Raw genomic sequence first — 56125 nt, 5'->3', positions numbered from 1 at the left:
GCGCCCGGGTCGTCGCGCAGCGCGTCGTCCACCGCCGCCTGGTCGAGCTCGCCGACCTCGGGCGAGACGGCGGCGAAGTGCGGGTGAGCGGCGGCGAGGTCGGACCGGGACGTCGTGCGCTGCTTCTTCGCCGGCTTCGGACGGCCGGGTGGGCTCAGCGAGCTGCGGCCCGCTCCGGGCGGGCCTGGCGTTCCCCCGACGCATCACCGCTCGGCGGAGTCGGCTCGGGTCCGAACACGTCCTCGTAGAGCGCGCGGACGACCTGCTCGGCGGTGCGGCCGGCCGACTCGACGAGCCGGATGCGTCCGGACAGCGCGACGTACGCGGCGTCGAGGCCGGCGTGCCAGTCGTCCACGGCCACGCCGCGGGCGGCGGCGAGCGAGGTGGCGACCTTCACCAGGTCGATGGCGCCGCGCACCGACGAGCCGACGCGCACGTCGTCGTGATCACGGGTGCGGCGCACCAGCTCGACGACCCGTCCGCGCCACACATCCGGCACGGCGGGACCGCGGGCGACGACGATGGCGGCCTCGTCCACGGCGCTCTGGTAGCCCATCGCGATGCGACAGGTGCGGTCGTAGACGGCGGACGAGATGCGGGCCGTGCCCACCGCGTCGAACGGGTTCATCGCGGCGACGATGCGGAAGCCCGGGGCGGCCGCGATGCGCCCGAGCCGCGGCACGTGCAACTCGCCCTCGCTCATGACCGTGATGAGGACGTTGAGCGTCTCTTCGGGGACGCGGTTGAGCTCCTCGACGTAGAGCAGTCCGCCGTCGCGCAACGCGGCGACGAGGGGGCCGTCGACGAAGATCTCCTCGACGTACCCGTCGGACATCACCCGGGCCGGGTCGAAGTGTCCGACCAGCCGCGCCGGGGTCAGCTCGGCGTTGCCCTCGACGAAGTGGAACGGGACGTCGCGGGTGGTGGCGACGCGGCGCAGCAGGGTGCTCTTGCCGGTGCCGGGCGGGCCCTCGAGGACGGTGTGGGCCCCGCTGTCGAGCGCGGCCAGGAGGAGTTCGACCTCCCGGCCGCGCCCGATGGCGTCGATGGGTTCACTCACGCCCTGGATCAGGCGGCGTGGTCGTGGACGACGATGCCGCGGACGTTCTTGCCGTTGAGCAGGTCGTCGTAGCCCTCGTTGACCTCGTCGAGGGTGTACGTGCGGGTGATGATCTCGTCGAGCTTGATGTCGCCCGACTGGTACAGCCCGAGGATCTTCGGGATGTCGACGGTCGGGTTGCAGTCGCCGAACAGGCTGCCGACGATGTTCTTGCGGAACAGCGTCAGGATCGTGCCCGGGATCTGGATGGTCGTCTCCATCAGCTTGTTCAGGCCGGTGAGCACGACCGTCCCGCCCTTGCCGACGGAGTTGAAGCCGTTGCCGACGATCTCGGCCGTCATGAGGCCGGGCGTGAGGATGGCCGAGTCGGCCATCTGGCCACGTGTCAGCTGCGTGATCGTGTCGATGGCTTCCTCGGCGGACGCGAACGCGTGCGTCGCCCCGAGCTCCATGGCCTTCTCGCGCTTGTTCTCGAGCGGGTCGATGGCGACGACGTTCTTGGCGCCGGCGAGCCGCGCGCCCTGGACGGCGTTGATGCCGATGCCGCCGATGCCGAAGATCGCGACGGTGTCTCCCGCCTGCACCTTCGCGGTGTTGACGGCGGCACCCCAGCCGGTGGGCACGCCGCAGCCGACGAGCACGGCCTTGTCGAGCGGCAGGTCGTCGTCGACCTTCACCACGGAGTTCTGGTGGATGACGCCGTACTGGCTGAACGTGCCGAGCATGCACATGGCGCCGTAGTCGCCGCTCTTGCCCTTGTACGGGAAGTGCTCGCCGGGCAGGTAGCCCTCGAGGATGCTCGCGCCCATGTCGCAGATCGACTGCTGGCCGTTGGCGCAGTAGCGACAGGTGCCGCAGTTCGGGATGAACGAGCAGACGACGTGGTCGCCCGCCTTGACGCGCGTGACGCCCGGGCCGACCTCCTCGATGACGCCCGCGCCCTCGTGCCCGAGCACCATCGGCATGCGCGCCTCGAGGTCGCCGTGCGCGACGTGGATGTCGGAGTGGCAGAGCCCCGCGTAGAGGTAGCGGATGAGCACTTCGCCCTCGCGCGGCTTGTCGAGTTCGAGCTCCTCGACCTCGATGCGCTTGCCGGGCTCGTAGATGACTGCTGCCTTCGTCTTCACGCTGCGGTGCTCCTTCTCGTCGTCGCGACTTCGAGGGTCCGAGGGACGGTTGCGAGCGTATGCCCTGCGTCACACCCCGGGACAGGTTCTGCGGCAGGGTCTGGCCGGTCGGCCAGGTAGGGACGCCCCCGTCGCGGCCGGTGTGCGCAGCGCCACGCAGCTCCCGATCCGGCACAGGTTCCAACCACGGTTTACGGGGTAAACCTCGATCGTCGCAGGATCGGTTGTGCGCAACCTTTCCCGCGCGGACCTGTCAGGACACGTCGAAGGAGACCTCCCGTGAGCACCGCTCGATCCGACGCCGCCCGCCGTTGTGCGGCCGAACTGCTGGGCACCGCCCTGTTGGTGATCGGTGGTGTGGGCACCGCGGTGCTCGCGCCCCAGGTCGGCCAGCTCGGCATCGCGCTCGCCTTCGGCTTCACGCTGTTGGTGCTCGCGTTCGCCATCGGCCCGATCTCGGGCGCTCACGTGAACCCCGCCGTGACCATCGGCCTGACGATCGCCAAGCGGCTGCCCGTCAAGGACGCCGTCGGCTACGTCGTCGCGCAACTGCTCGGCGGCATCGCCGGCGCCGCGGTCGTCCGGGCGATCGCCGCCAACCGCAAGGGCTACGACCTGACCCGCGACGGCCTGGGCGCGAACGGCTGGGGCGACGCGTCGAAGGGTGGCTACGGCTTCGACGCCGCGCTCGTCGCCGAGATCGTGCTGACCGCCGTCCTCGTCTTCACCGTGCTGGCCGCCACGGCCTCCGCCGCGGGGTCGGCGTCCGCCGCCGTCGCCGGCATCCCGATCGGCATCTCGCTGGCCGTCATCCACCTCGTCGCCATCCCGATCGACGGCACCAGCGTCAACCCGGCCCGCAGCCTGGGGCCGGCGCTGTTCGCCCGCGGCGACGCCCTCGATCAGCTGTGGCTGTTCCTCGTCGCGCCGGTCGCCGGCGCGATCGTCGCCGCCGTGCTCTACGCGGTGCTGATGCCGGGGCGTGAGGCGAAGCCCGTCACCGACGCCGCCGACTCCACCGCCGACCCCCGGCACGCCGGGGTCTGAGAACCACCGTCCGCAGCCCGGCCGTCGCCCGACGGCCGGGCTGTGCCGTGTCCCCGGTCGTGTTTGCCGCGGACGGCGCACGGGCAGGTCGGTTGCGACGGTCGAGACCACGGCTGCGTCACGATGCGGCCGCGCGCTCCTGCGACGGGCGCAGAGGAGTCGACCTTGAGCAGGATCTGGAACGGCATCGTCACGGGCATGCTGGCCGGCGCCGCGGGCGCCACCGCCAAGAACGCCGTCAGCTACCTCGACCAGGCGGTCACGCAGGACGCCCCGCCGAGCTCGCCGCAGAGCAGCGCCGTCGGCGGAACCGCCGGCGCGGTGACCGACGCCGCACCGGGGCAGCAGAGCTCCGCCGTCACCGGTAACCGCGCCGCCGCCCTCGGCAACCTCGGCGGTCTGGGCATCGGGCTCGGCGTCGGCGCCGTCGCCGGCGCGCTGCGCGGCGACCACGCCACGCCCAACCCCGTCGTCGCCGCGTCCGCGGTCGGTGTCGCGGCGATGGCCGTCGGCAACGGGCTCGCCGCCGCCACCGGACAGTCGTCGGCGCGTTCCGGCGGCAACCTGGCGCGCGACCTGGTGGCGCACCTCGCCTACGGCGCGGTCACGTCCTGGGCGCTGCACCGCCTGCTCGACCCGCGGACGCCGGCCGTGGCGCGCATCAACCCGTTCCGGTAGCCGTCCGGCCGGTCACGACGCCGGCAGGTCGACCTCGACGCTCGTGCCCGACGGGCCCGAGTCGAGGTCGACCCGGCCGCCGTGCGCCTCGACGGCGGCCCGCACGATCGCCAGGCCGAGCCCGCTCGACCCGCGAGAGGTCGTCCGCTCCCCTCCGCCGCGCACGAAGCGGTCGAAGGCGTGCCCGGCGAGTTCCGGAGGCATGCCGTCGCCGTCGTCGGCCACGACCAGGCGGACGCGGTCGCCGAGCGACGTCGCCGCGATGGTCACGCCCACGGTGACGGTCGTGCCGGGCGCGGTGTGCACCGCCGCGTTCGAGAGCAGGTTCGACACGACCTGGCCCAGCGCGTGCGCGTCGCCGCGCACCTCGACCGGATGGTCGGGCAGCGCGAGGCGCCAGCGATGGTCCGGGGCGGCGGTGCGGGCGTCGTCCACGGCGTCGAGCGCCAGGCGGACGACGTCGACCGGGTCGCGCGCCGGTGGCCTTCCCGAGTCGAGCCGGGCGAGCAGCAGCAGGTCCTCGACGAGGTGTCCGAGCCGCTCGCCCTGGGCGGCGATGCGCCGCAGCGACCGTTCGACGTCCGACGGCAGGGTGTCGCCGCCCTCGCGCAGCGCGAGTTCGGCGTGGCTGCGCACGACGGCCGCGGGCGTCCGCAGCTCGTGACTGGCGTCGGCGACGAAACGCCGCAACCGCCGCTCGCTCTCACCGCGGACGGCCAGCGCCGAGTCGACCTGGTCGAGCATCGCGTTGACGGCCCGCGCGAGCGCATCGATCTCGGAGCCACCCGGCCCCGGTCGGGCGCGCTGTGGCACCCCCTGCCGGTCGAGCGGCAGCGCGGCCACCTCGGTCGCGGTCGCCGCGACCCGCGTCAGGGGCCGGAGCATGCGCCGCAGCAGGCCGGCCGCCAGCAGCACGATCACGAGCAGCGCGCCGGCGAACACGGCGAGCACGACGGCGGCGAGCTTGTGGATCGTCGACTCGATCGACTCCGTGGGCAACCCGGTGACGAGCACGTCACCGTTGCGGCCCCGTACACCGAGGACGCGATAGTCCCCCACTCCCTCGAGATCGAGCGAACGGGGGGACGACGACGGGGTCACCCCGCCGAGCCGGTCGAGGGCCGCACGCGGCAGCGGACGCCGCAGGTCACGGTCGGCGCGCACGACGGCCGCCGACACCACCCGTCCGCCGCGGATGCGGGCACCGAGCGTGCCCGCGAGCTGTCCCTCGACGAGGTCGTACCGGTCGTCACCGTCGCGGTCGCTCTCCAGCCCGGCGCTGAAGCGCGCTCCCGCCGCCCGCAGCTCGTCGTCCAACCGGTCGGTCAGCACCCGACGGACGACCAGCACGCTGATCGCCGCCGCCGCCGCGAGCGCGAACGTGACGACGAGCGCGAGCACCGCGGTGAGCCGTCCCCGCAGCGTGGCGGGGACCATGCGCCGGCGACGCCCGCCGGTCACGGCGCCGGTTTGAGGATGTATCCGACCCCGCGGACGGTGTGGATCATGGGCTCGCGGCCGCGGTCGATCTTGCGTCGCAGGTAGGAGATGTACAGCTCGACGACATGGGCGTCGCGACCGAAGTCGTAACCCCAGACACGATCGAGGATCTGTGCCTTCGACAGCGCCCGGCGCGGGTTGCGCAGCAGCATCCGCAGCAGCTCGAACTCCGTCACGGTCAGCTCGATCCGCTCGCCCGCGCGGGTGACCTCGCGCGCGTCCTCGTCCATCACGAGGTCGCCCACCACCAGCCGCACCCGCTCGTCCACGGCCGGACGGGCGGCCCCGGCCCGCCGCAGCAGACCGCGCAGTCGCGCCAGCAGCTCCTCGTTCGCGAACGGCTTCGTCAGGTAGTCGTCCCCGCCCGCGGTGATGCCCGCGACGCGGTCCTCGACGGCGTCGCGCGCGGTCAGGAACAGCACGCAGACGTCGGGGTCGGCCGCGCGCAGGTGGCGCAGCACGTCGAGACCCGTCATGTCCGGCAGCACGACGTCGAGCACCACGACGTCCGGCGGCTGCGCCCGCGCGGCGCGCAGGGCAGCGTTGCCGTCGAGCGCGCAGGCGGTGTCCCAGCCCTCGAGCGTGAGCACGCGCGTCAGCGCCTCGGCGAGGTCGCGCTCGTCCTCCACGACGAGGGCACGCACCGGGGTCACCCCGCCAGCATGCCTGCCGTCACTTCTTGTAGGCGTCGTGCCAGGCCGCCTGGGCCCCTGTGTCGCCGATGCGGATCACCTGGACGACCGTGACGACCGCCAGCGCCACCATCACGACCGACACGACGACGCGGACGGCCGGCTTCGCCGCGAGATCGGCGAGACCACCGCGAGGCTTGGCCTGCGTACCGGGACCGTCGCGCCGCGCGGCGGGCACGCGGTCGAGCAGCCAGAACACCAGCGTCGCGACGAACAGCAGCGCGACCCAGAGGAGCAGACCGTCCCCGAGTTCCGCGTGCCGCTCGACCAGCTGGTCCTCGCCGACGCGTTCCTCGAGCCACTCCCCGGCGTTCGTGGTGATCGGCACGAGCACGAGGCACACCAGCGCGAGCACCGGCAGCGCGACGCCGATGCGGCGCCGAGCGGCGGGCCACACCGCGGCCGCGACCGCCGCGAGCGCGAGCAGCGGGAGGAGCACGACCACCGCGTGCACCAGCAGGACGTGGGCCGGCAGGCCGTTGATCGTCGACATGCCCCCGACCGTCCCCGGCGAACCTCTCGAAACCCTCTCAGTCGCAGGTCACGCCCAGTCGCGCTGCGAGCGGCGCGACCAGTAGTCGTCCGGCGCCTCGGGCGAAGCGGTGAGCGAGGCGAGCTCGTGCCCGTCGAGGACGAGGTCGGCGGCGGCCAGGTTGCTCCGCAGCTGCTCGACGGTCACCGCACCGCTGAGCACGCGGGGCGACCACGGCTGCGCGAGCGCGGCGGCGAGCGCGACCGTGTCGGCGGCGACGCCGCGGCGCCGGGCGAGCTCGCGGACGGCGCCGGCGCCCGCGGACGGGTCGTCGGAGCCCGGGGCGAGCCGGCCGTTGGCCATGCCCTCCTTCACGACGACGGCAGCGCCGGCGTCCGCCGCCTCGGCCAGCGCCGGCCCGACCGACGTCTCGAGCACGTTCCAGGTCGACTGCACGACCGTGAACAGGCCGAGCTCGAGGGCACGGCGGACGGTGTCCGCCTGCGCGGGACCCGAGGTGGAGAACCCGACCCGCACGCCCTCGTCGCGCAGCCGGGCGAGCCCGTCGAGCGCGCGGCGGTCGTCGAACAACGGGTCGTCGGGCATGAGCGAGTGCACCTGGTAGACGGCGAGCCGGTCTCCCAGGATCGAGCGCGTCAGCGCGAGTTGCTCGTCGAACGCGTCGGCGGAATGGTCCTTCACCTCGTGGACGTCCGCGTCGAGCCGCCAGTCGCCGACGTAGCGGTAGCCCCACTTCGACGCGACCACGACATCGGCGGCACCCGGCCGCCCGTCGAGCCAGGAGGCGAGGAACTCCTCGGCCCGGCCGTAGGACCGGGCGACGTCGACGTAACGCACGCCGGCGTCGTAGGCGGCGTCGAGCACCCGCGCGGTGCGGTCGCGCAACGCCGAGACCGAGCGGTCGTCGCCGAGGTCGGCGCCGCGGCCGGCGGTGATGTACGCGGGCCGCGCGAGCGCCGCGAGCCCGAGCCCGAGCCGTTCGATCATGCTTGTCCCCGTTCCGTCGGCGCTGCCAGGATCGGGAGGTCCCGTCCCCCGATCCCCCGGAGTCTTGCGCATGACGCACCTCGTGAACGACCTCGACAACGTCGTCACCGAAGCCGTGGACGGCCTCGTGCGTTCGTCCGGCGGGGCCCTCGCCCGCCTCGACGGCTACCCCGACGTCAAGGTCGTGGTGCGCGCCGACTGGCAGCGCGACAAGGTCGCGCTGGTGTCGGGCGGCGGGTCGGGACACGAGCCGGCTCACGCCGGGTTCGTCGGGCGGGGTCTGCTCACGGCGGCCGTGTGCGGCGAGATCTTCGCCTCGCCCAGCGTCGACGCGGTCTACGCCGCGATCACCGCGGTCACCGGTGACGCCGGCTGCCTGGTGATCGTGAAGAACTACACCGGAGACCGTTTGAATTTCGGACTCGCTGTCGAGCGCGCCCGCAACGCCGGCCTGGACGTCGAGATGGTGATCGTGTCCGACGACATCGCCCTCGACGACGCGGCGCAGCCGCGCGGCCTGGCGGGCACCCTGCTGGTGCACAAGATCGCCGGCGCCGCGGCCGAGCGCGGCGACGACCTGCAGGCCGTGGCGGCGGCGGCGCGCGAGGTCGCCGACGGCGTGCGCACCCTCGGCGTCTCGCTGAGCCCCGTGGCCATCCCGGGACGTCCGGTCGAGGACCGCATCGCGGAGGGCCGCGCCGAACTCGGCCTCGGCATCCACGGCGAGCCGGGCGCCGAGACGATCGACGTCGAGAGCTCGCGGGCCGTCGTCGCCACCATGGCCGGGCGCCTCGCCGCGGCGGTGCCCGACGGGCCGGTGTTCCTTCTGGTCAACAACCTCGGCGGCATCGCCGCGCTCGAGCTGGGGGTCGTGCTGCGCGACGTGCTCGACACCCCGCTCGGTGAGCGGGCCGAGCTCGTCGCCGGACCCGCGGCGCTGATGACCTCGCTCTCGGCGCAGGGGCTCTCGCTGTCGGCGTTGCCGCTGACCGATGCGGTCCGCGAGGGCCTGCGGGCCGGCACCGCACCCCATGCCGCGTGGCCCGGCGTGCGCACCGTCGGCGACGTCGAGGTCCGTCCGCTGCCCGACGTCGCGATCGAGACGCCGGAACCGTCCTCCGACGACGCGGTACGCGCGCTGCTGGACGCCGTGTGCGAGGCCGTCATCGGTGCCGAGGCGGAACTGAACGCCCTCGACGCCAAGGTGGGCGACGGCGACACCGGGTCGACCTTCGCCACCGCCGCCCGACGGGTGCGCGACGCCCTCGACCGGTTGCCACTGGCCGACCAGGCGCAGCTGTTCACCGCGCTGTCGACCATCCTGTCCACGGGCATGGGCGGGTCCAGCGGCGTGCTGGGGTCGATCTTCTTCGCCGCCGCGGGCACCGAGCGGGCCGGCGGCGCCGACCTCGCCACGTCCCTGCTCGCCGGCGCGGAGTCGATGCAGCAGCACGGGGGTGCGGCCGTCGGCGACCGCACGCTGCTGGACGCGCTGGTCCCCGCCCTCGAGGCGCTGCGCGACGGCTCGCCGGCCGACGCGGCGGACGCCGCCGAGGCGGGCGCGCGACACACGGCGACGATGACGAAGGCCGCGGCCGGGCGGTCGGCCTACGTGTCGGACGAACACCTGAACGACGTGCAGGACCCGGGCGCCGCCGCGGTGGCGGTGATCGTCCGCGCGGCCGCCGGTTCCGTCTCCTGAGCCGGCCCGGCCGGCCCGCGGCGGGTACGACCGTGGTGTGATCACGTCGGTCGTTCCAACCGTCGCCGGGTTGGGAAAGATCGATCGTGCCCCGTCCCACCAGCGGCGAGAAGCCGTGACCGCCACCGAGACTCCCCCTGCCCGGGGCACCGACACCGTGTCCGAATCTGCGCCACTCGCCCCCGCCGAGGCCCTGCCCGAAGCGACCCCGCTGCCGGGCGCTCCGGACGGAGCGTTCGACCGGTTCGCCGCGCTCGTGCGCGAGGCGCTGCAGGTGCCGGTCGCGCTGGTCTCGCTCGTCGACCGCCAGGGCCAGGTCTTCCCCGGCGCCGTCGGCCTGCCCTCGCCGTGGAACGGCATCCGTCGCACCCCGCTGAGCCACTCGTTCTGCCAGTACGTCGTCGCCAGCGACGAGCCGCTCGTCGTGCGCGACGCCCGCACCGATCCCCGGGTGGCCGGCAACCTCGCCATCACCGAGATCGGGGTCGTGGCCTATGCCGGCGTGCCGCTGCGCGACATCGGTGACCGCGTCGTCGGGTCGCTGTGCGCCATCGACGACAACCCCCGCGACTGGACGCCGCGCGAACTGCACCTGCTCACCGAACTCGCCGCGGCCTGCTCGGCCGAGCTGCGACTGCGCTCGACCGCCGCCCTCGCCCGGCGCGCCGGCAGTCGCGCCACGGCCCTGCTCGAACTGTCCGAGACCTTCATGCTCACCGACTCGGTCGAGGACGTCTCGCGCGCGGTGCAGTACCTCGCCACGGCTCACCTGGACGCCGTTCACGGCGCGGTGGCCGTCGTCGACCGCGAACGCGAGCTGCTCCACTACGTCACCCGTCCCGACGCCGTCGAGTCACCGGACGCCGGGAGCACGCCGTGGGCGAGCACGTTCCCGCTGCCGCTCGAGTCGCCGTCGACCGAGGTCGCGCGCACCGGGATCCCTCAGCTCTACGAGACCCTCGATGCGCTCGCCGGGGTCTACCCGGTGACGTCCGAGCGCGTCGCGCGCGCGGGCGGGCAGGCCAGCGTCTTCTACCCGCTGCACGTTGCCGGCCAGGTCATCGGCACGGTCGCCGTGCTCTGGCCGACCGAGCGCCGTTTCGACGCCGACGACCGCACCCTGCTCGCGGCCCTGGGGCGCTACACCGCCCAGGCGGCTCATCGTGCCCTGCTGCTCGCCGACCGCCGACGCGTCGCCAACATGCTGCAGCTGTCGATGCTGCCGGCGCTGCCCGAGACCGACTGGGTACGGCTGGCCACCCGGTACGTGCCGGCCAGTGCCGCCGATGCCGTGGGCGGCGACTGGTACGACGCGTTCGTCCGTCCGGACGGGCGGTTGTGCGTCTCGGTGGGTGACGTGCAGGGCCACGACGTCGAGGCGGCGAGCGTCATGGGCCGGCTCAGTTCGATGATCCGTGGTGTTGCCCTGGCCCACCCCGGCACGCCGGCCGATGTGCTCGTCGCCGTCGACTCCGCCCTCGAAGCCGCCCCGCTCGGCCGGTACGGCACGACGGTGCTCGCCACCGTCGACCCGCCGACGCACCGGGCGCCCGCCGTGCTCACGTGGGCGAACGCCGGCCATCCGCCGCCGCTCGTGATCACCGCCGACGGTGTCGCGAGCTTCCTCGAGGTCCGGCCGCACCGTCCGCCGGTGGGCCTGGGCCTGCGACCGGCGCGCGAGGCCCACCGCCACGAGCTGCCGGCCGGGTGCACGCTGCTGCTGTTCACCGACGGCCTCGTCGAACGCCCCGGCCGCGACCTCGACGCCCGGCTGGCGCTGCTCGCTGGCCTCGCCGCCGACAACCGCCACCGCCCCCTGGCCGAGCTCATCGACGTCCTCGTGCAGCGCATGCAGGCCGACCACGGGGAGGAACGGCGCGACGACGTGCTCGTCATGGGTCTGCGGGTGCCCGTGAGCGCGCCGGCGTAGGCGGGTCGCCACCCCGGGTCCGTCCGGAGGGTGGGATGCTGGGCCACCGCTGGAACCACCGGCCGCTGCCCGACCGAGGGGGATCCTCGATGCGCCGCACCGTCGTCACGATCGGCGCGTCCGCGGGCGGGGTCGAGGCGTTGCGCCTGCTGATGTCGGGCCTGCGAGCCGATTTCCCCGGCACGATCCTGGTGGTGCTACACATCCCGCCCTACGGCGGCAGCGCGCTCCCCGCGATCCTCGACCGCGCCGGGCCGTTGCCGGCGCGCCATCCCGTGTCCGGCGAACGGTTCGTGCCCGGCACCGTGTTGGTGGCCCCGCCCGATCACCACCTCGCCGTCGCCGACGACCACGTGCTGCTCACCCGGGGCCCGCGCGAGAACGGTCACCGCCCCGCCGTGGACGTGCTGTTCCGGTCCGCCGCCCGGGCGCTCGGCCCGCGGCTGATCAGCGTGGTCCTGTCCGGGGCGCTCGACGACGGGACCGCCGGCACCGCCGTGGTCGCCGCGCGCGGTGGCGTCACGACCGCGCAGGACCCGGGCGACGCGCTCTACCCGGGCATGCCGATGAACGCGATCGAGCACGTGGGGGTCGACCACGTCGTGAAGATCGACGAGCTGGCCGACCTGCTGCACGACCTCTGCGACGAGGAGGTTGCCGATGTCGAACCGCCGCTGTCACCGTTGCCGGACGTCGAAGCAGACCTCGCGCTCACGGGCGGAGCGGCGACGAACCGGCCGGAGCGACCGGGCCGGCCGTCGGGTTTCTCGTGTCCGGACTGCGACGGCGTGCTGTTCGAGATCGAGGACGGCGACCTCGTCCGCTACCGCTGCCGGGTCGGGCATGCCTGGTCGGCGGAGAGCCTGTTCGGCGAGCAGACCACCCAGCTCGACACCGCGCTGTGGATGGCGTTGCGCGGCCTCGAGGAGAAGGCCGCGCTGGCCCGCACGCTGCGCGAGCGCGCGCTCGAGCGGGGGGACACGCTGACCGCGCAGCGCTTCGCGCAGCAGGACGAGGATGCTGTGCGGGCGGCCACCACGATCCGGACGCTGCTCGAGAACCGCCTGGGCATGCGCGAGGAAGGGCCGTGACGGCTCCGGGACAATGACGGTGGACGACACGGGAGGACGACGAGGCGTGAGCGACGCACCTGACTGGCGCGAACCTCCGGAGGTCGACGCGCCGCCGCCGGACGAGAGCGTCGACCCGTCGTTCGAGCGGCTGCTCGTCCACCTGAAGGAGAGCCGCGGGTTCGACTTCACCGGGTACAAGCGCGCGAGCCTGATGCGTCGCGTCCGCCACCAGATGCAACAGGTCGGCGACGAGACCTTCGACGACTACTACGACCGCCTGCAGGTCGACCCGGGCGAGTTCACCGCGCTGTTCAACACCATCCTGATCAACGTGACCGGGTTCTTCCGCGACGCGGAGACCTGGGACCACCTGGCGTCGTCCGTCCTGCCGACCCTCCTCGACGCGGCCGGTGACGGCCCGATCCGCGTGTGGAGCGCGGGGTGCGCGAGCGGCCAGGAGGCGTACAGCCTGGCCATGGCGCTGACCGAGGCGCTCGGGCCCGCCGCGTTCCGCAACCGCGTGAAGATCTACGCCACGGACGTCGACGAGGACGCGCTGGCGGTCGCCCGCCAGGCCACCTACTCCGACAGGGAGGTGCGCGGCCTGCCGGAGGGCTTTCTCGACCGGTACTTCGAGCCCGTCAACGGCCGGCACGCGTTCCGCAAGGATCTCCGGCGCAACGTGATCTTCGGCCGCAACGACCTGGTGCAGGACGCTCCCATCTCCCGCATCGACCTGCTGGCCTGCCGCAACTCGCTCATGTACTTCAACGCCGAGACCCAGAGCCGGATCGTGTCCCGGCTGGGCTTCGCGCTCAAGCCCCACGGCGTCCTGTTCCTGGGCAAGGCCGAGATGCTGCTGAACCACGCGGCCACCTTCGAGCCGCTCGACCTCAAGCGCCGCTTCTTCCGCAAGACCGCCCGTGCGGACGCGGCCGCCGTGGGGTCGCCCGTCGCGGCCCGCCCGCCTCTCGCCGGCGCCGCGAGCGACGACGTGCAGGCACTGCGCACCGAGGCGTTCCTCACCAGCCCGGTCGCGCAGCTCGTCGTGGACGAGCAGGACCGGCTCGCGCTCGTCAATCACCGCGCGGCCACACTGCTGGGGCTGTCCGAACGCGATCTCGGACGCCCGTTCCAGGACCTCGAGGTGTCCTACCGACCCGCCGAACTGCGCTCGCACCTGGCGGTCGTGCGGCAGCACCGCACCGGCACCTGGCTGCGCGACGTCGAGTGGCAGCGCTCGGCGAACGAGCGGCTGGTCGTCGACATCCAGGTCGTTCCGCTCGTCGATCCGCGTTCGCGGATGCTGGGCGCCGCGATCATGTTCAACGACGTCTCGCGGTTCCGCCGGTTGCAGGACGAACTCCAGACCGCGAACCGCCAGCTCGAGACGGCCTACGAGGAACTGCAGTCGACCAACGAGGAGCTCGAGACCACCAACGAGGAACTGCAGTCGACGGTCGAGGAGCTCGAGACCACCAACGAGGAACTCCAGTCGACCAACGAGGAACTGGAGACGATGAACGAGGAACTGCAGTCGATGAACGACGAACTGCAGGCCACGAACGAGGAATTGCGCGAGCGCACCGGCGAGATCACCACGCTCAACCGCTTCATGGAGTCGATCCTCGGCAGCTTCGACGCGGCGGTGGTCGTGGTCGACCGCGACCTCGTCGTGCGGGTGTGGAACCGGCAGGCGGAGGATCTCTGGGGCCTGCGCGAGGACGAGACGGTGGGCCAGCCCTTCCTCTCCCTCGACACCGGCATGCCCATGGAGCAGGTGCGGCCGCTAGTGCGCGAGGTCGTGTTCGGCGGACGCGAGAACGGCGAGATCCGCGTCGACGCGATCAACCGCCGCGGCCGCCCCGTGCGGCTGCGCATCAGCGTCACGACCCTGCACGCGGACGGCCGCGACCCCGACGGTGCGCTGCTGCTCATGGAACAGCTGGGCTGACGCAGCCGGGTTCGCCGAGGCCTCAGCGCTGCAGCAGCGACGTGGCGCGGCGCCGGGCGACGGCCGCCCGCTGCTGGGCGCGGTGCGCATAGGTCAGCTGACCGCTCGTCTGCATCAGACGGGCGGCGGTCGCGTGCAGCAACGCGGCCTGCCGCGCGGCCGCGGCGCTGCGCAACCGGGCCTCGACCGCGAGCCGACGCTGGGCTCCCCGCGCCGCGCGCGCGTTGGCCGACGCCGCGGGCGGCAGCGGTGCCGGTCGGCCCGAGTAGCGCACCGGGAAGCCGGGCAGTCCCGCGTCGAGGAAGCACTCGTTCAACGTCTGCGCGATGAGGTCGTGCTCGACCCTGTCGCAGGCGGCGCCCTCGATCCGGTCGACGAAGACGGGGAACGACGCGGTGCCGCCGTTGGCCGCGTACCGCCACCAGACCTCGTCCGCGTCCTGACCGGAGAGCGCCAGTCCGTCCGCCAGCGTGAACCCCGTCGGGTCCGTCATCGAAGCTCCTGGAGATCCGAGTCGGGTCCGTGTCGACCCAGGTTCCAGGGTAGGGCCGGGCGGCGGCGGTCGGCACCCGGCCCGCGAGCGGGTAGCGTTCGGACGACCATCGTCCTGAACGCCGGAGGGGATGTCATGGCGGGGCAGTCGAACGAGCGGGCCGAGGCCGCCTCGTCCGAGACCGTCGACGCCGACCTCCGCCGCGAACTCGAGGCGGCTCGCGCGCGCATCGACAATCTCCTGCGCGCACTGGACACCAACCGCACGATCGGCGTCGCCATCGGGGTCGCCGTCGAGCGCTGGAAGCTCTCCCCCGAGGGCGCGTTCGACCTGCTGCTGTCGGTGAGCCAGCGGACGAACCGCAAGCTGCGCGACGTCGCCGCCGAGGTCGTCGAGACCGGAGCGGTGCCCGGCATCGACGACGCCGGGCGCTGACTGCGACGGTGAGCCGGCGGTGGCGTCCCGGCGTCAGGCGTCGACGGGTGTGGGAAGAGCGACCAGACCGAGCCGCACGAGCGTGTCGCCGGTCTCGCGCGCGAGGCTCTGCAACTGCTCGAGGGTCCCGGCGGACACGTCCGGATCGGTGCGGGCCCAGTAGACGCCGAGGGCGCCGACCGCCGGTTCGCCCATCGGCACCATCGCCATGCTGGACACGAACGTCGGACGGTAGGCCGCCAGCGGCACCCGGTCGTCCAGCGTGATGTCGGCGACGACGGCGGGACGACCGTGCGTCATGCACCAGCCGCTGAGGCACTCGGTCACGGGGAACCGCTGACCGCGCCACAGTGGGGCGATGGCGTCCTCGTCGACGTAGCAGCAGTCGTCGCCGTCGCGCAGCACGAACGTCGCCCCGTGTGCGTGCGCGATGCGGCGGGCCGACCCCAGCACGGCCGCGCACAGGACGGTGAACGACAGTCCGCGCGGCAGCGCGGCGGCCACACGCGGGGTGGGCGGGCTCTGCTCCATGGGGGATCTCTTCGATCGGTGCTGCGTGCTGGGACTGTTTCCAGCGCGACGGGGTGAAATCCCGTCCGACGGGATGGTGCCCGCACCCGTCGGATGATCACGGGGCCAAGGTCCCGTCTTCCGGGAATGTCGTTATCGTCCGCAGCAACGACACGGAAGGTGGGGCCGATGGCGACCGTCGCACTCGTCGGGACACTCGACACCAAGGCCGAGGAGTACGCCTGGCTGCGCGAGCGGCTCGTCGCGCTCGGCGTCGAGGTGGTGGTCGTCGACGTCGGGGCGTTCTCGACGGACCCGCTCGCCGACGTCACGTCCGACGCCGTCGTCGAGGCCGCGGGCGAGGACGCCGCCGCACTGCGCGAACGCCGCGACCGCGGTGAGTCGATGACGGTGATGGGACGCGGCGCGGCGGCCGTCGTCCGGCGATTGTTCGACGGCGGACGGCTGCACGCGGTGCTCGCCGTGGGCGGCTCCGGAGGTTCGTCGGTGGCGGCTCCCGCGCTGCAGGCGCTGCCGGTCGGTGTCCCCAAGCTGCTCGTCTCGACCATGGCCAGTGGCGACGTCGCACCGTACGTCGGCGAGGTCGACGCCACGCTCATGTACTCCGTGGTCGACGTCGCCGGCATCAACTCGGTGTCCGAAGCGGTGCTGGGCAACGCGGTGGCCGCGGTCGCCGGGATGGCGCAGGCGTACGAGGCACGGGCGGCGCGCCCGACGCAGCACCGGCCGCTCGTCGCGGTCACGATGTTCGGCGTCACCACCCCGGCGGCGGACGAGGCCCGGCAGCGGCTCAGCGAGCACGGTTACGAGGTGCTGGTCTTCCACGCCACCGGCACCGGCGGACGGGCGATGGAGAAGCTCGTCGAGTCGGGCATGCTCGCCGGCGTCTGCGACCTCACGACCACCGAGCTCGCCGACGACCTCGTCGGCGGTGTGCTCAGCGCGGGTCCGCACCGGCTCGAGCTTGCGGGACGGCTGGGCGTGCCGCAGGTGGTGAGCCTCGGCGCTCTCGACATGGTGAACTTCGGGCCGGAGGACACCGTCCCCGACGGCTTCCGCGACAGGCTGCTCTACGTGCACAACCCCACCGTCACTCTCATGCGCACGACCGCGGACGAGATGGCCGAGCTCGGTCGCCGCATCGCCGCCAAGCTCGCGGCGGCCACCGGGCCGACAGAGCTGCTCGTGCCGCTGCGCGGCGTCAGCGCGATCGACGTCGAGGGTGCCCCGTTCCGCGACGCCGAGGCCGACGAGGCGTTGTTCACGGCGGTGCGCGAGGGGCTGGCGAAGACGCACGTCGCCGTGCACGAACTGGACCAGGCGATCAACGACCCGGGTTTTGGCACCGCGGCCGCCGACGCACTGCACCGGCTGATCGGAGGCACCTCATGACCCGCGCAGAGATCCTGGAGCGCTTCCGCGGGCTCGTCGCCGGCGGCGGCACGATCATCGGCGGCGGGGCGGGCACCGGCATCACCGCGAAGTCGGCCGAGGCGGGCGGCATCGACCTGCTCATCATCTACAACTCCGGACGCTTCCGGATGGCCGGGCGCGGGTCGCTGTCGGGCCTGCTGCCCTACGGCGATGCGAACGCCATCGTCCTGGAGATGGCGAACGAGGTGCTGCCGGTCGTGTCCCGTACGCCGGTGCTCGCCGGGGTGTGCGGCACCGACCCGTTCCGGGTGATGCCGCACTTCCTGCGCCAGGTGAAGGACATCGGCTTCGCGGGCGTCCAGAACTTCCCGACCGTCGGCCTCATCGACGGCGTGTTCCGCGCCAATCTCGAGGAGACCGGCATGGGCTTCGGGCTCGAGGTCGACATGATCGCCGCCGCGCACGAGCTCGACCTGCTCACCGCGCCCTACGTGTTCGACGAGGACCAGGCGGCGGCGATGGCCCGCGCGGGTGCCGACATCCTCGTGCCCCACATGGGGCTGACGACGTCGGGGACGATCGGCGCGCAGACCGCGCTCACGCTCGACCAGGCGGCCGAACGGGTGCAGGCCCTGGCCGACGCGGCCAAGCGCGTGAACCCCGACATCCTGTGCCTGTGCCACGGTGGCCCGATCGCCGAACCCGACGACGCCGGGTACGTGCTCGCGCACACCGAGGGCGTCGTCGGGTTCTTCGGCGCCTCGTCCATCGAGCGGTTGCCCACCGAGGTCGGCATCCGGGAGCAGACGGAGCGCTTCAAAGCCATCGGTGCGAGCGGACGCTGACGCTCACTCGACCACGGCCATGCGGCTGTCGTAACCGGTGGCGGGGTCGACGGTGCGTCCGCTCGCCCACCAGTTCTCCTTCGCGGTCTCCAGTACCCGGATCATGACCTCGTCCGGACCGACGCCGGCGGTGCGGCCCAGGTGCTCGACGACCGTGTCGAACAGCCGCGCCTTCGCACCGGCGCTGCGGACGTTGAACGAGAACGTCACGAAGATCATCCGGTCGGTGCGCGGGATCGTGAACATGACGTCGCTGTGGAAGAGGGTGTCCGCACCGAACTCGTGGAAGGCGTGGATGCGGTCGTCCTCGGGGATGCCGAGCGCCTCGATCATCGCCTCGTGGAGGGCATCGGAGATCGCGCGGCGCTCGTCGGCGGTGTACGCGCCGGCGTGCAGGTCGACGGTCGTGAACGGCATGGTCTTTCCTCTCGTGACCGGCGGAGGGTCCGCCGGACGGGTCAGGCCTGCGGGGCAGGCACGTCGAAGCACGTCAGCAGGGCCGACGTGGCCAGGTACTGGCCGATGAGCTGAACGAGCACGACGGTGTCGCGCTCGCCGAAGGTGGCGACCACCTCGCCGTAGAGGTCGTCGTCCACCGCGCGCTCGCGGACGAGCGCACGGGCCAGCCGGTGCGCGAGGTGCTCGGCGGGTGACAGGCCGGCCGGGTCCGCCCCCCGGACGATCGCGCGGACGTCGTCGTCGCCGATGCCGGCACCGGCGGCGGCTGCGCCGTGCGCGTGGACGACGAACGCCGCGCCGTACTCGGCGCCGACCGTGAGCACGGCGATCTCGCGGACGCGAGCGTCGAGCCCGGCGGCCGAGACGGCCTCGGCCCACGCGAGCTGTGCCGCGGCCACGGCCGGTGCCCGCAACATCGCGTTGAAGGGACCGATCAGCCGGCCGTCGTCGAGCATGGCCCGGTAACCGGAGCGCCGGCCCCGGGCGACCCGGGTCTCGACGAGCCGTGCGTGCAGTTCGCGCTGGTCGTCGTCCAGCTCGTCCGGTGCCAGCAGCGGCAGCCGGCCGCCCAGGTTCTCGCTCACGTCCACGACGGTAGGCCGGACGCGAGCATGCGACCAGCGAATGTCCGGCATGTTGCCTATGCTTGATGCGCATGGACACCACGGCGTTGGCGACCATCCGCGTTGTGGCCGAGCAGGGCAGCTTCACGGCGGCAGCGTCCGTGCTCGGCTACACGCAGTCGGCCGTGTCGCGGCAGGTCGCCGCGGCCGAGCACGAACTCGGCACCGTCTTGTTCGACCGGGTGCGCGGTGGCGTCCGCCTGACACGTTCCGGCTCCACCGTGCTACGTCACGTCGTCGAGGCCCTCGACGCTCTCGACGCGGCGCGGCGCGAGGCCACGTCCACGGCTCCCGCACGGCGCCGGGTCCGGCTCGGCGCCTTCGCGTCCGCCGGGGCGATGCTGCTGCCGCGCGCCGTCGCGGTGATGCGCAGCAGTGCACCGGACGTCGAGCTCGTCACGCGGGAGGGCACGTCGCCGTCGCTCGTCCGTGCGGTGCGGTCGGGATCGATCGACGTCGCGCTGGTGACGTCACGACCCCCGCACCGCTCCCCCGACCAGGAGTCCCCACCCCTCGTCGTGCACACCCTGTTCGACAGCGAACTGGCCCTCGCCGTTCCCTCGGCGAGCGGGTGGGCGCGGTCGGCCACCGTCGAAGCCGCGACCGCGGCGGACGCGCCGTGGATCGCCTCGCCGTCGACGGGCGACGAGCCGCAGCTCGGTGTCTGGCCCGGACTGCCCGGCCGTCCGCGTGTGCGGCACACCGCCCGCGACTGGGCGACGAAGCTGGCGCTGGTCGCGAGCGGTGCGGGTGTCACCTCGGTGCCGCGCGAGCTGCTGCCGCACCTGCCGGACGGGGTCACCGTCGTCCGCATCGACGGTGTGCCCGCGGAACGGCGTCGGGTGTCGCTGGTGCACCGCCGCGACGCCTCACGATCGGACGTCGCGACCGTGCGCCGCGCGTTCACGGAGGTCGCGGCGTCGTTGACCTGACGCGGTCACCCGGGTGCCGGGCTGCTCCACACCACGCCACCGAGCTCGTCGACCACGTGCTGCGCGACGGCGCGCGCGAGCGGCACCCCGTCCGGACGGCCGATCGAGCAGCGCAGTTCGAGCCACCAGTAGGGCACGTCCGGCTCGTCCGCCACACCGAGCAGCCGGGACGCCTCTCCCGGCACCGCCACCCGCACCGGCGTCATCATCGACACGACCAGGGTGCGGTCGGCGTCGTACAGCCGCAGCACGTTGCCCGGCTCGTTGGGGCCCACCCGCAGCTCGGGATCGGCGGCGGCGATGGCCCGCAGCAGTGCCTCGCCGTCCGGCGGGGCGGACACCAGCGCGACGACGTCGTGGGTCACGACCCCCTCCCGAAGTCGGCCACCTGCACGGTCTGGCGCGGTTCACCGCGGCGCACGAGGAACCCCCGTCCGGGGGGCTGCGGCGCGGCGTAGGTGCCGGGCAGCGGTGCGCCCTCGCTGCGGTCGCCGTTCATGATGAGACCGGTGCCTCCCGTGTCGCGCAGCAGCGCCACGAACCGCTCGAACATGACGCCGGACCAGCCCGCGACGGGCCGGGACAGCACCACGTGCAGCCCGATGTCACGGGCCGAGGGCAGGAAGGGCAGGAAGCCCTCGAGCGGGTTGCCGCCGCCCGCGGTGAGCACGTCGTGGTCGTCGACCAGCAGCACGATGCGGGGCCCGTCGATCGTGCGATTCGGGGTGGCATCGGGGTCGGTGGCGGCGTCGGGCATCCGTCCGGACAACTCCTGCACGATCGCGGACGTGAGGTTCACCCCGAGCTCGGCGTTGCCCGCGTACCCGCCGACGTAGTCGGTGGGCACGACTCCGGTGAGCCCGCGCCGCGGGTCGTACATGGCGAGGACGAGTTCCTCGGTCGAGTGCCGGGCGGCGAGCCCCGCCGCGATGCCACGCAGCAGGGTCGTCTTGCCGCACCCGGCGTCGCCGAGCACGAGCAGGTGCTGGTCGCGGCCGAAGAGGTCCAGGGTGGCCGGCGCCAGCGTGGCCTCGGCGATGCCGATGGGGACGGCGTCCGGTTCGTCGATCTCGTCCGGGAGGTCCTCCGGCCGGACGGTCGCCGGCAGTACCCGCACCGCCGGCGCCCGGCGCCCGTCCCAGGCCGTGCCCGACGCGCGGCCGAGGTCGCGCAGCGCGTCGGTGACGTCCGCGGTGGCGTCGGCGTCCGGGTCACGGTCGTCGACCTCGGGCACGCGGCCGTCCGACCGGGGCAGCGCCGTCTGCGCGACCAGTGTGTCGCCGGTGCGCGTGTCGACGAGCAGCGCGCGTCCCGGCGGCGCCTTGCTCAGCGTGGCCGCGAGCTTGCGGTCGAGCACCGAGTCGCCCGGGTCGTTCAACCGCAGTTCGACCCGGGTGCCGATCGTGGGTTGCAGCGCGATCTTGAGGTCGTTCCACCGCAGCAGCGAGAGCACGACATGGACGCCGAACCCCGGACCGCGCACGAGCAGGTCGGTGACCCGTTCCTCGAGCTCCTCGTGGTCGGTTTTGAGCGTTCCTGCGCCATCGACGACGAGGACGACGTCGGCGCTGGGCAGCTCGGTGACGTCACCGGCGGCGCGGCGGCGACGCAGGTCGGCCATCGAGTCGACGGAGTGGTCGCGGAAGACGAGCTCACGGTGGTCGAGCATCCCCGTCAGTTCGTCCATGGTGCGCAGCAGCCGCTCGCGATCGGTGCGCACCGCGACGCCGCCGACGTGCGGGAACTCGCGCAGCACCGCCAGCCCCTCGCCGGCGAGGTCGAGCCCGTAGACGCTCACCTCGGACGGCGTGTGCGTGAGCGCGAGGCCGGCGACGAGGGTGCGCAGCCAGGTGGTCTTGCCCGCCTGGGGACCACCGATCACGGCGGCGTGCCCGCCGGCGGCGGTCAGGTCCAGCAGCCACGGTTCCTGCCGTTGCCGGGCAGGATCATCCAGCGCGCCGACGGGGACGTGCATCGGGGGCACGCGCGTCGCGAACTGCACTCCTCGCGGACCCCGCGCCGTGCGTCCGACGACCCGGTCGAGGGTGGTCGCCCGCGGCAGCGGCGGCAACCAGATCGTGCGGGTCGGACGACCGTCCGCGGCGGCGCTGCCGACCCGTTCCAGCAGCGCGCCGAGCACCGTCTCGCGCACAGCGCGGTCGGGCAGGGCGGCGGACGGGTCGGTGCGGGTGTCGACGCCGTTGGCCGCGAGCAGTCCCGGGTAGAGCGGCTGCTGCAGCACCCGGCGCCCACCTGCCGGGTCCTCTCCCGGCGCCGGACGGGCCTCGACGGTGCGGGTCGCCGGTCCGGACACGAACGCCGACCGAAAGCGGGTGTAGACGCTGGTGTCGACCTTGAGGAAGCCGTACCCGGGCAGCGAGGGCAGGTGGAACGCGTCGCCGGTGTCGAGCACGACCTGCGACTCAGCCTCGCTGAACGTGCGCAGCCCGAGCCGGTAGGACAGGTACGTCTCGAGGCCCTTGAGCTTGCCCGCCTCGATGCGCTGGCTCGACAGCAACAGGTGGACGCCGATCGAGCGGCCGATACGGCCGATGGTCAGGAACAGATCGATAAAGTCGCCCTGTGCGGTGAGCAGCTCGCCGAACTCGTCGATGACGACGAGCAGGTGCGGCAGCGGCGGCAGGTCGGGACGCTCGTCACGCAGGGCGCGGTAGTCGTCGACGCCAGCGAGGTTGCCGGCGTCGCGCAGCACGCGCTGCCGGCGCACGATCTCGCCCTGCAGGCTCGCGTGCACCCGCTCGATGAGGCCGGGCTCGTCGGCGAGGTTGTCGATGAGCCCGGCGACGTGCGGCAGCGCGGCGAAGGGCGCGAACGCGGCACCGCCCTTGTAGTCGACGAGCACCATGGCGAGGTCGTCCGGCGGGTGGGTGACCGCGAGCGTCGCGACGAGCGTGCGCAGCAGTTCCGACTTGCCCGACCCGGTCGCGCCGACGCACAGCCCGTGCGGACCCATGCCGAGCTGCGCCGACTCCTTGAGGTCGAGCAGCAGCGGCGCGCCGCCGTCGTCGACACCGATCGGCACGCGCAGGAAGTCCAGCGGCGCGCGCGGCTGCCACAACGCGGCCACGTCCAGTTCCTCGGGACGCTCGACGCCGAGCAGCGCGGCGGTGTCGACCGAGCCCACCTGCACCTGCTCGGCCAGGGTGGAGCGCGACAGCCGCAGCGCGGCCAGCGACCGCGCCACGCCCGCGAGCAACGCGGGCGGGCAGGGGTCCAGCGAGCCGGTGGTGACCACCGGCGCGTCGGGGTCGCGGAGGTCCTCGACGGTCACCGCTCCCTCGTCGTCGACGGTGATGCGGATCGTCACGTCGGACGGTTCGTGCAACCGCTCCGTCACGAGGTGCAGGACGGTGATGCCGGCGTCCGCCGGGGTCAACGTGGCGTCGGGCAGCGGCATCGGGACGGCGACGTCACCGCGGCTGTCGGACAGCACGAGCAGCCGGGGCGCGAGCCGGGCGGTGTCGCTGCCGGACAGGCCGCGGCGCGCCTCGGCCGCGATGGTGGCGCGGGACGACAGCTCGCCCGCCATGGTGCGGGCGAGCCCGGGGAGGTCGCGCCCGATGCGCCGGGCGGGGACGGGACCGTCGCGCAGCCCGTCGTCCAGCACGTGCGGCAGCCAGCCGAGCGGCAACCACTCGGCGCCCCGGTCGGGTGGGACCGCCAGCGCGATGGCGACGTCGTCGGGCGCGTGGAAGGCAGCCGCCTGCGCGAGCAGGGCGCGTGCCGCGGCGGCGACCGCGGCGGACGGCCCGACCACGGCGACGTCACCCGCGCGGTCGAGCGGCACGGGAAGCGGTAACCCGGGTGCGGTGCGGTAGCGCTCGGCGAGCCGCTCGGCCTCGGCCTTCATGAACTCGTCCGTCGGCTGGGTCGGCTCGCCGCTGTCGGGCACGGTGACCTCGCGCCAGGCGACGGTGCCCGTGCCCAGCCGCAGCCGCAGGAAGTCGCTGTCGGCGCGCCGCCGGTCCCAGCGGCGGGCGGGGTCGAGCACCACGCCGGGCAGTGCGGCCGGATCGGGGTCGACGATGCGCGCCGTCCGCAGCGCGCCGGTCTCCTCGGCGAGCAGCCGCTCGGACAGTTCCTCGAGGTAGTCGAGGTAGCGCTCGCGGTGCAACCGGCGCTGCCGGTTGCCCTGGGCGCGGCTGCCGAACAGGGCGAGCACGCCGCCGAGCAGCGCGACGACCATCACGAGCGCGCCGACGGCCACGAGCACCGGGTTGTTGCGCAGCGTGATCATCATGGTCATCGACGACATCGCGCCGACCATGGGCAGCAGCGCCTGCACCGGCGGACCGCCCGTTCGCTTGTCGGGCAGCAACGGCGGCGCGGAGAGCTCGAGCGGCTCCGGTGCCGGAACCGGACGCACGTCGCGGGCCGGACGGTGGACGACGCGGGTGGTCATCGCGCCACCGCCGTCGGCAGGGCGGTGTCGAGCACCTGGGCGGCCAGCCGCAGCGCGGAGCGGTGCGTGGCGTCGTCGAGCCGCGCGAGCCGGTGCGGGAACCCGGGCGCCAGGGCGGGGTCCGGGCCGAGCTCGGTGACGGGGACGTCGGCGCGCACCCGGGCGCGGCGGCCACCCCCCACGTCGCCCGGACGGCGGTTGACGACCACCACGGTGCGTCCGGCCCACCCGACGCGTGCCTCGTCGCGGAACTGCCGCAGCCGCGCCAGTACGGCGTCGATGCCGTCGGCCCTCCCGGACGTCACCAGCACCAGCGCGTGCGCGCGCTCGAGCAGCAGGTCGACGGTGCCGGGACCGGCGGCGTGGCCGAGGTCGGTGACGGAGATGTCGAACCAGCGGGCGAAGGGCGCGAACGCGACCGCGTAGGTGTCGGCGTCCGGCCCTCGGGTCGCCTCCCGGTACGCCCAGCCGGGGTCGGGCCGGTTGGGCAGCAACCACAGGTCGCGGCCGAGCGGGGTGAGCACGCCGTCGATGTCGGTACGCACCCCGATGCGCGGCGGGCGCGCGGCCAGATCGGGCAGGGTGCGCACCGGCTCGGCGCCGAACACGTGGTGCAGCGGGTTCGCGCCGGGGGCGGCGGCGTCGACGAGCAGCACCGGGTCCTGGCGGCGGGCGGCGAACGCGACGGCGAGCAGCCCGGACACCGTCGTGGTGCCCTGTCCGGGCTCGACCGACAGCACCGCCACGCGGCGTCCGGACGTCACGGCCGCACCCATCGAGAGCTGCAGCTCGACGTACTCGCGCGCGTCGCGCGTCGCGGCCACGCCGGTGGCGCGCCGCAGCAGGCGCGCGGCCCGCACCCGAGCGGACGGGCGGGCCGGCGGTGCGGGGTCGCGGTGGTGACGAGGGGCGGTCATGGCTGCATGCCTCACTGCCTCAGAACGTGTGCAGCAGTCGGCCGAACACGCCGAAGACGCCGAGCAGCAACGGCAGCAGCGCCACCACCGCGAGCGATTCGACGCGGTCGGCGATGCCGCGGACACGCGCGCGGACGTGGGCGGGCGGGTCGGCGACCGTGGCGACCACGGCGACGAGCGCGACGGCGGCGGTGGCGACGGTGGGCCAGGCGCTGCCGCCCGCGCGTCCGATCCACACCAGCAGCAGGGCGACGGCCACCACGGCGGCGGCGACGACGAGCGCGACGACCTCGGCCACGAGCGGGAACGCGCGCGAGCGCAGCACGGCGACCACGCCCGCCGTCGCCGCCAGCCAGCACGGCCACTGGTGCGCCTGGACGGCGAGCAGCGCGCCCGCGACGGACATGACGGCGGCGACGGCGACCGTCGTCCAGATCAGCGACGCGTGCGCGGCGAGCAGGGCTGCGTCGAGGCGCCGCCGCGTGACGGTGCCGCCGGCGAGGCGGCGGTCGTCGAGCCGGGTGAGGCCGGACGTCGTGACCGCCCAGTGCGGCAGCAGTCCGAGCACCGCGGCACCGGCGACGATCACGATCGCGTCGGCCTCCTCGGGCTGCAGCGGACCGTGCCGCAGTGCGAGCCACGCCGCCGGGAGCAGGACGGCGGCCAGCCCGCCGACGGCGGCGCCGCGGGAGCGCCGGGCCGCGGCCGCGACGACCAGCGCCACCCCACCGGCCCCGAGCGCGACGCCGAGCCGGTCGGCGACCGTCCACCCGCGGGCGGGACCGGCGACCACGCCGGCGACGGCCGCGCCCGCCGCGGCGAGCACCGCGAGCCCGACCGCGGGGCGCGTGACGCGCGCGACCGCGGCGAGCAGCGCGACGACCGCGACCGCTCCGGCCGCGACGAGCAGCTGGACGAGGGCGTCGTGCGCGCCGACCCGCCCGATCGTGTCGAGTGCGAGCACACCGCCGGCGAGACCGGCTGCGGACGTGAGCGTCGCCGTGCGCGCGGCGTCACCCCACCGTCCGGTACGGGCCTCGAGGTCGGTCGCGGTCTCCTCGGTGACGTCGGTGACGACGGGTGGCGGCGGCACCTCGTCCTCGGTCACCAGCCGCAGCACGGTGCCGTCGGCGATCTGCAGCGACCCGAGCGACTCCTCCATCGGCAGCACGTCGCCAACCGCGGTCGCGAACACCCGGCGGCGCGGTTCACCCGCGGTGGACTCCTGCAGCACGGCGATGGCCTCGCCGAGCAGGGTGCCCAGCGGTTCGTCGGACGGCAGCACGAGGTCGGCCCGGTTGGTGCGGCCGACGAGCGTGACCCGGCTGAAGCCGCCGGCGGGACGTGACTGCTCGGCGGACGCGCCCGTCGCTTCGGGAACGAGGGTCATCGGACGACCACCACCGACAGGCTGCGGTCGTCCTTCGCGTCGCCGGTGTGCGAGCGGATGAACGACACCGCCGCACACGCGGCGCAGGCGACCGCGGCGACAACGAGACCGACGATCAGGGCGCGGACGTTGTCCGACGCCGTCCGCCGGGCTCGCAGCGCGCCGTGCAGGAACGCATCGCGCAGCCGGCGGCGGCGCACCCGCACCGTCTCCAGCAGCGTCGCGTCACGATCGCGTGCCACTCGTCCCTCCCTCCGGACCACCCGTTGCGGGTGTCGTCAAGCAATACCCAGCATCTGCGCAAAAGCCGGTGAGACCTCGACGATGCGCTGTGGCCCGAGATGACGGACCAGCGCATCGACGTCGTCCCACGGGTCCCGACCGTCCGCCCCGATCGCCCAGACCAGTCCCGGCACACGCGGACGCCCGACCGTCCGCGGGGGCGGCAGCGGCGCCTCCCGGGCCCGGTCTGCCCCCAGCGCGCGCACGGCCCGCGGCCCGACGAGCACGGCGGTGGGCAGCGGGGCCGCGCGGCGGCGCGGCACCTCGGTGAGGTCCGCGGCACCGGGCCGCGCATAGGTCCACGCGAAACCGACGGTGCCCGCCTCGCCCAGCGCGAGCAGCGCGTCCACCGATCGTCCGACGACCCGGTCGAAGGCCAGGTCGAGCGAACCGACGGACGCGACGGCATCGATCTGCTCCTCGACGCCGCGGTCGGTGCGTTGCACGAGCACGGTGGCGAGCAGCGACCGCCCGGCCGCCGCGGGCGTGACGACGACGAACTGCGTGGGGTCGGGCATCCGCCGCCGCGCGAAGGCCGTGAGGTCGGACGGACGCCACGACTCGGTGACCGGCTCGTACAGGCCCCACCCCGCCGGTGGGGCGGCGGTCAGCACGCGCGACAGCGCCTCGATCCCGTCGCCGACGCGGGTGTGCACGTCGGCGCGGTGCTCGACCGTGGCGGCCACGATCACCTGCCACGCGGCGGCCTCGCGGTCGGCGTCGGCGACGGCCTCGAACTCGGGCACCGGCGGAGTCACGGCTGCGGTCGCGGTATCGGGCACGACCACCCGACCGTCCTCCAGACCGAGCGGGATGCCGCTGGCGGCGTCGTGGATCCGCCCGTCCGGCAGCTGGACGACCCAGTGCAGGCGTCCGCTCATCGCCAGTGCACGCACCGCGGGGGTGACCCGCCCGTCGGGGCCCGTGACCAGCACCGGGACGCGTCCCGCGCGGGTCTCGCCGACCACCGCGTCGACCAGCCACGACGACAACCCCACCACCGTCCGGTTGGACAGCATCACGGCGCTGTCGGACGTGACCACGTCGACGGCCGGGTGGGGAGCGGACACGTCCCCGCATTCTGCCGCGACGTGATCACGCCTGCCTGCTGAAGCCACGCTGATGGGGACAACTCCCCTCAAGTGGACCGAAACGGCCGATGCGAGGTAGAAGTAATGGGACGTTCGGCCCGATTCGCCCAGCGCGACGTCGCCGCGGGGCCCGGGCGTGTGGATGGGGAGGAGACGCAGCATGAAGTTCGACATGGGGACGAACACGCTCACGACCCTGGTGTCGCAGACCCAGGGCCAGAGCCAGGACCTCGGCTCACTGATCCAGGCGCTGGTCGTGGCCGCGCAGCCGCTGGAGAACAAGTTCAACGGCGCCGGCAAGCAGGCCTTCGACGCCTTCAAGTCGCACACCGACCAGATCACGCGCAACCTCAACACCGCGCTGTCCAGCATCATCGGTGGACAGTCCGGCATGAACCGCAGCTTCACCGAGGGCCAGAGCGAGTTCTCGCAGAACGCCAGGTCCGCGATGGGCAGCGCGAACTTCAGCGCCGCCAGCTTCGGCCGCTCGAACTGACCGGGAGGGGAACCAGTCATGCCCATGGACCGCAACAGCTACGACACCGCCGCCTCGGGTGACGCGCAGGGCAACCTCGCGAACGTCATCGCCCGGCTCGAGCAGGTGCTGAACACCCGCGACCAGCAGGTGAAGGCGGCGATGGCCGACTTCCAGGCCGACGGCGTCTCGGACGAGTACCACGGCAAGGAACTGCAGTGGAAGTCCGCCGCGTCCGAGGTCCGCTCGATCATCGCGATGCTGAAGACCGTGCTGAACGAGAACGACGGCACCGCCCAGTCGACGCTCGCCAAGGCGAAGGCGGCCGTCGGCGGCATCGGCTGACCCGGGCCGCAGAGGTTCGGTGATCTGAACGATGGCCCGCTGGGACATTCGACCGTCCGGCGTGGGCTCGGTGCTGACGAAGACCGAGTCGCACGCCAAGGACCTCGGCGACGCCGGCACGGCGACCGGGAAGGCGATCGAGGCGTGCGGCACGGCGCTCGGCAAGAGCCTCGTCGCCGTCGCCCTGTCGGACTTCGCGACCAAGCGCGCGCCCGAGCTGTCAGCCGCCGCCACCCGCATCCGCGCCGCCATGGGCGGCACGGTGTCGGCGGTCAACGCGTACATGAACGGTGATCGCGAGATGGCGCTGCGCGCGCAGCGCGCCGCGACCGCACCCACGAACCAGGGCTGACGCCGGACGACCCGCTGCCGGGTCGCCGCATCACGCCATCACGGAAGGACCGTCCCGGTCATGGCGGACAAGAACGCCCCCATCAACTCCTGCGCCATCCCGACGTTCGACCTGGACGCCGGGGCGCTGCAGTCGGCCGCCGGCTCGCTGGCGACGTCCGCCGCATCGATCCGCACCAGCGGCGCGGCGATCAAGACGACGTGGGCGGGGTTGTCGAGCGTGTACGAGGCGCCCGAGAGCACGACGCTGCTCGCGGCCATGGACCCGGTCGCCACGAACACCGACGCGTTCGCCGACGACGCGACGTCCGTCGCCACGATTCTGAAGAACTTCGCCGCCGAGGCCGGGCCGATCGCGGCGACGATGGCGCAGGCGAAGACGGACGCGGCCGCGCTCGAGAACAAGATCGCGGGCAAGGACGACTGGCGCGAGGACGACGACCTCGTCAACGAGAACAACGACATGGTCAAGCACGTCAACAGCACGCTGGTCGCGTTCCAGGCGGCCGAACGCAAGGCGGCCAACGCGATCGAGGCGCTCATCGGCGGACACCGGTTCCACGCCGTCGACCCGGACTCCGAGAAGCAGGACAAGTACGCCTACGGCTTCGAGTCCATCCCCGACGACGCGCAGATGCCGTGGGGCGGCAAGGTCGAGCACAAGGACGGCTGCTTCGCCTCGACGATGACGCACATCGGTCACTTCTTCGTCGGCGTCGGCAAGGGCCTGTGGGGCATGGTCACCGGCGTCTACACGCTGCTGAAGAACGGTCTCGGTTTCGGTGGCTGGGACAACTTCGTCGCCACCTGGAAGGGCCTCGGCCAACTGGGCATCCTGCTCACCCCCGGGCTCGGGATGATCGTCTACGGGCCGAAGGGTTACGCCCAGCGCATGACCAACCTGGGCAAGCAGCTCGTCCACTGGGACGACTGGAAGAAGGACCCGTCGATGGCGGCGGGCGAGACGACCTTCGACATCCTGACCATCGTCGGCACCGGTGGCGCCGGCGCTGCGGCCAAGGGCGGCTCGAAGGTCGCCGAGCTGGCCGCAGACGGCAGCAAGGCGGCCAAGGCCGCCGACGCCGCCGCGGGCGCAGGCAAGGCCGGCGAGGTCGGCAAGACCGGCGGGCTCGTCAACGACGGCATCAAGCTGTTCAGCAAGTACGCGGACATCAAGAACCTGCCCGACCTCGGCAAGTTGCCGAAGATCGGCGACGTGACCAGCGCGCTCAAGGGCAAGCTCGCCGACCTCACGCACCTCGGCGGCGGCAAGTACGCCGACGACCTCAAGCTCCCGCACGCGCAGACCCCGGACGGCGGGCCCGGTCTCACCGCCACGCATCACGGCGACGGCGTCCCGGTGCGCACGCCGGACCGCGAACCCGCGCGGGTGGGCGGCGGGGCCCACGAGACGCCGACGGGTCCCGGTCCGGCGCCGCACAGCACCGGCGGTGGTGGCACGGACGTGCCGAGCGGGCCGCACCCCGACTCGCCGTCCGGCGTCGGCGGCTCCGGTCCCCACGCGGATGGTCCGTCCACCCCGGGGCACGGCAACGGCCCCACCGATACCGGCACGCGGCCGGCCGGCGGGTCGTCGCACGAGCCGCCCCGGGTCGACCACGAAGTGCACACCGACGCGCCGGGCCCGCGTACCGCGTTCGCGAAGCAGACCGATCTCCAGCCGAACACCGCCTACCACGTCGACGGTCGCGGAACCTTCTACACCGACGACACCGGCCGGGTGGTGCAGGTCGAGACGCAGGCGGGCGGGAAGGGCCACCTGAACGCGGACCTGATGGACCCTCAGCCCAACGTGACCTACGTGGTCGACGGCCGGCACACCTACCACACCGATGCGTTGGCGCGGACCGATCACGTGCACGTGGACCAGTTGCATCTGGGTCACGCCGACCGCTCGCCGTCGGTGACCGCGCGCGTCGGCCGTGAGGGCGGCGACGGCTACGAGGGTGGACACCTGATCGGTAAGGCGTTCGGCGGTGGCACCGAGCGCAACAACCTCGTCCCGATGCTCCGCGAGATCAACCGTGGCTCCGGCGACAACTTCGGCAACCTCGAGCGTCAGTGGCGCGATCTGCTCGCCAAGGATCCGCACAGCTCGATCACCGTCGACATCCGTCCCCAGTACGCTGCCGGCAGCACCGTCCCCCGCAGGATCGTCGTCGACTACCAGATCAACGGCGGGGATGTCGTCCGAAAGGTCTTCCGCAATGGCTGAACCAGCACGATCCGACCCCGAACGCGCACGGGAGCTGGTCGAGACCATCGGACGTTCTCTGCACGGGTCGATTCCGTCCGGTGCCGAGCGGATCGAGCTGGTGTTCAGCGAAGTCGGCTTCGGGTCCCAGTCGGTGGCGCACGCCGTCGTCCCGGACGGTCGGGTCCCGGTGCTGCCCGAGCTGGACGTGCAGGACGCGGCCGAGGAACTGCGCGAAGCCATGTACCGACCCGGCGCCGGCACGTGGTTCTCTGCCACGTTCACGGTGACGCGCGAGGGACGCATGGACGCCGACTTCGATTACGACACCGAGCCCCGATGGGACGAGGGTGTTCCCGACGAGTGGTTCTCGAAGGACCTGGAGCGCTTTCCGCGCGACGACGCGAACCGTCCCGACTGGTTGAAGGCCAAGGTCACGCCCGGCGACTGATCCGACATGGACGCCATCACGTTCGCCGTCGAGGACGCGCTGTTCGACGAGGTCCCCTATCGGCCCTGGATCTCGCCGTTGGGGACGCCGCGGTCTGGTGGCGATCACGGTGACCGCCGGGTGATCGGGCGCCTGCGGGGCGAACCCGTGGCGGTGACGGATCTGCCGCCCCACATCGTGCACCGGAGCTACCCGCCGGAGCATGCCGTCACGATGCAGTACTTCGAGACTGCGCGTGACGTGCTCGAGTGGGTGACGCACAGTGCCGCCGGTACCCGGTTTCTCGGCCCGGCCGCCACCTGGCCGGCCGAGTTGCGTCACCGGGTGGCCGCCCGCGCCGTGCACTCCGGACTGGTCTGGGACGCCGAGGGCAACATCTCGATCCCCCCGGACCCGCGGACCACACCGCAGGACCCGCGCCGCACCCTCCGCCTCGCGCCCGCCGACGACGGCAGCTGGAGCGTCCTGGACGCCGACACCGAACCACCCCGGCCACTCGGTCCCGGCGACGTCGGCACCGCGCTCGACAGCCCGCTCTACGACCTCGATGGTGACGACCCGTTCCTGCTCGTCGTTCACCTCCTCGGCGACGGACCGATCAGATGACCGAAGCCGATCCGCGTCAACCGCGCTCATATTCACGCACTATCGCGCAAATTCAGGTCTGGCGCTGATCCAGGCAATCGAATAAAATCGAACACGTGACGGTGATCGAGTTGCGTCCCTCGGTGGTACCCGAGGTGTTGGACGTGCTCGAACAGCACCGCACGCTGCGCGCTCAGCTCGACGCGATCGACACCGAGCACCTCGCCGCGTTGATCATGGATCCCGACCCGTACCGCAACGGGGTGCCGGCGCTGGACAAGGAGTTCATCGTCGAGGACGTCGCGCTCGCTCTCGGGGTCGCCTCGTCCACCGCGGCGCGCAAGCTGCACTACGCCGAGACGGTGGTGCTGCGCTTTCCCGAGACGCTGGCCGCGATGCATGCCGGGCGGTTGAACTGCACCTACACCGACCGGTTGATCGAGCTGACCGGGCACCTGTCCGACGAGCAGGCCGCCGCTGTCGAGGCCGCGGTGCTGCCGGGCGTGGAGCGGCAGACCGTTCCCCAGTTCAAGCGGGCTGTTGCCCGTGCCGTCGCCCGCATCGCTCCGGGCGAGGACGAGCAGCGCCGCGAGCGCGGCGAGGCCGACCGCCGCGTCGCGTTCACCCCGCAGAACGACGCCACCGGTGAGCTGTGGGCGTTGCTGCCCATCGAGCAGCTCACCGCCATCGAATCCCTCGTCACCCAGCACGCGAAGACTCTCGGCGAGCAGGACCGCGCCGCCCACCGCCTCGAATGCCCCGACTGTGCCGACGCCTCCCCCGCCGAGTTCGGGGCCTGTGGGGTCGAGCTGCGCACCCTCGACCAGCGGCGGGCCGACGCGCTGTGCGCCCTCGTTCGCGGCGAGATCGGCGGGCTGTGCCCGAAGGTGAACGTCACCGTCTCGCTCGCCACCCTGCTCGAGCTGTCCGACGCCCCCGGCGAGCTCGAGGGCCACGGCCCGATCCCCGCCGCGGTCGCCCGCGCGATCGCCCTCGACCCCACCGGCTCGTGGCGCCGGTTGGTGACCGACGAGTGCGGCCGACTGGTCGACGTCACCTCCACGACCTACCGACCGCCGCGCCCCATGGCCAGATTCGTCGAACTACGAGACCGCACCTGCAGATTCCCCACCTGCAACCGCAACGCCGCCAGCTGCGAACTGGACCACGTCCGTCCCTGGCCCGCCGGACCCACCGCCCCACGCAACCTCATCCCACTGTGCACCCGCCACCACCACCTCAAACACGACGCCCGCTGGCACGTCCAACGCCTGCGCGACGGCACCGTCCACTGGACCAGCCCCACCGGCAAGACCTACGACCGCCCACCCGAACCACCCCTGGCCACCTAGACCACCCCACCGACCCATACGACGAACGACCCGTACGCGAGCAGCCTCGTGCTGCCCGCGCACGGGTCGTCGTCGTGCTGATGGCCGCCTGAGCGGCGCCGGGCGCCGTGCAACGCGCCGCGCCTCCGTCCCGTCATCCGCACGGATGACGACACAGAGGTCGTCCTCGTGCGAAGGAGCAAGAATGCGCAAATTCATCACGACCATCACGCTCGCCGCGGCCGGCGCCGGCCTCGTTGTCGCCGCCACCCCGGCCCAGGCGGCGACCAGCCACATCGCACTGGCGCGGGCGGACTGGATCGAGGGCTCGAAGGCCGTCGCCGCGGTCGAGGGCAAGTACTGGGCGAAGGCCCGCGGCGAATTGCGGCACTACGGCGCCCGCTACGCGGCCGAGCGGCGCGACCTCACCACGCTGATCTCGATCCCGCTCACGGACACAATCCCCGCCCAGCGGGCCACCGCGACGCGGATCACGCGCGAACTGAACGCGTTCTTCCACACCCCTGGCCTGTACGGCGTCGCCCCGGCGGCAAGCCACCTGACCCTCGCGCGCCGGCAGTGGGTGGCGGCCAACCAGGCCCCGGCCGCGAACATGGACCACCATCTGCGCCTCGCCGCGCGACAGCTCGCCGCCTACGGCAAGAAATACGCGATCCAGCGGGGGCAGGTCACCCGTCTGGCCGCGCTACCCATCACCGGGCTGACCAAGGCCCAGCTCGCGCAGGCGTACCGGCTCGTCCATGCGCTCAACGTCTTCTTCCACACGCACTACTGAGCCGGTGCGTCGTCGAACCGGTCCGTCGGGATCACCGCGCCGACCGCCAGCAGGACGCAACCGGCGACGGTGAGGTGGAAGCCGTGGTTCAGGTGCGTGCACAGCTTCACCGGACCGCTTCGGCGACTCGGGAGCGGACCACTTCGCACTGGCCGCGCACCATCGCCTTCCCGGCTTCGCCGGCGCTCACGACGAGGTGAGGCGGCGGTCGGCCATGAACGCCCGCAGCCGGTCGCTCGGCGGCGGGACCGTCGAGGGAGCCAGGTACTGCAGCCGCACCGTGAACCCGGCGTTGCGGGTGTGCAGCAGCAGCGATCCGACGCCGGGCGGGTCGGGCACGATCTCGCGGGTTGTCGGACCACCGTGCTGCACCCGCACGACGATGCGCACGGAGTCGACGAGTGCCTCGACGTCGCGCGTGACCAGGTCCGTCCGACCGGTCCCCGGGTCGATCGACCGCACCGTCCGCACCACGAGGCGCACACCGGGCGGCAGGTAGGACCGTGCGAGTTGCCGGAGCGGAACGGGGACGGTCGCGTCGACCACGCACCGCGGAACCCGACGGCACGGGTCGGCGACCGGCGACGGCCGCGGGAGCACCGGAACCGGGGACGGCCGCAACGAGGCCGTGGTCGGCGTGGGTGTGGGGCCGGTGTCGTCCTCCGGCTGCAGCACGACGACGGCCACCGCCCCGGCGAGCAGGACCGTCGCGAGAGCTGCGACGACCCGTCCGCGCCGTGGCGGTGGCCGTGTCGGTCGGCTTTCCGGACCGTCCCCGGAGAGGAACTCGACGCTCACCGCACCGGCCGACGGTCCGCGAGGGTCAGCTGACCTTCGAGCGCAGGAAGTCGAGCGTGCGCGACCACGCCTGCTCGGCGAGCTCGGGCTTGTGGGTGCCCATCTTGTCGTCGGGGTTCATGAAGGCGTGGCCGGCGTCGTAGTAGAAGAACTCGACCTCGACGCCCGCCTCGCTGCGGATCTGCTCCTCGACCTGGCGGGCGTCCTCGGCGGACATCATCTGGTCCTCCTTGCCGTAGTGACCCTGCACCGCGGCGGTGATGCCGGCGTAGCTCTCCGGTGTGCCCGGGCCGACGCCGTAGTAGGGCACCGCCGCGCTGACCCGGTCACCCTCCTGCGCGGCGAGCAGCAGCGCGAACGCGCCACCCATGCAGTAGCCGACGACGCCGAGAGTCGAGGACGTCACGGCGTCGTGGCCGAGCAGGAAGTCGACCGAGCCGGCGAGGTCCTTCGTCGCCTGCTCGACCGGCAGGGAGTTCAGCATCTCCCCGGCCTCGTCCGAGTCGTGCGCGACCCGTCCGCCGTACAGGTCGGGCGCGAGCGCGACGAAACCCTCGGACGCGAACCGGTCGACGACCTTCTTCAGGCTGTCGTCCAGGCCCCACCACTCCTGGATCACGATCAGTCCTGGACCGGACCCGCCCTCGGGCGTCGCGAGGTAGCCGTGCGCCGTGCCGCCGTTGCTCGGGAAGGTGACGTTCTGGAAGGGCTGCTCGGACATGGGACTCCTCGTTCGGGGTGTTCGACTGTCGGACGGACCGTCTCGATCGTGCCCAACACGATCGAGCCTCACACCGCCCCGGGTCGATGTGTCGCGCGTGATTCGATGGGGCGATCGCATCCCGAGGAGAGCCCGTGACCGAACCGACCGCGACCGGCGTGACCCCCGAGCGACTGCGCGGGCTGCGCCGGTGGAACCTCGCGCTGACCGTGCTGCACGCCGCCCAGGCCGTCGCCGTCCTCGTGCTGGCCAACGACTTCGCGATCACCGTCACCTCGACGTTCCCGCAGGGGCCGCCGGGGATGGCCACCCCGGCGCCCGACCGGCTCGTCGACGTGGCCGTCGGCCCGGCCATCGCCGCGTTCCTGCTGCTGGCGGCGGTCGACCACCTGCTCACCGCGACGGTCGGACGCCGTCTCTACGAGCGCGACCTGCAACGCGGCATCAACCGGTTCCGGTGGGTCGAGTACTCGGTCAGCGCCACGATCATGATCGTTCTGATCGGCTTCTACTTCGGCCTGACCGACATCACGACCGTGGTGGCCGTGGTGGGCGCCAACGTGGCGATGATCCTCTTCGGCTGGTTGCAGGAACGGATGAACCCACCGGGCCGCGAGCGCACCACGATGCTGCCGTTCTGGTTCGGCACCGTCGCCGGCGCGGCGCCGTGGATCGCCATCGTCGTCAACTTCGTGGGCGCGGGCAGCGGTGTGCCCGGGTTCGTGGTCGGCATCTTCGTCTCGCTGCTGATCTTCTTCTCGACCTTCGCCGTCAACCAGTACCTGCAGTACCGCGAGATCGGCCCCTGGCGCAGCTACGCGTTCGGCGAGAAGACCTACCTCGTGCTCAGCCTGATCGCCAAGTCCCTGCTGGCGTGGCAGATCTTCGGCGGGTCACTGGCCGTCTGATCGCCGGCCGGACGCAACCTCACCCGCTCCGCGCGCGTCCTTGAAGGAGAGAGGCCCGCAGGGCCGGACGAGGAGGATGCATGCCGCAGGACCCGAGGCCGACGATCACCCGACGGGCACTGCTGGGCGGTGCCGGCGGTCTCGGCCTCGCCGCGGCTCTGGCCGCGTGCACCTCCGGCGGCCGGACGACCCGCTCCGCCTCCCCCGTCGCGGCGGCACCGTCGGCGTCGGCCCCGTCCACCTCGGATTCGGCCGCCACGGATTCGGCCGCCACGTCGCCGGCCGGCACCCCGTCCGACCCGCCGAGCACGACGCGACGTCCCCAGCCGCCGTCGCCCGTCCGGGTCACCACCCCCATCGCGGACGGGACCGTGCTGGGCGTCGGCATGCCGATCGTGCTCAGCTTCGACCCGACGCCGACGGACGCGTCCGCCTTCGTCGAGGCCGCGAAGGTCACGGTGAACGGCAAGCCCGTCGACGGGGCGTGGTTCTGGAGCCACAACCTCAGCGGCCAGCCGGTGCAGGCCCACTACCGCACCCGGGAGTTCTGGCCGGCGAACTCGACGGTGAAGCTCGACCTGCCCATCGGCGGGCTGTCCGCCGGCAAGGGACTCGTCTACCGCGACGAGTTGAGCTCGGTCACGTTCCGTACCGGCGACAAGCGGGTGACCCGGGTCGACGGCCGCACGCTGCGTGCCACCGTCGAGGTCAACGACCGCGTCGTCCGCACCATGCTCGTCTCGCTGGGCGCACCGGCCACGCCGACGTTCAACGGCATCAAGGTCGTCATGCAGAAGGGCGAGACCGACCCGGCCACCGGGCGGCTGCGTCCGGACGGCGCGGTCAGCATGAGCGACGACGCCGGCACGTACCGCAACCACATCGTGCCGTGGGCGGTGCGGGTCACGACGTCGGGCGAGTACCTGCATGCCGCGTCGTGGAACAACCGCCTCGGCCAGGTGAGCAGTTCCAACGGCTGCACGAACCTCTCGACCCAGGACGGTCACTGGTTCTACGACTTCGCACGGCTCGGCGACGTGGTCGTGTACCGCAACTGCGATGGCGGCGAACTGCAGTCGTGGAACGGCATCGCCGACTGGAACACGCCGTGGGGCACCTGGACGCGCGGCGGCCTGCTGGCGCCGTGACGGGCCGGGCTACGGTCGGGACATGCGTGCTGTGCAGCTCACCGAGTTCGGTGGACCGGAGACCCTGATCGTCCGCGACCTGCCCGATCCCGAACCGGGCGATGGCCAGGAACTGATGGACGTCGTCGCCGCCGGCGTCAACTACGCCGACACGCACCAGACCGAGGACTCCTACCTCGCGAAGCAGGAACTGCCGCTGATCCCGGGGTCCGAGGTCGTGGTCCGGGACGCGTCCGGCCGGCGCCTGCTGGGCCTGGTCGGCAGCGGCGGGTACGCCGACCGCATCGCGGTCGATCCCCGCACGCTGTTCCCGGTGCCGGACGGTGTCGACGACGGCCAGGCCCTCACCACGCTGGTGCAAGGTGCCACCGCATGGCACCTGCTGCGCACGAGCACGCACCTGCAGCCCGGTGAGACCGTCGTCGTGCATGCGGGCGCCGGCGGGGTCGGCACCCTGGCGATCCAGCTCGCCAGGCGGTGGGGCGCGGGCCGGGTCATCGCCACCGCGAGCAGCGAGAGCAAGCGGCAGCTCACCCTCGACCTCGGGGCCGACGTGGCGGTCGACTCCCGCAGCGGCGACCTGCGCACGGCGCTGCGCGAGGCCAACGACGGCAAGGGTGTCGACGTCGTGCTCGAGATGACGGGCGGGCCGGTGTTCGACCAGAGCCTCGCCGCCCTCGCCCCGCTCGGCCGGCTCGCCGTCTTCGGCATGGCCGGGCGGACGCCGCCGCAGCCGGTCGACCCCGGACGCCTCATCGGCCGCAGCACCGCCGTCGTCGGATTCTGGCTGGTGCACGTGATGCAGCGTCCGCAGCTGTTCGCCGAGGCCGTCACCGACCTGCTCGGCGCGATCGCCTCGGGCGACATCCGTCCGGTCGTTGGAGAAACCTACTCACTCGATAACGCCGCCGACGCCCACCGGGCGCTGCTCGACCGCTCGTCCGTCGGCAAGCTGGTGCTCACGCCCTGACGTTGTCACCGGGCGGCGCTAGCGTGCCCCTGACCGGCGACGACGAGTGACGAGGAGTGCCATCCATGGCCGAGGTCCTGCTGTTCCATCACGTGCTGGGGTTGACCGACGGCGTGGCGGCGTTCGCCGAGACGCTGCGGGAGGCGGGGCACACCGTGCACGCGCCGGACCTGTTCGACGGGCGCACCTTCGATTCGCTCGAGGACGGTTTCGCGCACAGCCAGACCCTCGACCTGGGCGCCCGGGCCGACGCCGTCGCCGCTGACCTGCCCGCGAACCTGGTCTACGCCGGGATGTCCCTGGGCGTCATGCAGGCGCAGCGGCTCGCCCAGACACGTCCCGGCGCGCGGGGCGCGCTGCTGTACGAGGCGTGCGTGCCGATCTCCGGCGAATGGGCCTTCGGACCGTGGCCGGCGGGCGTTCCGGTGCAGGTGCACGGCAAGGACGACGACGAGTTCTTCGCCCACGAGGGCGACATCGACGCCGCCCGTGGGCTGGTCGCCGAACTCGGCGACGAGCAGGCGCAGCTGTTCACGTATCCCGGCAACCAGCACCTGTTCGCCGACGCTTCACTGCCGACCTACGACCCGGAGGCGACCGCGCTGCTCACGCAGCGCACCCTGGAGTTCCTGTCCGCGCGGTGACGTGAATGCGCAGGACCCCGACGCCCGCCGGGGGATTCGGGCGTCGGGGCCGTACGAACGCCGTGACGCACGGGGGACGCCACGGCGAGTTCTCATGCCGCGAGGCGGCGGGTCACCTCGTCGAGCACCTCGGCCATCCGCGCCGACACCTCGCGGTGCAGCGCGCCGAGCGCGCAGGACGCGTCGCCGGCGACGTGCGGCGTCCCGTCCGGGACGGGCCCGAAGGCGTCGACCCGGACGACGTCCGCCACGCGGCGCACGCTCACCCAGCGGGGCAACCACGCCGCGGAGAACGGGTCCGCCACGAGGGCGTGCACGGTGTGGGCGGCGTCGGCGACCGCGAGCAGGCGGTGCCCGTCGCCGTGATCGTGCTGGGGGTCGGCGTTGGTGTAGATGCGGCGGACGGGGCTGCGGTCGTCTTCGTGGTCGTCGCCGTGGTCGTCGCCGTGGTCGGCGTTCCGGTCGGCGTTCTGGTCGGACAGGTGGTCGGCCACGTCGATCTCGGCCAGCACACGAAGACCCTGGCGCGCGGTCTCGTCGCGGATCATCTGCATGACCGCGTCGATACCGGCTCGCACCGATGTCGTCGTCGTGGAATGCACGGCCCCGTCCGTCCTACGATGTGCGTCCGCGTCCGCGTCGCTCCACGTCCTACCGTGGCGACACGCGCTTGCGCCCGCAGGTGCGGGCCTGACCCTACGAACTGTGCCGGAAGGTCACGCCGATGAGCAGAGCCGAACGCACCAACTTCCCCGGTGCCGATGCACTAGCCGAGCCGACCGATGCGTCCGCCCCGGCAGCCGAGGCGCCGTCCGCGGCCCGCATGATCACCGACCTGGCACACGCGCTCAACGACGACGACTGCCGCGCCAGCATGCGCAAGGCGGTCGAGATCATCGCGCCCGCCCTGTGCGCCGGGGCGGTGCTCGTGCTGGCCGACCCCCCGGGCTACGAGGGGCAGGTGCTGTCGGCGACCTCGGCGGACACGGTCGCGGCGCTGCAGATGGACGCGTCGCTCCGGCTGGCGCTCGCCGCGATCCGCGACGGGCAGCGGCCCGGCGACGAGCCGTCCGCGCTGACCGACCGACGGCTGCGCGACGCGCTCGTCCCGCCCGCGGGGCAGCAGGCGATCGTGGCGGCGGTGCACGGTGACGACGGCCTCGTCGGCGCGCTCGCCTGCTGTCGCGACAGCGACTCCGACGGGTTCGCCGACACCGACGAGGGCGTCCTCGGCGCGTCCGCCGGCGTGATCGACCTGCTGCTCACGATCTCCCGGCAACGCTACGAGCAGGAGCGGCTGGCGCGCCGCTGGCAGGAGGCCTTCGACTCCGCGCCCGTCGGCATGGGGTTCCTCGACGCCGCCGGACACATCGCCCTCGTCAATCCGCGGGGCGAGGAGATCTTCGGCCGCAGCGCGTCGAGCCTGGCGGGCCTCAACTGGCGCGAGCTGACGCACCCGGACGACGTCGACACCGAGGAACGGCACCTCGCGGAGGTGCTCGAGCAGCGGGCGCCCCGCATGGTGCACACGAAGCGGGTGATGCGACCCGACGGCGAGGCACGCTGGGTGCAGGCGTCGACGGTCATCCGCGCGGCCGCGGCGGACGAGCCGGCGGAGTACTTCACGCAGCTGCTCGACATCACCGACCTGAGGGCGGCCGAGAACGAGGCCCACCACTTCGCTGCCCTCGTCGAGGGGACCGCGAACTTCGTCTGCCTCGCCGACCTCGACGGCCGCCTGACCTACCTCAACCCGGCCGGACGGCGGCTCGTCGGGTTGACCGACGACGCCGACGTCACCGCGTTCCAGTGGTCGGACTTCCTCACCTCCGGCGCAGCCGACGTCCCCGCGCTGGCGCGGCTGCGCGTCGACGGTCACGCACGCGAGATGCTCGAGCTGCGCTGCCGGGGCGGCTCGCCCGCCCGCACGGTCGACGCCACCGCGCTCGTCCTCACCGAGCCCGGCACCGGCACGCCGATGGGTCTCGCGGCGATCCTGCGCGACATCACCGACGAGGTCGAGGCGCGGCGCGCGCTCGAGCGGGTCAGCGAGCAGCGACGTCAGCTGCTGCAGGAGGTGGTGACCGCCGAGGAGAACGAACGCGGACGCCTCGCCGAGGTGCTGCACGACGAACCGATGCAGCTCGTGGCGGCGATCGGGTTACGGCTGCGTGCCCTGGCCGGCACGCACGACCCGGCCGACGAGGTGCGCACGATCATCGATCTCGCCGATCGCACCGGACAGAGCCTGCGGGCCGTCCTCAGCGGTCTCGACGTCGGCCCGGCGGACGAGTCCTTCACCTCGATGATCGCGGAGGCGGCGCCGCGGTTGTGCCCGGGGGTCGAGGTCACCGTGACCGGCGAGCCGGGCCCGCTGCCGCACACCGTGGCGCTCGTGCTCGCCCGGGCCGTCCGCGAGGCGCTGAACAACGCCGGACGGCACGCCCACGCCTCGACCGTCGCCGTGACGTTCGCTCGCGACCCGGGCGGCCTGGACGTCCGCGTCACCGACGACGGTGTCGGCATGGGCCGCGTGCCGGAGCGGCGCGGACACCTCGGGCTGCGCACGCTGACCGCTCGCATCGAGGCGCTGGGCGGCCGCTGCACGGCCGGGGACGCCGACGGTGGCGGCTCGCTCGTGCACCTGTGGCTGCCGGCGGAGGTGCTGGCCGGGGCGTGAGTCAGCCGGCCGAGCCGACCATCACGCTGCGGACGAGCTCGACGACCTGCGACTTCTCGGCGAAGTAGGACGCGCCCGCGGCGAGCATGCGGGTGCGCTCCCCGACGTGCGTGGAGGTGCTGACGATCGTCGTGCCCGGCCACCGGTCGCGCACGGTCGTGACGAGGTCGGCGCCGCCGCCGGACATCCGGACGTCCAGCACCACGATGTCGACGTGGTCGCCCTCGAGCGCCTCGACGGCGTGCGAGCCGCTGCCGGCCAGACTGACCCGCAACGGCCGGACAGTGCCGCCGCGGCTACCGCCACGGCCGGCGAGCGCGTCGCGCAGGGCGTACCTCACGTCCGCCTGGTCGTCGGCGATGAGCACGTGCAGACCGGACGCGGGCGCGTTGTCCGGATTCATCCTTCGAGCTTGACCGCCCGACCACCGGGCCGGTAGGTGCGATTGCACTATTACGCCTCGAGGATCGACTCCCGCGTCGCGATCGCGGCCGCCTCGAGCTTCGAATGGGCGCCGAGCTTCGTGAGCACCGACTGCACGTGGTTGCGCACGGTGTTGACCGACACCACGAGATCGTCGGCGATCTGCTGGTTCGACCAGCCGGACACGATGCCGCGCAGCACGTCACGCTCGCGGCCGGTGAGGTCGGCGCCGGGACTGCGGCGCGCCGCGGACCGGGTCCGCGCGATGCGGCCCAGCAGCCGGGCCAGCAGGTCGGGCGCGACGGTCGACTCCCCCGTCGCGGCCCGGGCGATCGCCTCGCGAACGGTGTCGAGCGAGCCGGTCTTGGTGACGAAACCGGCGCAACCGGCCTCGATCGCCGACAGCAGCACCCGTTCGTCCTCGACCGCCGTGACCATCACGACCGCGGCGTGCGGGGCGAGATCGGCGATGGCGCCGGGCCCGTCGAACCCGGTGGTGTCGGGCAGGCGGTAGTCGAGCAGGACGACGTCGACGTCGTGCTCGCGCAGTACGCGCAGCCCGTCCGCCAGGGTGGCGGCGACGCCGACCACCTCGACGTCGTCGTCGCTCGCGAGGGCGACGCGCATCGCCTCGGCGAACAACACGTGGTCGTCGATGACCAGCACTCGAGTCGCGATGAGGGACCTCCCGGTCACAGGCCGTGGGTGCGCTCAGTATGCGCCAGACGCCTGCCCCTCCCCCGTCGCGAGGCGACCGGAGTTCCTCACGCGGAGCGCGCAGCGGTGGGCCGACGTCGCGCTGCCGCGCTCACGAGGAAGAACACCGCACCGAGGACGGCGTAGCCGGACAAGCCCGCCGGTGACACGGTGTCACCGGTGGCCATGACCACGAAGGCCGCACCGGCGACGGTCGAGAGCACGCCGCTGGCCGCGAGCGGTACCCGCGCCCGCCGTGGGGCGTCGGCGCGGACGGTGGCGATCGCCTGCGCCGCCCCCGACAGGACGGCCCACGCACCGAAGGCGGCGACGACCGCTCCCGCGGTGGACGACACGGTCGCGACGACCAGGACGGCCACGGCCGCCACGTCGATCACGGCGGCCGCCGCGTCGTGGCGGTTCCGGGGGCCCGCCGCGAGCGCCGCGAGATCGATCAGCGGATAGGCGGCGACGAGCAGCCCGGCGGCGAGGCCGAGGTCGGACCCCGTGCCGACCGGTCCGGACGGGAGGGCGGCGAGCAGCGCCCCCGCCCAGACGACGGCGAGCGCGGCGCGGGCGGCGGCGACCCGTCGCGCGCGGACCGCGAGCGGCCGGACGGCAGGGCGGGGTGATGCGGTGGTGTGCATGAGGTCTCCTCGTCGTATGCATCTGATCCGATGCATCATAATCGATATATCTGATCCGATGCATCACATCGGATACGCTGCCGTCGTGAAGACCGCTGATCTCATCTGGCTCGGCGAACGCCTGGCCGACCTGGGCAGGCACCAGATGCGGGCACAGCTGCCCGACGTGCCGACGACCGAGTTCGTGATCATGCGACACCTCGTCGAGCACGCGCCGTGCACCATCGGCTCGCTCGCGTCGCGTACCGGCTACGCCCAGAGCCGGGTCTCGGCCGCGGTGGCGAGCCTCGTGGACCGGGGGTGGGCCCAGACCGGGTCCGACCCGTCCGACGGCCGCCGCACGCTGGTGTCGGTGCCCCCGCGCATCAGGCGGGCCGCCACCACAGGACTCGACGCCGAGGCGACCGGCCTCGACGAGGTGCTGGCCTCGCGCCCGGCCGCGACCCGGCGGGCGGTGCTCGCGGGCCTCGACGACCTCCTCGAGATCCTGCGGGACACCCCGACCGCTGGTTGACTCGGCACGTGCCCACGTTGCTGCCGGGCCCCGGGGCGCCCGGGGCCGACCTGCCCGTGCGTCCGGCACTCGCCCCCGTCGCCGCCGCCGTGGGCTCCCACGGCACGGCGCTGCTCGTCGCCCCGCCGGGATCGGGCAAGACCTCGCTGCTGCCGCTGGCGCTCGCCGACGCGGTGACGGGTCGGGTGGTCGTCGCCGAGCCGCGGCGGCTCGCCACCCGGGCCGCGGCGGCGCGGCTCGCCGCACTGCTCGGCGAGCGGGTCGGGGGTCGCGTCGGCTACGCGATGCGCGGCGAGCGGGTCGGTGGGCCGGACGTCCGCGTCGAGGTCGTCACCACCGGACTGCTGGTACGCCGGCTGCAGCGCGACCCCGAGCTGCCCGGCGTGTCCGCCCTGGTGGTCGACGAGTGCCACGAACGACAGCTCGACAGCGACCTGTTGCTCGCGTTCGCCGGCGACGTCCGCGCGACCCTGCGCGAGGACCTGGCCGTCGTCGCCACCTCGGCCACCCCGGACGTCGACGCGCTGCGCCGGGCGCTCGGGGCCGACGTGCCCGTCGTCGCGGCCGAGGGGCTGCTGCACCCGGTCGACATCGTGTGGGCGCCACCGCCGGTCCCGGTGCCGTTGCGCGCGGACGGCCGCGTCGACGACCGGATGCTCGAGCACGTCGCGGCGACGACGCGGCGGGCGCTGGCCGAGAGCGACGGGGACGTGCTCGTGTTCGTCCCCGGCGAACGGGAGGTCGACGGGGTCGTGCGGCGCATGGTCGGGACGCCCACGACGGTGCTTCCCCTCTTCGGGCGGCAGTCCCGCGCCGAGCAGGACCGCGCGCTCTCCCCCGCCGCGGGCCGGCGGGTCGTCGTCACCACCGCCGTGGCCGAGAGCTCGCTGACCGTGCCCGGCGTGCGTGTCGTGGTCGACGCCGGGTTGTCCCGCGAGCCGCGGACGGACCACGAACGCGGCCTCGGTCGGCTCGTGACGACCGCGGTGTCCCGCGCCGCCGCCGATCAGCGCGCCGGACGCGCCGGACGCGAGGGCCCGGGCCGCGCGTACCGCTGCTGGAGTGCCGACGCCCACGCGCGCCTCGACCGGTTCGCCCGTCCGGAGATCGCGGTCGCCGACCTCACCGGGTTCGCGCTGGCGTGCGCGGCCTGGGGCGCGCCGGGCGCGGGCGGTCTCGCGCTGCCCGACCCGCCGCCCGGCCCGGCCCTCGAGGCGGCGACGGACCTGCTGCGCCGCCTCGGCGCCGTCGAGGCGGACGGCCGGGTGACCGACCGGGGCCGGCGCATGGCCGAGCTCGGCGTGCACCCCCGCCTGGCCCGAGCGGTGCTCGACGGAGCACCACTCGTCGGCGGTGAGCGCGCCCGCGGGATCGTCGCGTTGCTGTCGGACGAGTCGCTCACCGGGCGGGCGTCCGGCGACGATCTCGCCGCGGTGTTTCGCGCCGTCGCCCGGCGCGACGACCCAGGCGCCACGCGACGGTGGCGCGACGAGCAGCGGCGGCTGGGCGACGGCGGTCCGCCGCGCACCCACCTGCCCGACGACCTCGCCGTCGCGACCGTCGCCGGGCTCGCGTTCCCCGACCGCGTCGGACGGCGGCGGCGGGCGGACGGCACGTCGTACCTGCTCGCCAACGGCACGGGCGCGGCGCTGGACGACGCGTCGCCGTTGCGCGGGTCGCCGTGGCTGGCGATCGTCGGCGCCGACCGGCCGTCCGGCCGCGCCGACGCCCGCGTGCGGCTCGCCGCCCCTCTCGACGAGACCACCGCCCGCCTCGTCGCCGGGGACGCGCTCTCCGTCCGGGACGAGGTCGCCTGGCGCGACGGTGCGCTCGTCGCCCGCCGGGTCGAGGCGCTCGGCGCGATCGTGCTGCACGACGAGCCGCTCACCGCGCCCGATCCGCTCGCGGTCGCCGCCGCCGTGCGCGACGGCCTGCGGGCCTCGGGCCTCGGCGTGCTGCCGTGGCCGGACGCTGCCACCGGCCTGCGCGCCCGCCTCGCGTTCCTGCACGCGCGGCTCGGCGAGCCGTGGCCCGATGTCGCGGACGAGGCGTTGCTCGAGCGGCTCGACGAGTGGCTCGGACCCGATCTGGTCCGGGTGCGGCGGGACCGCGACCTCGCCCGTGTCGACACCACGTCCGCGCTGCGCCGCCTGCTGCCCTGGCCCGCGGCGACCAGGCTGGACGAGCTGGCGCCGGAACGGCTGACGATGCCGACGGGATCGCGGATCCGGGTCGCCTACGACGGTGACGCCGCGCCGGTCGTGGCCGTCCGGTTGCAGGAGGTGTTGGGCTGGACGTCGACGCCCGCCCTCGCCGACGGACGCGTGCCCGTCGTGCTGCACCTGCTGTCACCCGCAGGACGGACGGCCGCGATCACCGGTGACCTCGCCTCTTTCTGGCGGACGGGATATGCGCAGGTTCGCGCAGATCTGCGCGCGCGGTACCCGAAGCACGCCTGGCCCGAAGATCCGCTCACCGCGACGCCCACGCGGGGTGTGCGGCGATGACCCTCCATGCGCCTCGACCCCGCAACCGCCCTGGAGGTTCCGCGGGTTCTTTCGTGACCCCGAACTTCCCGGACCAGCGCGACATTGCCGTCCACTGGTCGTAACCGCTCCGCTTTCGCCACGCGGTCGTGGTCACGGCTCGCGTTGACCTCGGACAGGATCGATGCCGACCGCCCGCAGGTCGTCCAGCGCCTGATGCGCCGTGCGGTCGAGGCGCGGTGACGTCCAGGGCGGTGTTGCTCGCGAGGTCGGCCACACAACGATCGTGTGCACCTCGTCCGTCTTCTGCCCCCACCGCACGCCAGGCGCGGCAGACGCGTCCCGACCCTCGACCTCGACGAATACGCGGCACCGTGAAGCGGCGGGAAACCGATGCCTCGCGACTGTCGAACCGGCACCGTCCACGAGGTGGATCGTTCCCGTGGGCGTCTGCAGATCGCAGGCCGACGCGACGCCCGCACGTTCGTAGACACCCTCGGGTTCCGCATCGAGCCACGCCACGTCGACGTCCAGGTCACCGGCTTCCTTGCCGGGGATGATTTCAACCGATCGAGGCAGGCGCCAGCGAAGAATGCCGTCGGTCGGCGGGAAGACGTAATGCGCGTCATCGTCGTCGGTCGAATGCTCGGCGTTGCCGTCGGCATCGGGCCCTACCGCGACGACGGAATAGCGGAAGTGGTCTTTCCACAACGTGTGTCGGACCGTCGGCAGACCACTCAGCACGCCCCACATGCTGAGCAGAGGCAGGCGCCGTGTCAACGACGGGCACCGCCGACCGCTGCCTGCAGCACGTTGACGGTGGGATCTTCGACGTCGATACTTCGCACGGCCAGGAGGGGGCTGCTGTGAGACGTTGCTCTATCGCGCTCGGCGTGCTCGTCGCGCTCGTTGTGGGATCCATGGGTGGGCAGGCGTCGTCCGCCGCGCCACCGACCGCACCGCGGACGATGACGGCCGCAGCCCCAGCGTCGGCGAGCGCCGCCTCGATACCTCACGATCGCCAGCAGAGCGTCGACCTGGCAGGGCAGAGGCCCACACAACCGAGTGCTGCGGACGCACCGGCGACGTCCGCGGGGCTGCGGCCGGATTCCGGCACGGCACGCGAGAAGCGGGGCGCCAGCGCCATCCGTCGGCCAGGCCTCACCGCGCACCGGTGTGTCGATGCCCGAGGTTCGTCATCGCGCTGGTGCGTCACCCGCACCTTCCCCGACGGCGGCACGGCGATTCCGAGGCGCACGATCGAGCGGGTGAATCGCACGGCAGCGAGTTCCGCGTCCGGTTTCGCCTTTCCTGACGGGTGCAGCGACATCCCGTTGGAGACGGCCATAAAGCTGCCCAACAACGTGTACTCACCCGACCGCAACACCGGTTGCGCCTACTATCGGTTCACCCTGGAGCTCTCGTCGTCGAGCGGAGCGAAACTGGGAAGCGCCGAACTGATCGCGACCGAGTATTGGCTGCTGTCCACAGAATCGCTCACCGTCACGCACGGCATCGACGTCATGTTGAACTACGTCACGGGGGTGACGAAGGGTGTCTTCGTCGCCATGACGAGCGGTTGCGCGACCGGCGCCTTCTGCACCGCGACGCTCGTGGGCGAGAGCAATCCGGTCGCGTGGGCGAGCGGCGTGAACATGCAGCGCGTATGGCAGGAGACCTACTTCAGCAACTCCTCCGAGAGCGGTCAGATGTACCCGGACCCCTCGACCTCGGCGCAGCTCTACTTCGGCAGCACCGAGCCGGTGAACGGCCAGGCAGTCGTGCCGTACTCGGGTGGCATCAGCCCGTACAGTGCCTTCCGCTGCGACAGCAACGTTCCCGCGAGCGACGAGGACCCGGACCCCGACACCAGCTACACGCAGCCAGGCTGCGTCGAGCCGCGCGCCGCCGCAACGGTGGTCTTCGACGCCGCCCAGAACACCAAGGTCAATCCGGTGGCAGAACACATGGCCGCCGCACAACGCACCTTGTCCGGCCATCCCGGTCAACCCGGCTTCAAGAAACCCCTGCATCGAATCACCAGGTCGGTCGACATCACGCGGAACAGGACGGGCGCCTGCGCCGACTTCCAACCATTGCCGCCAGCGGCCAAGAGCTGTGACGAATACCCGTTCGCTTCGACGATCGAGGGCGGTCCTGGCGAGACACTGAGCACCCAGGCCGTTCCGCTGTCCGCGAACAACAGCCAGGGGGGCATCCTCTCCTCGCAGTACCGCAAGCTGCACATCAACGACGGCGACGCCTTCTACGTCGACATCCGGTTGTTGACGTCCGGGCCTTCCGTGATGGTCGCGGGAGACAGCATCAGCCAGGGACTCGAGGGCGACTACACCTGGCGTTACCGGTTGTGGCAACACTTCGCCGCGAACGGGGTGGACTACAACTTCGTCGGCCCTCGAAGCGGAGCACACGACCTCTATTCCGGGTTGCCAGACGCGGGCCGTTACCGCGTGCAGGCGTGGGACAGCTTCCACGAGGCGCTGTGGGGCCGGCAGCTGAAGGACGAAGCCGGCGTCATCGCCGGCCAAGTGGCGACCTACCGTCCTGACGTCATGCTCGTCGAGCTCGGGGTCAACGACCTGATCTGGTTGGCGAGCTCCCCCGACCAGACCCTGAGCTATCTGCGACAGTTCGTGGCCAATGCGCGCTCGAGCAATCCTGACCTGAAGTTCGTGATCGGGAACGTGATGAACCGGACGCCGATCGACTCGCGTCCTGACATTCCCAGCCTGATCTCGAGCTACGACGCGAAGCTTCCTTCGGTCATCGCCGAACTCACGACCGCTCGGTCACCTGTTGTCCTGGCCGACCTGCGCTCCGGCTTCGATCCGGCGACCGACACCCATGACGGGTTGCATCCCAACGGCATCGGTGAATACAAGATCGCTCGTACCTTCGCCAACGTGTTGTCCGGTGCCTACAAGATCGGACCGTCGTTCGGCGCCGTCCCGGCCAGCGTGCCCGACCTGCCGATGACCGTGCCGACCTTGAAGGTCACGCCGAACGACAAAGGCGCCCTTCTCTCGTGGTCGCACGTGTACGGGGCCGACGGCTACTACGTGTGGTCGTCGGCGAGCACGGGAAGCCTGTCCAGGCTGCCGTTGCCGATCGCGGATGATCATTGGCAGGTCCAGGGACTGAGCAGCGGGCAGAGTGTCAGCTTCGCGATCCAGGCACGCCGATCCGACACCAACGTCGGCGCGCGATCGGCCGCCATCACGGTCACGGTCCACCCGAAGACGCCGACCAGGCCGACCGGGCTCACGGCGACGTCGTGCACGACGTGCACGTACGCCACGATCGGCTGGACCGCCGCGAGCGGCCTCGACTACACGGTCTCGTGGGTGAACGTCACGAAGGCGCCATCGTCCCTGCAGTCCAAGACCAGCACCACCGGGACGCTGAAGATCACAGCGGCCAAGGGCGACCTCCTGCGCGTGTCGGTGAGTGCCGTCAACTCGTACGGGGAAGGGCCCGCGGCGGGTGTGCCCGCCGTCTACGCCGGCTATGGCGCGCCGAGCGCGAACACACTGTCGAGCGCGACGTACCAGACGACGAGCACCGCACTTCTCAGGTGGACGGCGTCGTCGCACGCCACTGCGTACTACATATGGCAATACGCCGGCACGAGTGGGCCATGGCAACGTCTGCCGATCGCGCAAACCACGCTGTCGTTCACTGCGGGATTGCTCCTCGGCAGGCCATGGCGCTTTCGCGTACAAGCCATGAACGGCACGATGGCCGCCGCCAACTCGAACGTGGTGCAGGCCTCGTAGGAGGTGGGGTTGGGATCGTTCGAGCCCGACCCGGCGCGGTACTTGTCACCGCGACATGCGGACGACCGCGCCGCTGCCGGGCACGGGCGAGGCCGAGTTGATGCTCACGTACAGCTCGCCGTGCCGTCCGACGGCCAGGCCGCCGGGCAGCGGGAGGTGCCCACCGCCGTAACGGTGCTGGTGCGTCGGGTGATCGCCGTCCACCCGGACGACGTCACCGGGAGGCGCGGACGGCCCGTTGTTCGCGAACATCTCGGTCGCCCAGAAATCGCCGTGCCGGTCGAACGCGCAGGCAGTGATCGTCGTGAGCCCCGTGGCCCAGAGCTCCGGAACCGTCGGGTAGTTCGCGTCGGGGTCGACTCGCCAGACGGACGCCTGGCCGGCGCCGGCGATGATGTTGAGGGTGCCGACGTAGAGCATGCCGTCGGGCCCCATGGCGACGCACGTGGGCGTGGCGTCGCGGGTCAGCGGTGGCGTCTCGTTCGGGATGTACGCGATCACCCGCACGGCGCCGTTGCGCATGACCTCGGAGACCGTGTTGGCGCCGGCGTCGGCGACGAAGGTGCGGGTCCGCGTGTAATGCCGCGCGTACCCGTGTTCGTGTCCGTGCCGGTGCGTCCGGGTGACCAGCACGCCGTACGGGTTCGAGTCGGGGAAGTCGTCGGGGAACAGGTCGTGGTGGTCGGCCGTCCACCGGTAGTTCTGGTCGCCGACATTTGCGCGGTCGTGCGCATGTCCCGTCCGGCGGTTCAGGGTGAACAGGTGGCCCGCCTGCCTCGCGTGAAGGGCACCCCCGCTCTCGTGCGCGATTCCCTTCTGCGAGAGCGACATGATCATGCTGACGGGGCAACCGCCGTGCTCGCACCCGCGCCCGGTCGTGGACAACCCCTCCGGCCCGAGGACGTCAGGGCCGCCCGGGCCCTCGGTCGCGTACGCCGACTGGAAGCCCGTCGACCAGACGCGCTGCCAGGTGCGCATGCGGTACTTGCTGACGCGGCCGGTCTCGGTGAGCCCGGCGTCTCCGCTGCCGACGCGGCCCGATTCGGCGACGTACAGGTTGCCCCGGTGGTCCAGGGTGACGCCGCGCGGTGCGTCGAGCCCGCGGACGACCGTGGTGATCCTGAGATGGTGGTCGCGATCCGGTGGATGGGCCGTGGCCGGCGGGGCGGCGAGGGTGGCGGCTCCGATCATCAGGGTGCCCGCCAGGGCAGCCCGCAGTACTGTGCGCGACAACGACATGCTCGACCTCCGCGGTCTCGGCTGCTGGGCCACCGGGCGGAGGCCCACGAGGTTCCGAGCCTGGACCCGCTACGGCGGCAGCCGACCGGTCGTTGTGCTCACGCAGGCCGTGCCTCGTCCCCGCCCTGCCGGGACGTGATCGGCAACAGCTGTGTCAGGGCACGACCACGACCGGGCAGGTCGCGTGGGCGCTCACCGCCCGGCTGACCGACCCGATGTGCAGGCCGGTGAAGCCGCCGCTGCCCCGTCGCCCGACGACGAGCAGGTTCGCCTTCTTCGCCGCGTCGAGCAGACGCTGCGCCGTCGGACCCTGCAGCACACGGATCGCGAGGTCCGCGGGCCGGTGCTCGCCGAACACGGCGTCCACCGCGGCGACGACGGACTTCTCGACCTCCGGATGCGGCTCGTACAGCGGCGGCAGCGCGCTCCACCCGTAGGTCGTCGGGAACTCCCACACGCCGATGACGGTGATCACGCCGCCCCCACGAGCAGCCGCCTCCCCCGCCCAGCGCAGCGCCCGCTGCGACTCGGCCGAGCCGTCGACGCCGACCACGATGCGCGGTCCCGTGCTGTCGGCCGGTCCGGTGCCGGTGCCGGCGGTGGTGGTGGTGTCGTTCATCGTTCCTCCCGTGGCGATCGCGTTCCCGCCGCACGTCCGTGCCGCGCCTTCGACCCTCGCCGCTCGGGACGGGCCTGCGCAGGGGCGTCCTGCCCGGGACCCTCGGGAGTGACGACCACGTGACCCGGGCCCGACGCCGGTGGCCCGTCATCCCTCCGGCCGCACACCGAGGGCGTCGAGCTCGAGCAGGATGTCGTCGACGAGCCGCCACGGATCGCCCATCGTGTCCACGTCCGCGAGCACCCCGACGGTGACGCGTCCGGCGTAACTGATGACGGACACCCCCAGACCCAGATCGCCGGACTCGGGCGGCCACCCGATCGTCCCGGCGAGCTCGTGGCCGAGGACCGACAGCGGCGTGCGGGGGCCGACCACGTCGGTGACCACCACGCTGGACTTCGACGCGAACGCGCCCACGACGACCTGTTCCGCGCGGTACCGCAAACGCCCCGTGAGCTCCAGGATGCGGAAGGACACCGTCGCCTCGCTCGACCGCTTCAGCGCCCTCGTCCGCTGCCGCACCAGGGACACGCGGTGCTGCGGCAGGTCCTCGCTCACCGGCAGCGTCACGTAGACCAGCCCGAAGGCGTTGCCCAGCCCGGCCGGGTCGAGGCCCAGCGGCACGCGCAAATCGACGGGCAGCACCGCCCGGACGTCCTGGGCACGGCCGTCCGTGCGCGCCAGGTGACGTCGCAGGGCGCCGCTGAGGGCGGCGAGGACGAGGTCGTTGACGGTCGCGTCGGCCTCGTGCGCCGCGGCCCGCATCCGCGCCAACGGCAGCGGCACGCTCCACGCGACGGCCTTCCTCGGCCCGGCGCGACCGCGCAGCGAGGTGCGTGCGTCGGCGCGCATGGTCAGCAACTCCCGCAGCGCGTCCGCGCGCGCGACGACGTCGGCGACGGCGTTGCGCTGCACCGCCGGCCGGCGCCGCGACGCCAGGGCCGCCTGCGTCGCGCTGTCGAGGGCGTCCGCGTCGTCGGACAGCGTCGTCAGCACGCGGAACAGCGCCACGCCGTCGGCGACGCAGTGATGGACACGGCTCACGATCGCCGATCCGGTCCCGAGCCCGTCGACGAACCAGACCTCCCACGGCGGCCGGTCACGGACCATGGGCTGCGAGACCAGCTCACCGGCCAGCCGGGCCAGCGCGACCACATCGCCGGGCTCGTCGAGCGTGACCCGGCGGATGTGGTGCGCGACGTCGAAGTGCGGGTCGTCCTGCCAGCGCGGACCGCGCCACGTGTCGACGACGCGGTGCCGGAACCGCGGGTAGGCCGACACGACACGCTCGACCCAGCGTTGGCGCAGCGCCTCCCAGTCGAGGGGTTCGTCGAACCAGAGGACGGTCGGCACGACCAGCCGGTTCGATCGCCGGTCCATGTGGAACCACGCGGCGTCGGCAGGGCTCAGCGGCTCGTCGGTCACGGGTCACCCTCCCGTCGGCGTCGCCGGTGTCGCGCACGCCGCCCGTCGCGTCAGCGCCGTGAGGGCCGACCGGATGCCGTCGACGACGACGTCGGCGTCCGGCACGGACCCGAGGTCGTAGGTGATCCCGAACGAGAGTGTCGCCGCGTACGTCGTCACCGCGACCCCCACCCGGATCCGGTCGCCGATGGGCACGTACGGGTGGAGCGCGAGCAGCTCCCGCCCCAGTACGCGCACGACACGGTCGGGCCCCGGGACGTTCGTGGTGACCGTCGTGATGATCCGCTGCGGCAGCGCGCCGTACGCGCGCACGGCGGTGTTCACGAGCGCGTGCGGCACGTGCGCCAGTACCGATCCGGTCATGCTCCCGCCGTCCGCCTCGCCCGAGCCCTTCGCGCGCCGGACACGCGCGCGCACCGCGTCGAGAGTGGTGACCGGGTCGGCGAACCCGAGCGGCAGGTCGACCAGCATCGCCGCCACCCGGTTGCCCTGGGCGACGCTGGCCGCGGCGTTGTCACGTCCGCGCACAGACACGGGCACGAGGCTGCGGACGTCGGCGGGGGCCCCGCCGCGAGCGAGGACGAGCCGGCGCAGCCCCTGTGCCACCGCGGCCAGGACGACGTCGTTGACCGTGCCTCCCAGCGCGGTCCGGATCTCCTCGACCTGCGCCATCGGGACGGCGTGGGAGCGGTAGCCGCGCTCCGGGCCGAGCGCTCCGCTGATGGGCGTCCGCGCGGCGGGACGCAGCGCGGACACGGCGAATCCCGCGAGCCCGCGCACCCCCGACACCACGGCAGCGGGACGCGGCCGCCACGCGGCGATCCCCGTGGGCCGGTGCCCGTTCGCGGCGGCGGGCTGCTCGTCCCGATCGGCCGCGTCCGCCAGGATGTCGAGCATCCGCCGGGCCCCCCGCCCGTCGACCAGGCTGTGGTGCAGTTTCCACACCAGAGCCCAGCGGTCGTGCGCCAGGCCCTCGACCAGGTGCACCTCCCACAACGGACGCCCCGGCGGCAGCGGCGCGGACATCACGTCGCCGACGAGCTCGTCGAGCTCCCGCTCGCTGCCCGGTGTCGGGACGGCGTGCCGGTGGACGTGCCGGCCGATGTCGAACGTGGGGTCCGGTTCCTACACCGGCCGCGCGAGCCCGAACGCGGGACGGCGCAGCCGCATGCCGTACCGCGGCGCCTGCCGCAGCAGCCGCGCGTGCCGGGCGGCGAGCTCCGTCCTCGTCGGGGCCGTCCCGCCGAACACGCCGACCGCGCCCAGGTGCAGGGGGGTCGACGGGGTCTCCAGGCCGAGGAACGCCGCGTCCAGGACCGTCAGTCGTTCCACGCGTAGCGCTCCGTCCGGCCGGGCACGAGGGACACCGTGCCGCAGCCAGCGTCCGGCCGTCGCCCGTCCCGTCCCCAGGGCCGTCCGGCCGGGACGTCCCGGTCACCGTCCTGGCCGCACCCGCCCGTACGGCCCTGCGGGCCGTGGGCCGGCGGCGCGCAGCATCGAGCACGACGCCCGCCGGGCCGCTGGGCGGCTGGGCCGCCGAAGGGAAAGGGATCGCGCCATGACGCTCACCAACCGGACCCGCCACCGCCACGTGCGCATCGGAGGACCTCCGCGCGGCACGCCGGGCGGGCGGGTGACCGCGGCGCCACGGTCCGGGCACTCGCTCGGGCTGCCGTCGGCGACCGCGCTCGTGATCGGCAGCATCATCGGCACCGGCGTGTTCACCATGCCGGCGGTGCTCGCCGAGGCCGGCACCGCCTCGATCGTCACGCTCGGCGTGATCTCGGTGGGCGCGCTGCTGCTCGGACTGCTGTTCGGGCAAC

The 56125-nt window shown here is 73.0% G+C and carries 55 protein-coding genes and 1 pseudogene (2 of these 56 running past the window's edge); 27 read left to right on the top strand and 29 right to left on the bottom strand.

Going from position 1 to position 56125, the window contains the following annotated elements; translation table 11 throughout:
• From ACYVP9_RS14075 to ACYVP9_RS14065, 3 genes are all read right to left on the bottom strand, one after another.
• Window positions 1-32, bottom strand: the beginning of a protein-coding gene (locus tag ACYVP9_RS14075; protein ID WP_460605490.1) for a vWA domain-containing protein. 760 nt of this gene lie to the left of the window's left edge; 32 of the gene's 792 nt are visible here — the first part of the coding sequence; its start codon is at window positions 30-32; its stop codon lies beyond the left edge, outside the window.
• A gap of 122 nt (window positions 33-154) precedes the next feature.
• Window positions 155-1060, bottom strand: a complete 906-nt coding sequence (locus tag ACYVP9_RS14070) for an AAA family ATPase (protein WP_460605489.1) — start codon at window positions 1058-1060, stop codon at window positions 155-157.
• A gap of 8 nt (window positions 1061-1068) precedes the next feature.
• The gene (locus ACYVP9_RS14065) at window positions 1069-2187 is read right to left on the bottom strand and encodes an NDMA-dependent alcohol dehydrogenase (protein ID WP_460605488.1); all 1119 of its coding nucleotides are present in this window, start codon (window positions 2185-2187) and stop codon (window positions 1069-1071) included.
• Window positions 2188-2466: 279 nt separating this feature from the next.
• Between ACYVP9_RS14065 and ACYVP9_RS14060 the strand changes: the two genes are divergently transcribed.
• Window positions 2467-3234, top strand: coding sequence for an MIP/aquaporin family protein (locus ACYVP9_RS14060; RefSeq protein WP_460605487.1), 768 nt, complete (start codon window positions 2467-2469; stop codon window positions 3232-3234).
• 165 nt (window positions 3235-3399) lie between these two features.
• Window positions 3400-3912, top strand: a complete 513-nt coding sequence (locus ACYVP9_RS14055) for a hypothetical protein (protein WP_460605486.1) — start codon at window positions 3400-3402, stop codon at window positions 3910-3912.
• 12 nt (window positions 3913-3924) lie between these two features.
• On the opposite strand, the gene ACYVP9_RS14050 is transcribed toward ACYVP9_RS14055, so the two are convergent.
• Genes ACYVP9_RS14050 through ACYVP9_RS14035 form a run of 4 tightly spaced genes read right to left on the bottom strand, consistent with a single transcriptional unit; the run spans window position 3925 to window position 7584 of the window.
• Complete coding sequence (locus tag ACYVP9_RS14050; protein ID WP_460605485.1) at window positions 3925-5373, bottom strand: sensor histidine kinase; 1449 nt, start codon at window positions 5371-5373, stop codon at window positions 3925-3927.
• Window positions 5370-6065 (bottom strand): response regulator transcription factor, encoded by a 696-nt coding sequence (locus ACYVP9_RS14045; RefSeq protein ID WP_460605484.1) that lies wholly within the window; start codon window positions 6063-6065, stop codon window positions 5370-5372. Before ACYVP9_RS14045 ends, ACYVP9_RS14050 begins: the two co-directional genes overlap by 4 nt.
• A 19-nt stretch (window positions 6066-6084) precedes the next feature.
• Window positions 6085-6597 carry a DUF2231 domain-containing protein gene (locus ACYVP9_RS14040; protein ID WP_460605483.1) on the bottom strand — a complete coding sequence of 171 codons (513 nt, stop codon included), beginning with the start codon at window positions 6595-6597 and terminating at the stop codon, window positions 6085-6087.
• Between the two features lie 48 nt (window positions 6598-6645).
• Window positions 6646-7584, bottom strand: coding sequence for an aldo-keto reductase family protein (locus ACYVP9_RS14035; RefSeq protein ID WP_460605482.1), 939 nt, complete (start codon window positions 7582-7584; stop codon window positions 6646-6648).
• Window positions 7585-7654: 70 nt separating this feature from the next.
• Here ACYVP9_RS14035 and ACYVP9_RS14030 point away from each other — a divergent pair, with 70 nt between their 5' ends.
• The 4 genes from ACYVP9_RS14030 to ACYVP9_RS14015 all read left to right on the top strand — a co-directional run bounded on the left by ACYVP9_RS14030 (window position 7655) and on the right by ACYVP9_RS14015 (window position 14243).
• On the top strand, window positions 7655-9286 hold the full coding sequence (locus tag ACYVP9_RS14030; RefSeq protein ID WP_460605481.1) for a dihydroxyacetone kinase family protein: 1632 nt from the start codon (window positions 7655-7657) through the stop codon (window positions 9284-9286).
• A gap of 115 nt (window positions 9287-9401) precedes the next feature.
• Window positions 9402-11216 (top strand): GAF domain-containing SpoIIE family protein phosphatase, encoded by a 1815-nt coding sequence (locus ACYVP9_RS14025; RefSeq protein ID WP_460605480.1) that lies wholly within the window; start codon window positions 9402-9404, stop codon window positions 11214-11216.
• Between the two features lie 89 nt (window positions 11217-11305).
• Complete coding sequence (locus tag ACYVP9_RS14020; protein WP_460605479.1) at window positions 11306-12307, top strand: chemotaxis protein CheB; 1002 nt, start codon at window positions 11306-11308, stop codon at window positions 12305-12307.
• Window positions 12308-12353: 46 nt separating this feature from the next.
• Complete coding sequence (locus tag ACYVP9_RS14015) at window positions 12354-14243, top strand: CheR family methyltransferase (RefSeq protein ID WP_460605478.1); 1890 nt, start codon at window positions 12354-12356, stop codon at window positions 14241-14243.
• Between the two features lie 22 nt (window positions 14244-14265).
• On the opposite strand, the gene ACYVP9_RS14010 is transcribed toward ACYVP9_RS14015, so the two are convergent.
• A complete protein-coding gene (locus ACYVP9_RS14010) occupies window positions 14266-14736 on the bottom strand; it encodes a hypothetical protein (RefSeq protein ID WP_460605477.1) in 471 nt (156 codons plus the stop codon).
• A 135-nt stretch (window positions 14737-14871) separates the two neighbouring features.
• Between ACYVP9_RS14010 and ACYVP9_RS14005 the strand changes: the two genes are divergently transcribed.
• On the top strand, window positions 14872-15171 hold the full coding sequence (locus ACYVP9_RS14005; protein ID WP_460605476.1) for an ANTAR domain-containing protein: 300 nt from the start codon (window positions 14872-14874) through the stop codon (window positions 15169-15171).
• A 33-nt stretch (window positions 15172-15204) separates the two neighbouring features.
• Here ACYVP9_RS14005 and ACYVP9_RS14000 read toward each other — a convergent pair whose 3' ends face one another.
• The gene (locus tag ACYVP9_RS14000) at window positions 15205-15702 is read right to left on the bottom strand and encodes a GAF domain-containing protein (RefSeq protein WP_460605475.1); all 498 of its coding nucleotides are present in this window, start codon (window positions 15700-15702) and stop codon (window positions 15205-15207) included.
• 168 nt (window positions 15703-15870) lie between these two features.
• On the opposite strand from ACYVP9_RS14000, the gene ACYVP9_RS13995 reads away from it, so the two are divergent.
• Both ACYVP9_RS13995 and ACYVP9_RS13990 read left to right on the top strand, forming a co-directional pair.
• On the top strand, window positions 15871-17094 hold the full coding sequence (locus tag ACYVP9_RS13995; RefSeq protein WP_460605474.1) for a Tm-1-like ATP-binding domain-containing protein: 1224 nt from the start codon (window positions 15871-15873) through the stop codon (window positions 17092-17094).
• Entirely contained in the window at window positions 17091-17921 is an 831-nt protein-coding gene (locus ACYVP9_RS13990) for a phosphoenolpyruvate hydrolase family protein (protein WP_460605473.1), read from the top strand. Before ACYVP9_RS13995 ends, ACYVP9_RS13990 begins: the two co-directional genes overlap by 4 nt.
• A gap of 3 nt (window positions 17922-17924) precedes the next feature.
• Here ACYVP9_RS13990 and ACYVP9_RS13985 read toward each other — a convergent pair whose 3' ends face one another.
• Together ACYVP9_RS13985 and ACYVP9_RS13980 are read right to left on the bottom strand one after the other, a co-directional pair.
• Window positions 17925-18338 (bottom strand): tautomerase family protein, encoded by a 414-nt coding sequence (locus tag ACYVP9_RS13985; RefSeq protein WP_460605471.1) that lies wholly within the window; start codon window positions 18336-18338, stop codon window positions 17925-17927.
• Window positions 18339-18379: 41 nt separating this feature from the next.
• Window positions 18380-18964 (bottom strand): carboxymuconolactone decarboxylase family protein, encoded by a 585-nt coding sequence (locus ACYVP9_RS13980; protein ID WP_460605470.1) that lies wholly within the window; start codon window positions 18962-18964, stop codon window positions 18380-18382.
• 71 nt (window positions 18965-19035) lie between these two features.
• Between ACYVP9_RS13980 and ACYVP9_RS13975 the strand changes: the two genes are divergently transcribed.
• Window positions 19036-19935 (top strand): LysR family transcriptional regulator, encoded by a 900-nt coding sequence (locus tag ACYVP9_RS13975; protein ID WP_460605469.1) that lies wholly within the window; start codon window positions 19036-19038, stop codon window positions 19933-19935.
• A gap of 5 nt (window positions 19936-19940) precedes the next feature.
• On the opposite strand, the gene ACYVP9_RS13970 is transcribed toward ACYVP9_RS13975, so the two are convergent.
• Genes ACYVP9_RS13970 through ACYVP9_RS13945 form a run of 6 tightly spaced genes read right to left on the bottom strand, consistent with a single transcriptional unit; the run spans window position 19941 to window position 28017 of the window.
• A complete protein-coding gene (locus tag ACYVP9_RS13970; protein WP_460605468.1) occupies window positions 19941-20300 on the bottom strand; it encodes a hypothetical protein in 360 nt (119 codons plus the stop codon).
• Window positions 20297-24358: a type VII secretion protein EccC gene (gene eccCa, locus ACYVP9_RS13965; protein ID WP_460605467.1), complete on the bottom strand. Its 4062-nt coding sequence runs from the start codon at window positions 24356-24358 to the stop codon at window positions 20297-20299. Before eccCa ends, ACYVP9_RS13970 begins: the two co-directional genes overlap by 4 nt.
• The gene (locus tag ACYVP9_RS13960; protein ID WP_460605466.1) at window positions 24355-25275 is read right to left on the bottom strand and encodes a MinD/ParA family ATP-binding protein; all 921 of its coding nucleotides are present in this window, start codon (window positions 25273-25275) and stop codon (window positions 24355-24357) included. Before ACYVP9_RS13960 ends, eccCa begins: the two co-directional genes overlap by 4 nt.
• 19 nt (window positions 25276-25294) lie before the next feature.
• The gene (eccD, locus tag ACYVP9_RS13955; protein ID WP_460605465.1) at window positions 25295-26665 is read right to left on the bottom strand and encodes an EsaB/YukD family protein; all 1371 of its coding nucleotides are present in this window, start codon (window positions 26663-26665) and stop codon (window positions 25295-25297) included.
• Window positions 26662-26907 (bottom strand): hypothetical protein, encoded by a 246-nt coding sequence (locus tag ACYVP9_RS13950; protein ID WP_460605464.1) that lies wholly within the window; start codon window positions 26905-26907, stop codon window positions 26662-26664. The genes eccD and ACYVP9_RS13950 overlap by 4 nt, the downstream gene beginning before the upstream one ends.
• A 36-nt stretch (window positions 26908-26943) precedes the next feature.
• Complete coding sequence (locus ACYVP9_RS13945) at window positions 26944-28017, bottom strand: DUF6177 family protein (protein WP_460605463.1); 1074 nt, start codon at window positions 28015-28017, stop codon at window positions 26944-26946.
• 181 nt (window positions 28018-28198) lie between these two features.
• Between ACYVP9_RS13945 and ACYVP9_RS13940 the strand changes: the two genes are divergently transcribed.
• The 8 genes from ACYVP9_RS13940 to ACYVP9_RS13905 all read left to right on the top strand — a co-directional run bounded on the left by ACYVP9_RS13940 (window position 28199) and on the right by ACYVP9_RS13905 (window position 34587).
• Complete coding sequence (locus tag ACYVP9_RS13940; protein ID WP_460605462.1) at window positions 28199-28534, top strand: hypothetical protein; 336 nt, start codon at window positions 28199-28201, stop codon at window positions 28532-28534.
• A gap of 24 nt (window positions 28535-28558) precedes the next feature.
• Complete coding sequence (locus ACYVP9_RS13935) at window positions 28559-28858, top strand: pore-forming ESAT-6 family protein (RefSeq protein ID WP_460605546.1); 300 nt, start codon at window positions 28559-28561, stop codon at window positions 28856-28858.
• 31 nt (window positions 28859-28889) lie between these two features.
• Window positions 28890-29210, top strand: a complete 321-nt coding sequence (locus tag ACYVP9_RS13930) for a DUF6507 family protein (protein WP_460605461.1) — start codon at window positions 28890-28892, stop codon at window positions 29208-29210.
• A gap of 60 nt (window positions 29211-29270) precedes the next feature.
• Window positions 29271-31445 (top strand): DNA/RNA non-specific endonuclease, encoded by a 2175-nt coding sequence (locus ACYVP9_RS13925; protein WP_460605460.1) that lies wholly within the window; start codon window positions 29271-29273, stop codon window positions 31443-31445.
• Window positions 31438-31875, top strand: coding sequence for an antitoxin YezG family protein (locus tag ACYVP9_RS13920; protein ID WP_460605459.1), 438 nt, complete (start codon window positions 31438-31440; stop codon window positions 31873-31875). The genes ACYVP9_RS13925 and ACYVP9_RS13920 overlap by 8 nt, the downstream gene beginning before the upstream one ends.
• 6 nt (window positions 31876-31881) lie before the next feature.
• On the top strand, window positions 31882-32481 hold the full coding sequence (locus tag ACYVP9_RS13915; RefSeq protein ID WP_460605458.1) for a hypothetical protein: 600 nt from the start codon (window positions 31882-31884) through the stop codon (window positions 32479-32481).
• A gap of 95 nt (window positions 32482-32576) precedes the next feature.
• Window positions 32577-33812, top strand: coding sequence for an HNH endonuclease signature motif containing protein (locus tag ACYVP9_RS13910; RefSeq protein ID WP_460605457.1), 1236 nt, complete (start codon window positions 32577-32579; stop codon window positions 33810-33812).
• Between the two features lie 184 nt (window positions 33813-33996).
• Window positions 33997-34587, top strand: a complete 591-nt coding sequence (locus tag ACYVP9_RS13905) for a hypothetical protein (protein ID WP_460605456.1) — start codon at window positions 33997-33999, stop codon at window positions 34585-34587.
• Between the two features lie 186 nt (window positions 34588-34773).
• Here ACYVP9_RS13905 and ACYVP9_RS13900 read toward each other — a convergent pair whose 3' ends face one another.
• Window positions 34774-35385, bottom strand: coding sequence for a hypothetical protein (locus ACYVP9_RS13900; protein ID WP_460605455.1), 612 nt, complete (start codon window positions 35383-35385; stop codon window positions 34774-34776).
• A gap of 25 nt (window positions 35386-35410) precedes the next feature.
• Window positions 35411-36106 carry a dienelactone hydrolase family protein gene (locus tag ACYVP9_RS13895; protein ID WP_460605454.1) on the bottom strand — a complete coding sequence of 232 codons (696 nt, stop codon included), beginning with the start codon at window positions 36104-36106 and terminating at the stop codon, window positions 35411-35413.
• 134 nt (window positions 36107-36240) lie between these two features.
• Between ACYVP9_RS13895 and heR the strand changes: the two genes are divergently transcribed.
• From heR to ACYVP9_RS13875, 4 genes are all read left to right on the top strand, one after another.
• The gene (gene heR, locus ACYVP9_RS13890; RefSeq protein WP_460605453.1) at window positions 36241-37014 is read left to right on the top strand and encodes a heliorhodopsin HeR; all 774 of its coding nucleotides are present in this window, start codon (window positions 36241-36243) and stop codon (window positions 37012-37014) included.
• Window positions 37015-37094: 80 nt separating this feature from the next.
• The gene (locus tag ACYVP9_RS13885) at window positions 37095-38162 is read left to right on the top strand and encodes a L,D-transpeptidase (RefSeq protein WP_460605452.1); all 1068 of its coding nucleotides are present in this window, start codon (window positions 37095-37097) and stop codon (window positions 38160-38162) included.
• Between the two features lie 22 nt (window positions 38163-38184).
• Window positions 38185-39132, top strand: coding sequence for a quinone oxidoreductase family protein (locus tag ACYVP9_RS13880; protein WP_460605451.1), 948 nt, complete (start codon window positions 38185-38187; stop codon window positions 39130-39132).
• A gap of 65 nt (window positions 39133-39197) precedes the next feature.
• Window positions 39198-39776: a dienelactone hydrolase family protein gene (locus ACYVP9_RS13875; RefSeq protein WP_460605450.1), complete on the top strand. Its 579-nt coding sequence runs from the start codon at window positions 39198-39200 to the stop codon at window positions 39774-39776.
• 92 nt (window positions 39777-39868) lie between these two features.
• Here the strand turns inward: ACYVP9_RS13875 and ACYVP9_RS13870 are convergent, their stop codons facing one another.
• Window positions 39869-40378 (bottom strand): hypothetical protein, encoded by a 510-nt coding sequence (locus ACYVP9_RS13870; protein WP_460605449.1) that lies wholly within the window; start codon window positions 40376-40378, stop codon window positions 39869-39871.
• A 122-nt stretch (window positions 40379-40500) separates the two neighbouring features.
• On the opposite strand from ACYVP9_RS13870, the gene ACYVP9_RS13865 reads away from it, so the two are divergent.
• Window positions 40501-42456 (top strand): PAS domain-containing sensor histidine kinase, encoded by a 1956-nt coding sequence (locus ACYVP9_RS13865; RefSeq protein ID WP_460605448.1) that lies wholly within the window; start codon window positions 40501-40503, stop codon window positions 42454-42456.
• A gap of 1 nt (window position 42457) precedes the next feature.
• Here ACYVP9_RS13865 and ACYVP9_RS13860 read toward each other — a convergent pair whose 3' ends face one another.
• From ACYVP9_RS13860 to ACYVP9_RS13850, 3 genes are all read right to left on the bottom strand, one after another.
• Window positions 42458-42859, bottom strand: coding sequence for a response regulator (locus ACYVP9_RS13860; protein WP_460605447.1), 402 nt, complete (start codon window positions 42857-42859; stop codon window positions 42458-42460).
• Between the two features lie 50 nt (window positions 42860-42909).
• Entirely contained in the window at window positions 42910-43575 is a 666-nt protein-coding gene (locus ACYVP9_RS13855) for a response regulator (protein ID WP_460605446.1), read from the bottom strand.
• Window positions 43576-43643: 68 nt separating this feature from the next.
• A complete protein-coding gene (locus ACYVP9_RS13850) occupies window positions 43644-44222 on the bottom strand; it encodes a hypothetical protein (protein WP_460605445.1) in 579 nt (192 codons plus the stop codon).
• Between the two features lie 85 nt (window positions 44223-44307).
• On the opposite strand from ACYVP9_RS13850, the gene ACYVP9_RS13845 reads away from it, so the two are divergent.
• Both ACYVP9_RS13845 and hrpB read left to right on the top strand, forming a co-directional pair.
• Window positions 44308-44736: a MarR family winged helix-turn-helix transcriptional regulator gene (locus ACYVP9_RS13845; RefSeq protein WP_460605444.1), complete on the top strand. Its 429-nt coding sequence runs from the start codon at window positions 44308-44310 to the stop codon at window positions 44734-44736.
• A gap of 17 nt (window positions 44737-44753) precedes the next feature.
• A complete protein-coding gene (gene hrpB, locus ACYVP9_RS13840) occupies window positions 44754-47243 on the top strand; it encodes an ATP-dependent helicase HrpB (RefSeq protein WP_460605545.1) in 2490 nt (829 codons plus the stop codon).
• Between the two features lie 132 nt (window positions 47244-47375).
• On the opposite strand, the gene ACYVP9_RS13835 is transcribed toward hrpB, so the two are convergent.
• On the bottom strand, window positions 47376-47966 hold the full coding sequence (locus tag ACYVP9_RS13835; RefSeq protein WP_460605443.1) for a hypothetical protein: 591 nt from the start codon (window positions 47964-47966) through the stop codon (window positions 47376-47378).
• Between the two features lie 29 nt (window positions 47967-47995).
• Between ACYVP9_RS13835 and ACYVP9_RS13830 the strand changes: the two genes are divergently transcribed.
• Window positions 47996-51019 (top strand): NucA/NucB deoxyribonuclease domain-containing protein, encoded by a 3024-nt coding sequence (locus ACYVP9_RS13830; RefSeq protein ID WP_460605441.1) that lies wholly within the window; start codon window positions 47996-47998, stop codon window positions 51017-51019.
• Window positions 51020-51064: 45 nt separating this feature from the next.
• On the opposite strand, the gene ACYVP9_RS13825 is transcribed toward ACYVP9_RS13830, so the two are convergent.
• The 5 genes and pseudogenes from ACYVP9_RS13825 to ACYVP9_RS13805 all read right to left on the bottom strand — a co-directional run.
• Window positions 51065-52258, bottom strand: coding sequence for a ScyD/ScyE family protein (locus ACYVP9_RS13825; RefSeq protein ID WP_460605440.1), 1194 nt, complete (start codon window positions 52256-52258; stop codon window positions 51065-51067).
• Between the two features lie 154 nt (window positions 52259-52412).
• Window positions 52413-52877 (bottom strand): universal stress protein, encoded by a 465-nt coding sequence (locus ACYVP9_RS13820; protein ID WP_460605439.1) that lies wholly within the window; start codon window positions 52875-52877, stop codon window positions 52413-52415.
• A gap of 147 nt (window positions 52878-53024) precedes the next feature.
• Window positions 53025-54302: a WS/DGAT/MGAT family O-acyltransferase gene (locus tag ACYVP9_RS13815; RefSeq protein ID WP_460605438.1), complete on the bottom strand. Its 1278-nt coding sequence runs from the start codon at window positions 54300-54302 to the stop codon at window positions 53025-53027.
• A 3-nt stretch (window positions 54303-54305) separates the two neighbouring features.
• A complete protein-coding gene (locus tag ACYVP9_RS13810) occupies window positions 54306-54782 on the bottom strand; it encodes a WS/DGAT domain-containing protein (RefSeq protein ID WP_460605544.1) in 477 nt (158 codons plus the stop codon).
• 147 nt (window positions 54783-54929) lie between these two features.
• A pseudogene (locus tag ACYVP9_RS13805) lies at window positions 54930-55634 on the bottom strand (wax ester/triacylglycerol synthase domain-containing protein); the annotation flags it as partial.
• Between the two features lie 226 nt (window positions 55635-55860).
• Between ACYVP9_RS13805 and ACYVP9_RS13800 the strand changes: the two are divergent.
• On the top strand, window positions 55861-56125 hold the start of the coding sequence (locus ACYVP9_RS13800) for an APC family permease (RefSeq protein WP_460605437.1). The gene runs 1187 nt beyond the window's last position; only the first 265 of its 1452 coding nucleotides appear in the window; it begins with the start codon at window positions 55861-55863; the stop codon falls past the right edge of the window.

It is taken from the genome of Jatrophihabitans fulvus (assembly GCF_054781375.1).
The sequence above is the reverse complement of the archived record's forward strand: the minus strand, read 5'-3'. Positions and strand labels throughout refer to the sequence as shown.

Bases quoted from the DNA above. Each gene is read 5' to 3' on its own strand.
- ACYVP9_RS14040 (WP_460605483.1), bottom strand. From the start codon at position 6,597: ATGTCGACGATCAACGGCCTGCCGGCCCACGTCCTGCTGGTGCACGCG.
- ACYVP9_RS14035 (WP_460605482.1), bottom strand. From the start codon at position 7,584: ATGATCGAACGGCTCGGGCTCGGGCTCGCGGCGCTCGCGCGGCCCGCG.
- ACYVP9_RS14030 (WP_460605481.1), top strand. From the start codon at position 7,655: ATGACGCACCTCGTGAACGACCTCGACAACGTCGTCACCGAAGCCGTG.
- ACYVP9_RS14020 (WP_460605479.1), top strand. From the start codon at position 11,306: ATGCGCCGCACCGTCGTCACGATCGGCGCGTCCGCGGGCGGGGTCGAG.
- ACYVP9_RS14010 (WP_460605477.1), bottom strand. From the start codon at position 14,736: ATGACGGACCCGACGGGGTTCACGCTGGCGGACGGACTGGCGCTCTCC.
- ACYVP9_RS14005 (WP_460605476.1), top strand. From the start codon at position 14,872: ATGGCGGGGCAGTCGAACGAGCGGGCCGAGGCCGCCTCGTCCGAGACC.
- ACYVP9_RS14000 (WP_460605475.1), bottom strand. From the start codon at position 15,702: ATGGAGCAGAGCCCGCCCACCCCGCGTGTGGCCGCCGCGCTGCCGCGC.
- ACYVP9_RS13995 (WP_460605474.1), top strand. From the start codon at position 15,871: ATGGCGACCGTCGCACTCGTCGGGACACTCGACACCAAGGCCGAGGAG.
- ACYVP9_RS13990 (WP_460605473.1), top strand. From the start codon at position 17,091: ATGACCCGCGCAGAGATCCTGGAGCGCTTCCGCGGGCTCGTCGCCGGC.
- ACYVP9_RS13985 (WP_460605471.1), bottom strand. From the start codon at position 18,338: ATGCCGTTCACGACCGTCGACCTGCACGCCGGCGCGTACACCGCCGAC.
- ACYVP9_RS13975 (WP_460605469.1), top strand. From the start codon at position 19,036: ATGGACACCACGGCGTTGGCGACCATCCGCGTTGTGGCCGAGCAGGGC.
- eccCa (WP_460605467.1), bottom strand. From the start codon at position 24,358: ATGACCACCCGCGTCGTCCACCGTCCGGCCCGCGACGTGCGTCCGGTT.
- ACYVP9_RS13960 (WP_460605466.1), bottom strand. From the start codon at position 25,275: ATGACCGCCCCTCGTCACCACCGCGACCCCGCACCGCCGGCCCGCCCG.
- eccD (WP_460605465.1), bottom strand. From the start codon at position 26,665: ATGACCCTCGTTCCCGAAGCGACGGGCGCGTCCGCCGAGCAGTCACGT.
- ACYVP9_RS13940 (WP_460605462.1), top strand. From the start codon at position 28,199: ATGAAGTTCGACATGGGGACGAACACGCTCACGACCCTGGTGTCGCAG.
- ACYVP9_RS13935 (WP_460605546.1), top strand. From the start codon at position 28,559: ATGGACCGCAACAGCTACGACACCGCCGCCTCGGGTGACGCGCAGGGC.
- ACYVP9_RS13930 (WP_460605461.1), top strand. From the start codon at position 28,890: ATGGCCCGCTGGGACATTCGACCGTCCGGCGTGGGCTCGGTGCTGACG.
- ACYVP9_RS13925 (WP_460605460.1), top strand. From the start codon at position 29,271: ATGGCGGACAAGAACGCCCCCATCAACTCCTGCGCCATCCCGACGTTC.
- ACYVP9_RS13920 (WP_460605459.1), top strand. From the start codon at position 31,438: ATGGCTGAACCAGCACGATCCGACCCCGAACGCGCACGGGAGCTGGTC.
- ACYVP9_RS13915 (WP_460605458.1), top strand. From the start codon at position 31,882: ATGGACGCCATCACGTTCGCCGTCGAGGACGCGCTGTTCGACGAGGTC.
- ACYVP9_RS13905 (WP_460605456.1), top strand. From the start codon at position 33,997: ATGCGCAAATTCATCACGACCATCACGCTCGCCGCGGCCGGCGCCGGC.
- ACYVP9_RS13895 (WP_460605454.1), bottom strand. From the start codon at position 36,106: ATGTCCGAGCAGCCCTTCCAGAACGTCACCTTCCCGAGCAACGGCGGC.
- ACYVP9_RS13885 (WP_460605452.1), top strand. From the start codon at position 37,095: ATGCCGCAGGACCCGAGGCCGACGATCACCCGACGGGCACTGCTGGGC.
- ACYVP9_RS13880 (WP_460605451.1), top strand. From the start codon at position 38,185: ATGCGTGCTGTGCAGCTCACCGAGTTCGGTGGACCGGAGACCCTGATC.
- ACYVP9_RS13875 (WP_460605450.1), top strand. From the start codon at position 39,198: ATGGCCGAGGTCCTGCTGTTCCATCACGTGCTGGGGTTGACCGACGGC.
- ACYVP9_RS13865 (WP_460605448.1), top strand. From the start codon at position 40,501: ATGAGCAGAGCCGAACGCACCAACTTCCCCGGTGCCGATGCACTAGCC.
- ACYVP9_RS13860 (WP_460605447.1), bottom strand. From the start codon at position 42,859: ATGAATCCGGACAACGCGCCCGCGTCCGGTCTGCACGTGCTCATCGCC.
- ACYVP9_RS13850 (WP_460605445.1), bottom strand. From the start codon at position 44,222: ATGCACACCACCGCATCACCCCGCCCTGCCGTCCGGCCGCTCGCGGTC.
- ACYVP9_RS13825 (WP_460605440.1), bottom strand. From the start codon at position 52,258: ATGTCGTTGTCGCGCACAGTACTGCGGGCTGCCCTGGCGGGCACCCTG.
- ACYVP9_RS13820 (WP_460605439.1), bottom strand. From the start codon at position 52,877: ATGAACGACACCACCACCACCGCCGGCACCGGCACCGGACCGGCCGAC.